This window comes from Stenotrophomonas maltophilia group sp. SKK55, assembly GCF_057179845.1.
Map to the genome: position 1 here is coordinate 446,223 of NZ_JBXUHP010000011.1, position 56,971 is coordinate 503,193.

A 56,971-nucleotide genomic window follows, 5' to 3' on the forward strand; every position below is an offset into this window, starting at 1 on the left:
GCAGCACAGGAGGACCAGCAGCAGCATCGCCGCCCGCAGATACACCACCGATTGCCTCCTCACGCTGGTCCTGATGATTCCCGCGCTGCGGGCGTCGGCATGGTAAACCGAAAGTCGCGCCGTTCACGCCCGGCGTCGGCGTCGTCACGCAGTCGCCTGTCGTTTCGCGCGCGCCTGGGCGATGGCCGTTACCAGCAGGTCGCCGGTCACCGGCTTGCGCAGGAAGCCATCGAAGCCTGCGGCCAGCACCTGGGTTTCGGCATAGGCATCGGAACGGGCGGTCACCGCCACCAGCGGCAGTTCATAGCCCATGGTGCGCAGCTGGCGGGCGATGGCCGTACCATCCAGCGCGGGCAGATCGAGATCGAGCAGGCCGACGTCGAAACCATCGGTGGCGATCTCCGACAGCGCGCCCAGGCCATGCAGCACGTGGACCACCTCATGCCCGCGCACGCGCAGCAGGCCGGCGATGACCTCGGCCACCGTGGCATCGTCCTCGACCAGCAGGATGCGCAGCGGCGGCAGTTCCGGCAGGGCCGCCACGTCGCCTGCACTGTTGGCGGCCTGGCGCGTCCAGGGCAGGGGCAGGCGCACGCGGAACCGCGCGCCCTTGCCAGGCTGGCTGTCCACTTCGATGCGCCCCCCCATCGCCACCGCCAGTTCCTGGCAGATCGCCAACCCCAGGCCACTGCCGCCGTAGCGCGACGCGGTACGCGGGCCGTCGGCCTGTTCGAAACGATGGAACAGGCGCTGCTGCTGCTCGGCGTTGATGCCCGGGCCGCTGTCATGGACTTCGAAACACAGGCCGCCCTTTTCTTCCAGGCGTACGGCCAGGCCGACGTGGCCGCGCTCGGTGAACTTGATCGCGTTGCCGAGCAGGTTCAGCAGGATCTGGCGCACGCGCATCTCGTCGCCACTGACACTGATCGGCCCGGGCGGGTCTTCGCCGCGCTGGAACACCAGCTGGCGTTGCTGCGCCATCGGCTGCATCAGGCCCTGCACCTGGTCCAGCAGCTCCCCCAGATCGAACGGGCGCAGGTCAAGCTCCAGCCGCCCGGCTTCGATCCGGGCCAGATCCAGGGCATCGTTGACCAGCCGCAGCAGATGGCTGCCGGCCTGCTGGATGGACCCGGCGTAGCCGCGCTGCACCGGATCCAGCGGGGTCGCCAGCAGCAGTTCGCTCATGCCCAGCACGCCGGTCATCGGCGTGCGGACTTCGTGGCCCAGCGTGGCCAGGAAACGGCTCTTGGCCTGCGAGGCCTGCTCGGCCAGCTGCTGCTTGTGCACCGTCAGCTGCCATTGCTGGCGGCGGCGCAACCGCGCGCGGATCGACCAGACCAGAACCACCAGCAGCAACGACCCCAGCAGGATGTAGCCGAATATCGCCATGCCGCTGCGCCACCACGGCGGCAGCACCTTCACCTGCAACTGCTGCGAAGGCGTCCACGTGCCCCGGGCAGTCGCGGCCTGCACCTCGATGACATAGCGGCCGGTCGGCAGCCGCGACAGGGTGCGCTGGCCATCGCCCCCCTGCTCCACCCAATCCTGGTCGTAACCCTGCACGCGGAAGCGGTACCGGTTGCCCTGCGGGCTGGCATAGGACAGCAGCCGCGCATCGATCTGCAGATCGCGGTCGTCCGGTCCCAGCAGCAGGGTGCCGGTGAGCGGCAGCGGTTGCCAGCCGCGTGCGTCGTCGCGCCGCACACGCACTTCGGCGATCACCAGCGATGAAGGCGGCAGCACGGTGTCGTCGGCATTCACATCAAAGGCGACCAGGCCGGTCTGGGTAACCGCCAACACGCGGCCATCGGCATTCACCGCAGGTGGCCGACCGGTGAACTCGGCATCGGACAGGCCATCGCGTTCGTTGAACTGTTGCAGGCGCCGCGTCTTCGGGTCCCACCGCAGCAGGCCGCGCGGCGTCGTGGCCCAGAGCTGGCCATTGTCGGCCAGCGCCAGCCCCCCCATGGTCACCGGCGGCACGCCCGCACTGCCGTCGATGCGCTGGATCAGGCGCAGGCTCATGCCATCCCACTGGTAGCGCTCGAAGGCGCCCTGGCGCGCCAGCCACAACTGCTGCGGATCGATCCATACCAGATCGTAGATCGGGCCGCGCGACACGCCGGGCACTGCCTCGAAGCGTCCGGCCTGCTCACGCCAGATGCCCATGTCGCCCATCACCCAGGGCCGGCCATGGGCGTCGAAGCGGATCTGCTCGATCGGCGCATCGGCCGTTCCGCGGAAATGTTCCAGCGGATGACTGTGCAGCAGCCGGCCCTCTGCATCGCGCTGCTGCAGGTCCAGGCCCATCACCGACACCCACACCGTGCCATCAGGGGCCTGCCGCATCAGGTCGATGCGCTGGCGCATGTCGGCACTGCCATCGATCCGCAGGTCACGCAATGCGCCGGTGGCCGGATCGTAGACGGTGATGCGGCCGCCGCGTCCCAGCCACAGGCGACCATCCGGGCGCGGCAGCACCGACCACACCACGCCGTTGCCGAGCTGCCGGTCGCTGGCCAGCAGACGCAGGGTGCCCTGCGCATCGAGCTGGTACACCCCTCGCGCCGAGCCGACGTAGTAGTTCTTCCCGTCGCTGGCCGCGCTCAACAGGTACTGGCTGTCCAGGGGCTTGCCGTCGAGCTGGTTCCAGATCGAGAAGCGCCGCCAGTCCGGTGGCAGATAGGCCAGGCCCTGGGTCAGCAACGCCACCCACAGTCCGCCCTCGTGGTCCTGCAGCAGGTCAAGCACACCGCTGTGCGCGGTCAGGAAGCCGCTGCCGCGGTCCCCCTCCAGGCGGCGCAACGCCGCCGCATCCCCTCGCAACAGGCCATCGGAGGTACCCGCCCAGTAGCCCCCCTGGCGATCGGCCAGGACCAGGGCCGACCGCAGCTGGGCACTGTCGGCCCATCGCGGGCGACTGACCCGGTCCTGCCCATCGATGCGGTAGAGGCCATCGTTCTGGCTGCCTACCCAGATCGAACCGTCTGCATCACGGCTCAACCGGAGCACGCTCAGCCTGCCCAGTTCCCGCGCGGCCACCGGCTCGAAGCCGCTGCCGTTCCAACGCGCCACACCGGCTTCAGTGCCGACCCACAGGCGGCCCCGCGCGTCGACCAGGCTGGTGAAGATGCTGTTGCTGGGCAGGCCACCCGGGTGCGCCGGATCATGGGTGTAGAGGCGCACGCTGCCGTCTTCGCCGAAACGGCAGACGCCATGGTTGTTGGTCCCGATCCACAAGGCGTCTTCGACATAGGCCAGTGCCCAGAACTGCCCCTGGCAGGTGGAATTGACCGTATCGAAGGTCTGGAAGCGTTCGCGGTCGGCATCCAGGCGTGCCACGCCCTTGCCATTGATGCCCACCCAGACCCGGTCCAGCGGGTCGATCAGCAGGGTCTCGATCTCGTTGCCTGGCAACGAGCCCGGCTGTTCCGGGTCGTGCTCCCAGACCCGCAGGCTGTTGCCGTCATAGCGGGCGAGTCCACCATCGGTGGCGGCCCATACGTGGCCCTGGCGATCCTCGGCCAGCGCCACCACCATGCGAGACGGCAAGCCTTCGGCGGCACCGAAGCGGCGCAGGCGTGGTGTTTCTGCCATGTGCAGGGTCGCAGCCGCCGTGGCCATCGCCACCAGCAGCAGTCCCATACCTGCGATGCCACGGCACCACAGGCGCCAGCCGCTCGTCATCCTGAACCCCCTGTCCTGCGCCGATTGTCACACAGGGCCGGGGTCATGGCTGCAACAGCCTGTTTCCAGCGGCGGCACCACCACGAACTGTTGCACCCATGCACGCAACGTTGGCAGGGGGCTGTGCGTATGATCGCAGCGTCCCCTTCCGGAGCCCGCCATCGATGCGTCCCTGCCTGGCCCTGCTGCCGATGCTGCTCGCCACCGCCCCTGCCTGGGCGGCCGCTGACACCTATCGCCTCGATCCGGTGCACACGCGGGTGCTGTTCTCGATCGACCACGCAGGCTACTCGCAGGCCATGGGCACGGTATCGGGCAGCGAAGGGCGCGTGCGGTTCGATCCCGACAACTGGCGCGACGCCACCGTGGAAGTGGATATCCCGGTGTCGCGACTGGACCTTGGTGATGCCAAGTGGAACCAGGCCACGTTGGCCCGCAGCCTGCTCGACGGCGAGCGTTTCCCGACCGCGCGATTCGTCTCCACCAAGGTCGAGCCGATCGATGCCAGGCGCGCGCACGTGTCCGGCACGCTGACCCTGCGCGGGGTCAGCCAGGAAGTCACGCTGGATGTGACCCTCAACGCCATCAAGCGCTACCCGCTTCCCCCGTTCCGACGCACCGCCGGTTTTTCCGCCAGCACCACGCTGAGCCGGCGCGCGTTCGGCATCACCGCCTGGCCGGGCGTCATCGGTGATGCAGTACAGCTGAGGATCGAGGCTGAAGCCACCCTCGACCGCAGCGACGCCCCGGGAACTCCCGCTCCCGTTCCGCACTCCGACCCCAAGACGGCCCCCTAGAGGACCCCTCATGACCGCCAAGAACACCCCCGCCGCCTGGGGGAGTGTCAGCCAGATCCTGCATTGGTTGATCGCACTGCTGATCCTCGCCCTGGGCGTGGTCGGCCTGACCATGGGTGAACTGCCCAAGACCCCGAAGTACTTCTGGGTCTACACCGCGCACAAGTCGATCGGCATCACCGTGCTGGCGCTGGTGCTGTTCCGCCTGGGCTGGCGCCTGTACGCTGGTGCACCGAAGCCGGTGCCTGGCGTGCCCAGCTGGCAGGAGCGCATCGCCAGCGCCACCCACGTGCTGCTGTACGTGCTGATGTTCGCCATCCCGCTGTCGGGCTGGCTGTACGACTCGGCCAGCGGCCTGCGCCCGTTCCGCTGGTTCGGCCTGGTCGACGTGCCCAAGCTGAGCGGTCCCGACCCGCAGGTTGTCGCGGTATCGCATGCCATCCACGAATACGGCTTCTGGCTGTTGATCGCGGTGGTGCTGGCCCATGCCGGCGCTGCCTTCTACCACCACCTGTTCCAACGCGATGCAACGCTGTCCCGCATGTTGCCGCGCGGCTGGCTCGCCTCCCCTCAGAAGGACTGACCGATGAACCTGAAACTGACCACTCCGGCCGCCGTGGCCGCCACCCTGGCCGGCATGCTGGCCACCGCTCCGGCACTCGCTGCCGATTACGCGCAGGCTCCCGGCGCCGGCTCGATCCTGGTGTTCGCCACCAAGTACGACGGCGAAGTGTTCACCGGCAGCTTCCCGGGCTTCGCCACCAAGCTCAGCTTCGACCCGGCCAACCCGGCCGCCGGCTCGCTGGACGTGGTGATCCCGCTGGCCGGTGCCAAGAGCGGCAATAGCGACCGCGATTCGACCCTGCAGGGTGCCGACTTCTTCAATGTTGGCAAGTTCGCCACCGCACGCTACACCGCCAAGGGCTTCCGCGCGGTGGGCAACGACCAGTTCGCCGCCGATGGCACACTGGAGCTGCGCGGCGTCAGCAAGCCGGTCACGCTGACCTTCACCTGGAAGCCGGGCACCCAGCCGGTGCTGACCGGCAAGGCCACGGTCAAGCGCCTGGACTTCGGCGTCGGCGGCGGTGACTGGGCCGACACCAAGACCATCCCGGACGAAACCGCGATCAGCACGATCGTGAAGTTCGACGCGAAATGAGCGATGGGCCGGGGCACGGCCCCGGCCGCATCCTGCAGAGCCGAGCCATGCTCGGCTGCCGTCCAGGTCGCGCTGCGCGCGTCAGCCGAGCATGGCTCGGCTCTACAATGAGCTTTCAGCCAGCCACGCCTGAACCGTGGCGGCGTCGAACGGCCAGTCCAGCTCACGGTCACCGCGCTCGTCGCGCAGCACCGGCACCCGCGCGCCGTAGCGTGGCTCCAGCGCCGGCTGGTCATCCAGGAACACCGATTCGAACTCCGGCGCCCGTGCCCTGGCCAGCTCGGCCAGGGCCATGTCGCACAGGTGGCAATCGTCACGTTGGATAAGGGTCAACACCGGCCGGGCTCCCGTGGCGGAAATGCTGCGCCGCAGCCATGGAAGTGCGGCGTGAACCGCTAGAATAGCGATCTCTTCCGGTACCCGCAGTACGGCAACCATGGCTGTCAGCACGTTCGACGTTTTCAAGATCGGCATTGGCCCGAGCTCCTCGCACACCGTCGGGCCAATGAAGGCCGCCGAGCGATTCATCCATCGCTGGCTGCTCGACCCGGGTCGCCTGCACGAGGTCGCGCGCATCCGCGCCGATGTCTATGGCTCGCTGGCACTGACCGGCCGCGGCCACGGTACCGACAAGGCGATCCTGCTGGGCCTGGAAGGCCAGCGGCCGAACCTGATCGACCCGGACATCATTCCGGCCACGCTGGAGCGCATCCGCAGCAGCAAGCGCATCCAGCTGATGGGCCAGCACGAGATCGCCTTCGACGAGAAGCGCGACCTCGGCATGAACAAGCGCCAGAAGCTGCCGTACCACACCAACGGCATGCGCTTCACTGCCTACAACGCCGACGACGAAGTGATCGCCACCCGCGACTACTACTCGGTGGGCGGCGGCTTCGTGGTCAACCAGGACGACGCGGCCGATGATCGCATCGTGCCCGACGAGACCCCGCTGCCCTACCCCTTCAAGAGCGGCGATGAGCTGCTGGCGCAGACCGCGCGCAGCGGCCTGAGCATTGCCCAGCTGATGTTCGAGAACGAGAAGTGCTGGCGCAGCGAAGACGAGATCCGCGCGCAGCTGCGCGAGATCTGGAGTGCGATGCAGTCGTGCGTGGCGCGCGGCATCCGCGAGGAAGGCGTGCTGCCGGGTGGCCTGAAGGTGGGCCGTCGTGCACCGGCGCTGTACCGCGAGCTGTCGTCGAAGCCGGAAGCGGCGATGCGCGACCCGCTGACCACGCTGGACTGGGTCAATCTGTACGCGCTGGCCGTGAACGAGGAGAACGCGGCCGGTGGCCGTGTGGTGACCGCGCCGACCAACGGTGCGGCCGGTGTGCTGCCGGCGGTGCTGCACTACTTCGACCGCTTCTGCCCTGGCGCGAACGAACAGCGCGTGTTCGACTTCCTGCTGACCTCGGCGGCGATCGGCATCCTCTACAAGGAAAACGCCTCGATTTCCGGCGCCGAAGTGGGCTGCCAGGGCGAGGTTGGCGTGGCCTGCTCGATGGCGGCCGGCGGCCTGGTCGCGGCACTGGGTGGCAACCCCAGCCAGATCGAGAACGCCGCAGAAATCGGCATGGAACACAACCTGGGCCTGACCTGCGACCCGATCGGTGGCCTGGTGCAGATTCCGTGCATCGAACGCAACGCGATGGGCGCGGTGAAGGCGATCAATGCCTCGCGCATGGCGATGCGTGGCGACGGCAAGCACAAGGTGTCGCTGGACAAGGTGATCAAGACCATGCGCGATACCGGCCGCGACATGCAGGACAAGTACAAGGAAACCAGCCGCGGTGGCCTGGCGGTGAACGTCATCGAGTGCTGATTCGCTGCACCCTGCCGAAACAGGCAAAGGGCGGCCATCGGGCCGCCCTTTGTCTTTCAAGCGCGGCGTGAATCAGCGCGCCAGGCCCAGCACCGACACGTTGCGGAAGGTGCTTTCGCCCACCACGCGCACATACCAGGTCCCTGCCTGTGGTCGACTGACCACGATCACCTCGGTAGAGCCCGCACGGCGCGAGCTGTACGGCGCACTGCCAACGTCGGGTGCTGCACCCCGTGCCGCATACAGGCTGACATCGCCGGAACCACCCAGCGTGCGTAGATTGAGCGTGGTCGCCCCCGCCGGCACGTTGATGGCGAACAGCAGCGACTGCCCGTTCACGCCGCTCTGGCCGTCCAGACGGATGCCGTTCTGCAGCTCGGGAATCGGCAGTGCCGGCAACGGCTTGCCCTGAGCCAGCAGGACCGCGCGATGGGCATCGGCAATGCCGGCGCCGATCGGCTTGCCGTCTTCCGGGGGCTGCGGGAACGGACGCGCCGACGCCACCAGGATGTCACGCACCTGGTCGGGGGTCAGTGGCCCCCGGCCGGCCTCGACTGCAGCGGACTGCATCAATGCCACGATGGCTGCGATGTGCGGCGCAGCCATAGAAGTACCCTGGTAACCGCCCAGCACCGGCTGGCCGAGCGGCGCCTGGGTGCCGGCATCGATGGTGGACCAGATGGCGCCGCGGGCCGGTGCCGGCCCGCTGTCGATTTCGCCGCCCGGCGCAGCGACGGTGACCGACGCACCATAGTTGCTGTAGCCCGCACGGCCCCCCACGTAGTTGGTCGCGCCGACGTTGATCACGCCCTTGCAGCTGGCAGGCGAGAAGCCGGCGGCATCGATGTTCGAATTGCCAGCGGCGACCACCACCGTGGTACCACGGCTGCGTGCATAGTCGATGGCCGCCTGCGCTTCAGGGTCCTCGCTGCAGGCACCGAAGCCGCCCAGGCTGAGATTGATCACGTCGGCTGGCGTCGGGTTGTCCGGCAGGCCATCGATATGCCCACCGGCGGCCCAGTAAATGCCGTCGGCCACGTCCGAGCTGGTACCACCGCAGGTGCCCAGCACGCGTACCGGCTGCACCTTGGCACCATAGGCTGCACCCGCGATGCCCAGCGCATTGTTGGCCACTGCGGCCACCGTACCGGCCACATGCGAGCCATGCCAGCTGCTGGTGCCAACACCACAGTAGGAACCATCACTCCAGTCGCCCGGGTCATGCGGATCGGCATCACGGCCGTCGCCATCGCCGGATCCGACGCCGCCCTGTTCGCCCGCCAGCGATACCATGTCATAGCCAGCAATCACATTCGCATCCAGGTCCGGATGCTGCAGGATGCCGGTATCCAGCACCGATACCACCACGCCCTCGCCGGTGCTTTCAGCCCAGGCGCCCGGTGCGTGGATGCCACCGATCGTGTTCAGCATGTCCCACTGGTGGGACGGCAGGCGAGGGTCGTCTGGCAGGCTCTGCAGCGGATACATGCGGCGATCGATCTGAGCGTACTGCACCGCCGGGTCCAGGCGGAGCTGCTCAAGCAGGCGTGCGCTTTCATCGGAAGACAGCGGGCGTGAAACGGAGACCACTTCGGCGCCGAGGCCGGTACGGCGCTGGACCTTCAGCGTCGGCGCTGCGCCTGCGCGGGCCGGCAGGCTGCGTGCCATCGCCGCTGCCAGCACCCCATCGGCGAAACGACGGTCGCGTGCATCGGCCATGCCCGGCTTGGACTTCACGATGAAGCGATCATTCGCCACCGATGTCAGGGGCTTCAGCGGGCCGACAATCCTGGCCGGCTGCAGAGGAAGTGGCGTGGCGGCCGGCGCCGAGATCGAAGTCAGGCCCAGGGCCACAGCACCAGCCAACAGGCCGGCATGCAACGGAAGCTGCTTTTTCATGTTTCTCTCCAGGAACAAATGCAGTGCATGAAAGCCGCCTACCGGTTGGGTGGGCGGCATGGGGATTACAGATCGATGCCGAAGCCGACACCCGCCGAACGTTCGCTACCACTGAACGCGCCGCCAAGGCTGAAACTGGCGCGCTCGCCGATCTGCTTGCCATAGCCGATGGACAGGGCCTGTTCGCCGTTCTGCCAGCCGGCACCGACGGCAATGCGCCCACGCGGGCTGCGGCTGCCGCCGGCGTTGATGGCCATGTTGAGCATCGCCGAACCCATGGCGCCCTGCCGGTCGATGCGTCGGTCCTGCTGTCCAAGCCGCTGGTCGATTTCGCGGGTGACCTCGGTGAAGCGATCATCCAGGCCGTTGAACTTCGAATCGGTGTAGCTCCTGGCCGAGGCAAGCGTGTCTGCGTTGCCTGCCTTCATCTGGCCGACATTGGCCGCGTCGGTATCGCGGGTGCCAGCTGCCACGTTGGTGACACGACGCTCGTTGCCGGCGCTGCCCATCGACACCGCGTTGGGTTCGTCGGCCATCGACCCCTGGCCGATGGCCACTGATCCCGAGGCCGATGCGACGGCACCCTGGCCCAACGCGGTGCCGCCGGCACCAGTGACCCTGCTGTCGGCGCCAACAGCAACAGCGTTCTGTGCCTTCGCAGCCACCTGGCTGTTGCTGCCCACGGCAGTACTGTTGTCGGCGCCTACCTGCGAACCGTTGCCGATCGCAGTGTCGTTGGCGTCCTTGGCCAGCGAGCCCTCGCCCACTGCCAGGCCACCGCCAGTGCCGACGGGGGGACGCGTACTACCCTCACCGCCGGGGCCGCTGCCTCCTTCCAGCGCACCGACCCGGGAATCCAGCCCACTCAGCGCCGAATCCAATGCGCCGATCGCACCGCTCACGTTGCCGAAGCGGACGCCCTGCACCGAATAGGCGGGCCCAATCAGCATGCCGTTGCCATCCATGCCGGCGCCGCCACCCAATGCCTGCGCAACGCTGTCGAGCTGCTGCACGTTCACTGCATCGGTGCCTGCCCTACCTGCCTTCAGATTGTGCAGGCGGGTCCCGTCGCTGCCTTCCAGGCTCAGGCTGTCCTTGTCGGTGCTGTCATAGCGCACGGCGTTGGCAGTCAGGTCTCCCAGCTCGCCCCCCACATCGGCGATGGCAGCTTCGAGCTGGCGCTTGTTCACCGCATCGGTGGCGTCACTACCGTCAGCGACGTGGGTGATCTGCCGTTCGCGGCCCGCCCTGCCCACCGACACACTGTTGGCGCGGTTTGCCACCGAGCCCTGGCCCAACGCCACCGAACCGGCCGCTGACGCCGTCGCGTCATTGCCGATCGCCACCGCGTAGTCGGCACTGGCGGTGGCACTGGCACCCAGGACATTGGCGCCCCAGCTGTTCGCCTCGGCGCCGTAACCCAGCGCAGTGGCAAATGCACCGTTGGCTTCGGCGAAAGTGCCGACCGCGTTGGAGGCAAATCCCCCCGCCTCGGCGTACATGCCGATGGCGTTGGTGTAGTTCCCGCCCGCGCTGGCGGCGTAGCCCAGTGCTGTCGCGTTGTCACCGGAGGCACGTGCGTTCCAGCCGAACGCCTGGGCCGATTCGCCGGAGGCGAGTGCCGCGTAGCCGATGGCAGTGCTCCAACTGGTTGCCGCATTGCTGTATGCGCCGATTGCAACACCGAGGCCGGCATCGGCCTTGGCGTTGAAGCCCACTGCAGTCGCCTGCCCGCCCCCCGCCGAAGCAGTTGCCCCCACCGCCGTGGACCAGCCACCGGCAGCCTGCGAACCCGCACCGAAGGCCGATGCGCCCTGACCGCTGGCACTGGTCGCCTGCACGACCGGCTGGTTGTTGACCAGGCCCATATAGGTTCCGCCGACTGCAGTATTCGAGTCATCAAGCGCTGAAGCGCCTTGGCCGATGGCGATGGCGTTGTGCCCCGTGGCCGTGCTCAGCGAACCGAGACTGATCGCGGCATCGCCCATCGCCAGCGACTGAGCGCCCTGTGCGATCGCGCCGGCACCGAGCGCATTGGCCTGCTGGCCAGCAGCGAAGCTGCCCTCACCATCAGCAAATGCACTGCTGCCGATGGCCGTGGCGTCGTCACCGATCGCGACCGCATCGGCGCTGCCATCGGTCGCTGCATCCACCGCAACAAACCGCACGTTCCCCGCCTGTGTCTTCACTTCATTGAGCTGATCAACGTTGACCGCATCGGTGCCCTCGGTGCCAGCAGCCACATTGATGATCTGCCGCTGCGTGCCACTGTTGCCCACCGAGACCGCATTGGCACGATCTGCGACCGAGCCTGCACCGAGCGCGACCGCACCGGACACCGCGGCACGCGAATTGACGCCCAGCGACACACTGTCCGCAGCCTCGGCAAGGGCGTTCGCGCCGGACGCAATACTGTTGTCGCCACTGGCGAACGACAACGCGCCCAGCGCCGTCGCGTGATTGCCAGAGGCGATGGCGCCGGCACCCAGCGCAACGCTGTTGAGTCCCTGCGCCTGCGTAGTGAAGGGGATGCAGAAGCGCTCACAGGTGGACTGGCCGCCAATGGCGACGCTGCTGTCGCCACCCGCCTCGGCGGCGTAACCCAGAGCAATGCCCCGGAAACCTTCCGCGCTGGCAGCCATGCCAGCCGCCAGCGCGCCCGCACCGGACGCATACGCTGCCGGGCCCAGGGCCGTGGAGAAGTCACCGCTGCTGACCGAATTCCAACCCAGCGCGACTGCTGCCGGCCCCGCTGCCACCGACTGCACGCCCAGCGCCAGTGATGAGTTGCCAGTCGCCTGGGCCTGGGCCCCCAGTGCCGCAGCGGCATATCCGCTGGCCTGCGTGCCTACGCCCACGGCGACGGCGCCAGCACCCTCAGCATCGGCGGATTCGCCTGCGGCCACCGACGAGGCGCCCGCAGCCACGGCGCCATAGCCCACCGCTGCGGAGCGGTTACCCAGTGCCGTGGCCGCACTACCCACCGCAACACTGCCCTGCTCGGCAGCCAGCGCTGTGGCACCCAGCGCGGTGGCATCGTCGGCAACCGCTGACGCTGCGCTGCCGAACGCGGCAGCTGAAGCCCCCAGCGCACGGCTGTCTGCACCCGCCGTTGTGGCGCCCTCGCCATTCGCTTCGGCTTGGAAACCCACCGTCGTGCTGCGCTCGCCTTCGGCGATGCTGGCCGCCCCCAAGGCGGTGGCACCTTCACCCACTGCGCCGGCATAAGCGCCGACAGCCACGGCAAAGTCGCCGCCCAATGCGCGTGAAAGCGCGCCCAGTGCCACGCCGGCTTCGCCGTTGGTGCCGGCGTTGAAACCGGCGGCCAGGCCACCGGCACCGTAGACCTGGGCGTCACCCCCAATGGCGGTGGAGCCCTGGCCTTCGGCCAGACTCAAGGCACCCAGCGCCGTCGCCGCCTGGTCGGCTGTCGCTTCAGCACCCGCCCCCAGCGCGGTGTTGCCGAGTCCGGCCGCCAGTGCGCCCTGCCCGATTGCGGTAGCCGCATCGGCAATGGCTGCCGCACTTTCGCCGAACGCAGTAGCGCCCACGCCGATGGCCTGTGCCAGCGAGCCGACCGCAGTGCTCGCGTTGCCGGTCGCGCGGGTATTCACGCCCAGCGCGGTTGCCGCTTCACCGCTGGCGATCGCGTCATCACTGCCATCACCGGCACCGTTGAGTTTCAAGTAGGAATCGCCCAGCGCCGATTCGACCAGGCACACCAGATCAGTCGGCGCGCAGAGCAGCGCCTGCGGTGAAAGCGTGGGCGGCGCGGCCAGTGCCAGCATCGGCAGCATCGCGCCGGCACCCACCATGGGACGCAGCTTGCGTGCACCGGCACGTCCGCTGCGATGGGTCAGTTCGGAGCCCACCACCAGCTGGCCCAGCGCGCGATTCCATACCCGACGGAAAATCCTGTTCATGCGTACCTCTCTCCTGAAACGTGCGGCAAAGCAATCCCGTCGGCGCATGGGCAGCTGCCCGCACCTTCTGGGACCAGGGACGTCGAAACTTCAGGCCGGAGGGCGGACTGTCGCAGTGCGCAGGCGGCCTCACCGGCACGATGAACCTACCGCTCGTTCAACCAGCAGTCACGCACACCAACTCACTCATTCCTCACCGTAATCTCACCGCAGCAGGCAGCACGCAAACGGACGCATCAGCACGCATCAGACGATGCACCCGTCATGCGTCAGCGATTGTGCGATCCCCAGGGATTGAATACGTAGCCCTCGCCATGCACCGTGGTCAGCGGCAATGGGCCACCGCACGCAGCACGCACTTTCCGACGCAGGCGATGGATCAGAGAATCCAGTCGATGCGGGTCGAAATCGAACACGTCCGGGGTGAGTGCGGCGATCAAGTGTTCGCGCGGCACCACATCACCCGGCTGGGCGAACAGATTGCGGAGCAGTGCGCGCTCACTGCGTGTCAGCGAGATGCCGCCACCACGCGGGGGGCAGCAGACGCCACGCGCCGGGATCCAGCCGCCAGTAGCGTTCCGCCTCGGGCGAATTCTGCTGTTGCAGGCGCCGCCCCAGGCTGTACAGCGTCGCCACCAGGACATTGATATCCACCGGCTTGGTCAGATAGGCGTCTGCGCCCTGCACAAGGCCGCGCACGCGATCCGTCGTGCCCTGCCGACCGGTAAGCATCACCACGCCCAGTGCGGGATGCCTTTGGCGCAGCAGGTGCACCACGTTGAAGCCGTCGCCATCCGGCAGGTCGACGGCCAGGACCACGACATCGGCGTGGCGCACTTCCATCAGCGCCTCCAGTCCGGCCACAGTCGCGCTGCCGGCAACGTCGAATCCGTGCACACGCAAGTGGGAAAGAAGCAAGCAGTCGCGAACGAACTCGTCGCCTTCCAGCACGATGACGCGCAGTGCAACCTCTTGAGTCTCGATCATGGCCCCTCATCGATGATGATCCACGCATGATCCTAGACACTTCGAACGCCGTTGCTGCTAGGACCGATCCGATTGCCGCAACGAGAACCTGACGACGTGTGACCGCTCACCTCGCACTTGCCCGCGACTGGTGCAGGACCATTCGAGGACGTGCGCGCCGTCAATGCATCGCCATCGAATTGCCGCTAGGCTCGCGGGAATCCTCCAACCGGTTCTGATCGATGCGCATGCCCCTGGCAGCCCTGCTCGCCCTCCTGCCCTTGCCGGCCCTCGCCGCGCCTACCTACGGCCCGCGATTGGAGGGCTTCGACTACGGCTATCCGGTGAAGACCTTCGCACTGGAGTCGCAGCGGCAGCCGCTGGAGATGGCCTACCTGGACATCGCACCGAAGAAGACTCCGATCGGCGTGGTGGTGCTGCTGCATGGCAAGAACTTCTGTGCGGCCACCTGGAAGGAATCGATCAAGCCGCTGGTTGCCGCCGGCTACCGGGTGATCGCTCCGGACCAGGTCGGCTTCTGCAAATCCAGCAAGCCCGAGCGCTACCAATACACGTTCGCACAGCTGGCAGCCAACACCCATGCCCTGCTGCTGCAGCTGCAACTGGGCGACGTGCCGGTGCACCTGGTCGGTCATTCGATGGGTGGCATGCTGGCGGTGCGCTACGCGCTGATGTACCCGCAGGACCTGCGCAGCCTGTCGCTGGTCAATCCGATCGGGCTGGAGGACTGGAAGGCACTCGGCGTGCCGTGGCGCAGCGTGGACGCATGGTATGCCGGCGAACTGAAAGCCAGCTATGACAGCATCCGCCGCTACCAGCTGGACGTGTACTACGACGGCACGTGGAAGCCGGCGTACGAACCCTGGGCACGCATGCAATCAGGCATGTATGAAGGCCCGGGCAAGCAGGCCGTTGCATGGAGCCAGGCGCTGGCCTCGGACATGGTGTTCAACCAGCCGGTGGTCTATGAACTGAAGAACCTGCAGGTGCCGACCACGCTGTTCATCGGCCAGAAGGACCGCACCGCGATCGGCCGCGACCTGGCGCCACCAGCGGTGAAGGCGACGCTGGGCAACTATCCAGCGCTCGGCAAGGCGGCAGCCGCAGCGATTCCCGGCGCCACGCTGGTCGAGTTCGCCGAACTGGGCCACTCGCCGCTGGTGCAGGACCCGAAGCAGTTCAACGCGGCGTTGCTGAAGTCCTTGAAGGCGCATTGAACGGCAGCCCTCCCCTGTAGAGCCGAGCCCATGCTCGGCTCATCCAGCAGGAGGGGATCTCGCCAGTAGCAGCCGAGCATGGGCTCGGCTCTACAAGAACTGTGCGCTCAGCCGACGATCCGCAGCACGTCATCCAGCAACGCGGCGGCGGTGACTTCCGCGCCCGCACCCGGGCCCTGGATCAACAGCGGCTGGCGACGGTAGCGATCACTGTGGATGGCGACGCGGTTGTCGGTCCCGGCACCCTGCGCCAACGGGTGATCAGCCGGCAGCTCGCGCAGGCCCACCTGCGCACCCTCACCGTCAACGCGGCCGACGAAACGCAACACGCGGCCGTTTTCGCGTGCCTGCTGCCAACGCGCCTGCAGCGGCGCATCCAGCTGCTCCAGCGCAGCCACTGCGCCCTCCAGCGGCAACGCGGCCAGCGATTCAGGTACCAGTGAATCCACCTGCACCTGCGAAGCATCCAGCGCCAGCCCGCTGCTGCGGGCCAGGATCAGCAGCTTGCGCCGCACGTCCTCGCCGGACAGGTCAAGCCGTGGATCCGGCTCGGTATAGCCGGCCGCCAGCGCCTCGCGCACCGCCGCCGAGAACGGCGACTGGCCGTCGTAACGATGGAACAGCCACGCCAGCGAACCGGACAGCACACCCTCGATGGCATGGATGTGATCGCCACCGGCCACCAGCGCGCGCAGGCTGCTCAGCAGCGGCAGGCCCGCGCCGACGGTGGCGCTGTCGCCATAGCGCGCACCACTGTCTGCGCAGCTTTCGGCAATCGCCTGCGCGCGTGCGAGCTGCGCACCACGGCCCAGCTTGTTGGCGGTCACCACATGCACGCCGCGCGCCAGCCACTGCACGTGACGTGCGGCCACGTCTTCGCTGGCGGTGGCATCGACCACCACATCGCCACGCTCCAGCCCTTCGGTGCTGGCCCACGCCGGCGAACTCTGGCCATCGCGTGGCGCACGTCGAGCCAGTTCCAGCGGCAACGCCAGGTCACGATCAATCTCCAGCGCAGTGCGCGAGTTGGCCAGCCATTGCACGCTGGGCAGTTCCAGCCCACGCGCCCGCAATGCCTGGTAACGCTGCACGAAGGCCGAGCCGACCGTGCCAGTGCCCAGCAGCGCCAGGCGTCCGACGCCCAGCGCAGGAATGTCGGCGGCGAGCGCGCTCATGCATCCACCACCTGTTTGCGGCGTGCGGCCGCATCGATCACGACCTCGGCGCGCTGCAGCGCCGCGCCGAGATCGGCCAGCAGGTCACGCTCGGCCTCGATACCGACCGACAGGCGCAGCAGGCCTTCGCTGATGCCGGCAGCGGCGCGCGCTTCGGCGGTCATCGCCGCATGGGTCATGGTGGCCGGATGCGCGATCAGGCTTTCGACGCCGCCCAGTGATTCGGCCAGGGTGAAACAGCGCAGGCCGTCGACGAATGCGCGCACCGCCGCGTGCGGATCATCACCCGCGCAGTGCGCCAGTTCGAACGACAGCATCGCGCCGAAGCCGCTTTGCTGGCGGGCGGCGATGGCATGACCCGGATGATCGGCCAGGCCCGGGTAGTACACCGTGCCGACGGCCGGATGCTGGTCCAGCAGGGCAACGATCGACGCAGTGTTTTCCTGGTGCACGCGCAGGCGCGCATCCAGCGTGCGCAGGCCGCGCAGGGTCAGGAACGCATCGAACGGCGAACCGGTCAGGCCCAGCGCGTTGCCCCACCACACCAGCTGCTCATGCAGTGCCGGATCGCGCGCGACCACCGCACCACCCACCACATCACTGTGGCCATTGATGTACTTCGTGGTGGAATGCAGCACCAGGTCCGCACCGAACGACAGCGGCTGCTGCAGGGCCGGCGACAGGAAGGTGTTGTCGACCACGACGAGGGCACCGGCCTTGTGCGCCGCATCGATGACGAAGCGCAGGTCGGTGATGCGCAGCAGCGGGTTGGACGGGGTTTCCACCAGCACCAGCTTCGGCTGGGTGGCCAGCGCCTGCGCCAGCGCGCGCGGGTCGGTCAGGTCGGCGGTGACCAGTTCGAAGTGGCCCTTCTTCGCCAGGGCGTTGAACAGGCGCCAGCTGCCGCCGTACGCATCATTCGGCACCACCAGGGTATCGCCCGGCTGCAGCAGCGCGTTCAGCACCAGGTTGATCGCCCCCATGCCGGTGGCGGTGATGACGCCGCCGGCGCCACCTTCCAGTTCCGCCAGCGCTTCACCCAGCAGGTCTCGGGTCGGGTTGCCACTTCGCGTGTAGTCGTATTGGCGCTTGTTACCGAAACCTTCAAAGCTGAAGTTCGACGACAGCACGATCGGCGGCGTGACCGCGCCATGTGCGGTGTCCCGATCGATGCCGGCACGGACGGCGGCAGTGGTGCGACTACAGGACGGCTCGTTGGCGTGCAGGCTCATGCGGACTCTCCAGAGGTGCGGAAGGCGGTGGCGAGGATCGCGTCGATGCGATCGGTTTCTTTGAGGAAGGCGTCGTGGCCATAGGGCGAACGCAGCACGCGCAGGCTGCCGCGCGGGCCCAGCCCTTCGACCAGGCCGACCAGGTCGGCCAGCGGCACCAGGCGGTCGCCCTCCACGGCCACCACCACGGTCGGCGGCAGGATCGCGGCGGGGTCGACACGGTGCAGGTCGATCGATTCGGACAGGCGCAGGTAGGCGGTCACCGGCGTGCGCGCGACGTACTGCGCACCCGCCGCATCGAGATAGTCTTCGGCGGCCACGCGTACGCGGCCATTGATCACCTCCGGCGCGGCGTCGAAGCGCTCGCCGAACTCTTCCGGCGTGCGGTAGCTGAGCATGGCGAACTGCCGGGCCAGGGCCAGGCCGTGGTCTTCACCGCACTGCAGCTGGCCAAGCGCGACCGCGCGGCGCTGCAGTGCACGCCAGGCGGCGGCATACGGGTGCGGGCGATGCGCACCGCTGGCCAGCACCAGCTGGCGCACGCGGGCGCGGTGGCGGATCGCGAACTGCTGGCCGACCAGCGCGCCATACGAATAGCCGACGAAGGCCTTCAGCGTGCGGATGCCGAGATGGTCCAGCAGCAGCGCCAGCGCATCGGCCTGGTCGGCAGTATCGATCGGCACATCCAGTGCACCGTCGGCACCGATGAAATCGAAGGCCAGCACGCGCAGTTGCTGCGGATCCAGCGCGCGGCCGCTACCCACAAGCGCTTCGGCCCAGCCCTTCTCGCTGAACTGTGCGTTGGAGGCCACGTGGCGATGCGCGGAAATGCCACCGGCCAGCACCACCACCGGCGCGTTGGCCGGGCCGACCCACTCATAGCGCAGGCGCACCGGGCTGGGGCCTGCATGACGCATCGACAGCACCGCGGCGAACTCACCGCGCTCGGCGTGCACGCGGTCTGCGACCGGCACGCTGACGGGGACAAAGGGTTCGGGGCGAACGGCGGTACTGGTGGCGAAGCTCATGGCGGGATCCGGTTGGGGAATCGGCCATCGAGCCTTCGCGGGGCCCGCGTTCGAGATGCACGTGGGGTGCATGGTTCGAACCATCTTTCGGTGGACGCCACGGTCCCCGCAGGATTTGGCACCTACGCAGACGCTTGCGCGCCTGCGGGCTGCCCCGGCTTCAAAGGGCCTGTCCCTCTGCCGGTCTCGATGGTGGAGCCACGATGCCAGCCCTTTCCGGCACTGTCAATCCCTTCATGCGGATAAAGCGATAGATATCTCCAGGATCACTCTGCGAGGGCCGTCCCGGTCGCCCCGTTCAGGATCGGGTACAGTCCCGGCGGTCCTCTTGCTGGAAACGCCGATGCCGCGCCTGCCCCTGTCCTGCCTTCTGTTGCCTCTGCTGGCGAGCGCGACCGCATACGCCGGCGACTGGCGCCAGGGCTGGGGACTGGCTCCCCCTTCCGCCCGTGCCACGCGCGCAGGCAGTGCCGAGGGCGCCGCCCCCATGGCCCGGTTGCGCCTGCAGCCGGTCGGTACGCAATGGCAGGCGCGGATCGACAACGGGCTGGCAGGGCCGCTGCAGATCCAGCTGCGCGCCGCCCCCGGACACCCGGTCGAAGGCCTCCCGGTCGAGTCGCTGATCCAGGGCGACAGCAGCCTGGTGGTCGGCCGCCTGCCCGCCCCGATCGATGGCCGCATGCTGGATCTGCGCCTGCAGTCGGTGCCGGGCAACCCGGCCGCGCGGGCCGAAGATGTCGGCTATCGCCTGCCGTTCGATGCGGCCCGCCTGCGTGTAGACCAGGCACCGCAGGGGCGATTCAGCCATGACGACGAGGAGAACCGCGACGCGGTCGACTTCGCACTGCCGGAGGGCACCCTGGTGCTGGCCGCGCGCGAGGGCACGGTGATGCAGATCCAGGATGGCTTCCGTGGCAACGGCCAGGACCGCGAGCGCGATGGTGCCCGTGCCAATTTCATCCGCGTGCTGCACAGCGACGGCAGCATGGCCCTGTACGGCCACCTCCAGGCCGGCGGCATGCGCGTGCGCCGCGGCCAGGCGGTGGGAGCCGGGCAACCGATCGGCCTGTCCGGCAACAGCGGCTACAGCACTGCGCCGCACCTGCACTTCGTGGTGCAGGTCAACCGCGGCATGGGCCTGCGCTCGGTGCCGGTGCGCATCTTCGCCGGGCAGGGCCAGCTGCAGTTCGCCCGCCACGGCGAGGCCGACGGCGGTATCGGGCGCTGACCGGCCCCGGCCGGTATAATCGGGCGCTTATCTCTTTGAAAAGCGCCCCGGGCGGGCGCCACTGCCATGTCCGAAGTCGCCAACGAAGCGTCGCGTCGCCGCACCTTCGCCATCATTTCCCACCCTGACGCCGGCAAGACCACGCTGACCGAAAAGCTGCTGCTGTTCGGAGGCGCGATCCAGATGGCCGGTTCGGTCAAGGGCCGCAAGGCCGCCCGCCACGCCACCTCCGACTGGATGGCGCTGGAAAAGGAGCGCGGCATCTCCGTCACCTCCTCGGTGATGCAGTTCCCGTACGAAGGCAAGATCGTCAACCTGCTTGACACCCCTGGTCACGCCGACTTCGGCGAGGACACCTACCGCGTGCTGACCGCAGTGGACTCGGCGCTGATGGTGATCGACGTGGCCAAGGGCGTGGAAGAGCGCACCATCAAGCTGATGGAAGTGTGCCGCCTGCGCGACACCCCGATCATGACCTTCATCAACAAGCTCGACCGCGAGGGCAAGGACCCGATCGAGCTGCTGGATGAAGTGGAGACCGTGCTCGGCATCCAGTGCGCGCCGGTCACCTGGCCGATCGGCATGGGCCAGCGCCTGAAGGGCGTGGTTCACCTGCTGACCGGCGAAGTGCACCTGTACGAACCGGGTCGCAACTTCACCCGCCAGGACTCGACCATCTTCCCGTCCATCGATGCGCCCGGCCTGGCCGAGAAGATCGGTGCGCAGATGCTGGCCGACCTGCGCGACGAACTGGAACTGGTGCAGGGCGCCAGCCATCCGTTCGATCTGGACGCTTACCGCGCCGGCAAGCAGACCCCGGTGTTCTTCGGCTCGGGCGTGAACAACTTCGGCGTGCAGCCGCTGCTGGACTTCTTCGTCGAGCATGCGCCGTCGCCGCAGGCGCGAACCACCACCGGCCGCGAAATCGCACCGGAAGAGAACAAGCTGACCGGCTTCGTGTTCAAGATCCAGGCCAACATGGACCCGCAGCACCGTGACCGCGTGGCATTCATGCGGGTCTGTTCGGGCCGTTTCAGCGCCGGCATGAAGACCTTCCACGTGCGCACCGGCAAGGAAATGAAGCTGGCCAACGCGCTGACCTTCATGGCCAGCGACCGCGAGATCGCGGCCGAAGCGTGGCCCGGCGATGTGATCGGCATCCACAACCACGGCACCATCTCCATCGGCGATACCTTCACCGAAGGCGAAGCGGTGACCTTCACCGGCATTCCCAACTTCGCCCCGGAACTGTTCCGCCGCGCACGCCTGCGTGATCCGCTCAAGCTCAAGCAGCTGCAGAAGGGCCTGGCCCAGCTGTCCGAGGAAGGCGCGACCCAGTTCTTCCGCCCGCTCACCAGCAACGACCTGATCCTGGGTGCCGTCGGCGTGCTGCAGTTCGACGTGGCGGCCTACCGCCTGAAGGACGAGTACGGCGTGGAAGCCACCTTCGAGCCGGTCAGCGTGACCACCGCGCGTTGGGTCCACTGCAGCAACGAGAAGAAGCTGGAAGAATTCCGCGAGAAGAACGCATTGAACCTGGCCCTGGATGCGGCCGGTCGCCTGGTCTACCTCGCTCCGACCCGGGTCAACCTGCAGCTGGCCCAGGAACGCTCGCCGGATGTGCGTTTCTCGGCCACACGCGAAGCGGCGCACACCGTTTCGGCAGGCTGATGCCACGGGGTCGGATCCCTTTCCGCAAGGAAAGGGCTCTGACCCCGCCGTCGCAACGCAGGGATTCACCCACCATACGGTGACGGGCGTGCACATGCCGCCCATCGCGGCGATGATAGAGGGGCGCGGGTCCCCCTCCCCGCGAACGATGCCTACGCCATGTCCACGACTTCCGTTGCTTCGATCCGCGAAGAAATCGCCAGCGCCCTGACCCACGGCCTCGGTGCCGTGCTCGCCCTGGGCGCCGGCGCGGTGCTGATCACCCTGGCCGCAATCTACAGCGATGGCTGGCAGCTGGCCGGCGCCATCGTGTTCGGCATCGCACTGCTGCTGCTGTACACCGCGTCCACCCTGTACCACGCCATCCAGCACCCGGTCGCCAAGGGCCGGCTCAAAGTGTTCGACCACTGCGCGATCTACGTACTGATCGCCGGCACCTATACCCCATTCACCCTGATCGGCCTGCGCGGCCCGTGGGGCTGGGGCCTGTTCGCCGCGATCTGGACCCTGGCCCTGGCCGGCGTGGTGTTCAAGCTGTTCTACACCGGTCGCTTCAAGCGCCTGTCCACTGCCATCTACGTGGCCATGGGCTGGCTGGTGATCGTGGCGGTCAAGCCGATGCTGGCCTCGATCGACGGCTGGACGCTGGGCTGGCTGCTGGCCGGCGGCCTGTCCTACACGCTGGGCACCTATTTCTACCACCGCGAATCGATTCCCTATTCGCATGCGATCTGGCACCTGTTCGTCATCGGTGGCAGCGTCTGCCACTTCGTCGCGGTCACCATGCAGGTGCTGTAGCACTGGCCCGTGCGCGGCGCGTGCACGCCGCGCACATGGACGCTTCGCGCCCCGTCCACGATGAGGGGGCAACCATGGCAGCGTGAATGCCGCCGCCTCCCCTGCCGCAAAGCGCACGAACCGCTGGCGTCTCCGCCGCCCCGGCCCGCGAGGCCGGCGCTGGTTGACGCTGCTGATCTTCCTGCTCGCGGCGATCCTGGTGCTGATCGCGCTGTGGGACTGGAACTGGTTCAAAGGCCCGGTCGAGCGCGCCGTGCAGGCCCGTACCGGCCGTGCACTGCACATCGGCCATCTGGATGTCGACCTCGGCCGAACCAGCACCATCCGTGCCGATGCGATCACCTTCGCCAATGCCGGTTGGGCGAAGCAGCCGAACATGGCCACGGCCGACCGCGTCGAGATCGACGTGCGCGTGTGGCCCCTGCTGCGCGGCAGCGTGCAACTGCCGGAAGTGCGCTTGACCCGACCGGACGTGCTGCTGGAAACCGCCCCACGCAAGGGCGAGCCGGGCAACTGGGACTTCCTCGGTGACAGCGCTGGCGGCACCAGCCCGCAGCTCAAGCGCCTGCGCATCGACGACGGCCGGCTGCAGTTCCTCGACGCACCGGGCCGTACCGACATCCGCGTGGGCGTTCGCAGCGGCCAGCCGAAGCAGGCCGATGCCTCGCCGCCGCTGCGGGTGCAGGGCAAGGGCCACTGGCAGGGCAACCCGTTCACCCTGCAGGGCGGAACCGAATCACCGCTGGAACTGACCAACAGCGACCACCCGTTCCGCATCCACCTCGACGGCCGCGCCGGCGCTACCCACGCGGTGGCCAGTGGCACGCTGACCAATCCGTTCCAGCTGCGGGTGTTCGACCTGCAGTTCGCGCTCAGTGGCCAGGACCTGGCCGATCTCTACCCATTGCTCGGCATCGCCATCCCGCCCTCGCCGCCCTACGCGCTGAACGGACGCCTGAAGCGCGACCACGACGTCTGGCGTTACGACGGTTTCACCGGCAAGGTGGGCGACAGCGACCTCGGTGGCAGTCTTCAGTTCGAGGTGGGCCGCGACCGTCCACGGCTGACCGCGACGCTGGAATCCAGGCGCCTGGACTTCGATGACCTGGCCGGCTTCGTCGGCGCGCCACCGAAGACCGGCGGCGGCGAAACCGCCAATGCGGAGCAGAAGGCCGAAGCCGCGCGGGTGGCCGCGCGCGCGCGCGTGCTTCCGGACACGCCCTACAACCTCGGCAAGCTGCGTGCGATGGATGCCGATGTGCGCTGGAAGGCCCACCGCATCAACGCACCGTCATTGCCATTGGACGACATGGACGCCCATCTGCTGCTGGATGACGGGGTGCTGCGGCTGGCCCCGCTGAACTTCGGCGTCGCCGGCGGCGATATCCGCAGCACCATCCGCATGGACGCACGCCAGCCGCAGATCAGCACTGCGCTGAAGGCGAGCGTGCGCGGCGTTCAGCTGGGCCAGCTGTTCCCCGATGCCAAGCTGGCCGAACAGGCCAAGGGCGGCATCGGCGGTGAGGTGGACCTGAGTGGCCGCGGCAATTCGATCGCCGCAATGCTCGGCAGCAGCAGCGGCGAGGTCGGCCTGGCGATGGGCCGTGGCCATGTCGGCAACCTGGTGATGGAGCTGGCCGGCCTGGACATCACCGAATCGCTGAAGTTCCTGGTGACCGGCGACAAGCAGATTCCTCTGCGCTGCGCCTTCGCCGACTTCGGTGTGCGCGACGGCCTGATGACCAGCCAGGCGCTGGCGGTGGACACCACCGACACGATCCTCATCGGCGAAGGCACCGTCAGCCTGCGCGACGAAACCCTGGACCTGCTGTTGAAGCCGCGCCCGAAGGACAGGAGCATCCTGGTACTGCGCTCGCCGCTGCACGTTGCCGGCACGTTCAAGGACCCGTCGTTCCGCCCGGACTTCAAAGCGCTGGGCATCCGCGGAGCGGTGGCCCTGGCACTGGGCAGCATCGCCCCGCCGGCAGCCTTGCTGGCGACGATCGAGCTGGGACCGGGCAAGGACGCCGACTGCGGTGGGCCGTATGCGAAGTAAGGTTACAGCGTTGTTCGCGGCGCCTCTTTTCCCGCGCGTAGAGCCGGAGCAAGGCTGCGGACAGTTTCCTGCGCGCGGAACGAGAGCGAAATTCAAAGTCAAAAGAAAAAAGCAAAGTCAAAAGCTGTTGCCAACCAAGGTTGGCGGCTACCAAAGGCGAGGCACCACGCATGTGCGCACCGCGCTCGCAGGAACGTGTCCAGAGGCGGAGGGTGCGGCTGGGCAGGACCGTGAGGCGCATGGATGCGCCGATCGAGCCCCCATGGATGGGTTTACGGCGTGTCCTGCCCAGCCGCACCCTCCGCCTCCCAACGTATCAGGAAGGCGCTGTTTTGGCTTTGGCTGTGGCTTTGAGCTTCGAAAAGCGGACCGGCGGGCCGCAGGCCCGCCAGCGACACCCTCACCCGGCAACGATGTACTGCTGCAGTTGATCCAGCTCCCGCCGCTGCGCATCGATCACCGACTTCACCAGGTCGCCGATGGAGATCACCCCCAGCACCTGCGCGCCCTCCACGACCGGCAGATGGCGGATGCGATAATCGGTCACCAACTGCAGGCAATGCTCCACCTGCTCGCCCGGCGACACCGTCACCACCTGCGACGTCATGATCTCTGCCACCGCCGTATCGCGCGAAGAGCGATCACGCAACACGATCTTGCGCGCGTAATCACGCTCGGACAGGATTCCCACCAGCCGCGGGCCGTCCATTACCAGCACCGCACCGATGCCCTTTTCCGCCATCAACCGGATCGCATCGATCACCGCCGCATCCGGCGCGACCGCATGTACTTCAGGAGACTTGCCGTCCAACAGTTGCCGTACCGTGGTCATCTGCCTGCCCTCCCAGGGTGGGTTGCGGGACCGAGTCTGCCACGGACGATGCTAGCCAGGCGTCAACCAGGTACAACGGCCGCTGCTTGGACTCCTCGTACAGCCGCCCCAGGTACTCGCCGATCAGGCCAAGCGCGATCAGCTGCACGCCGCCCAGGAACAGGATCACCGCCATCATCGTCGGCCAGCCCGCCACCCGGTCGCCATACAGCGCCGCCTTCACGATCACCCACAGGCCGAACACGAAAGCGACGGCCGCGGTTGCCAGCCCGAGGTAGGTCGCCGCCCGCAACGGCACGGTCGAGAACCCGGTGATGCCTTCGAGGGCGAAATTCCACAGCCGCCACAGGCTGAACTTGCTGCTGCCGGCCACACGTGCGTGGCGGTGGTAGGGCACGGCGATCCGCTTGAATCCCACCCAGCTGAAAAGTCCCTTCATGAAGCGGTGGCGCTCGCGCATCCCGCGCAGGGCGTTCAGCGCGCGCGGTGACAGCAGGCGGAAGTCCCCGGTATCGGCCGGAATCGGTGTCCGCGACAGGCGGCCCATCACCCGATAGAACATCGCTGCCGTGGCCCGCTTGATCCAGGCCTCGCCATCGCGGGCCATGCGCGTGCCATAGACGTTGTCATGCCCTTCGCGCCAGCGCGCGACGAACTGCGGCACCAGCTCCGGCGGGTCCTGGCCGTCGGCATCGAGGATCATCGCCGCACCCTCGTGCACCAGATCCAGGCCGGCGGTCAGCGCCGCTTCCTTGCCGAAGTTGCGCGACAGCTTCAGCGCCGATACGCGTGCATCGGCCTGGGCCAGCCCGGCGATCACGTCCCAGGTGCGGTCATGGCTGCCGTCGTCCACATAGAGGATGTGACCGTCGATGTCGGGCATGCCGTCGAGCACCGCGCACAGCCGTGGATGCAGCAGCGGCAGTGCCAGGGCCTCGTTGTAGGCGGCGATGACGAAGGTAAGCCGTTCGCGGGTCATGGCCGGATTGTACGTTGCCGGCACGTGCCCGGCCCGTCGCCTGCCAATTGCAGCGCCGGGCTCAGTCCTCCGACAGATAGGACGCACCACCCAGCTGGCGCGCCTGGCGTTGGATCCACGCGGCCCGCCGCTGCACATACGGCCCAGGCTTTGCCGCGTTGTAGCGACGCGGTGCCGGCAACACCGCGGCCAGGCGCGCGCTCTCGGCCGGACTCAGCCGGGCCGCGTCCTTGCCCCAGAATTTCTGCGCTGCCGCTTGCGCGCCATACACACCATCACCGAATTCGGCAATGTTGGCGTACATCTCCAGGATCCGCTCCTTTGGCCACAGCGCCTCGATCAACACCGTGTACCAGACTTCCAGGCCCTTGCGGATCCAGCTGCGGCCCTGCCACAGGAACAGGTTCTTGGCCACCTGCTGGCTGATCGTGCTGGCGCCGCGCAGGCGCCCGCCCCTGGCGTTGTGGTCGCGCGCCTTTTCGATGGCCTGCAGGTCGAAGCCGTTGTGGTCGGGGAAGCGCTGGTCCTCGGCCGCCACCAGCGAGATCGGCAGGCTCGGTGCCATCTGGTCGAGGTCGCGCCACTGGTAATGCAGCCGATAGGACCAGTCGGCCTCGCCCAGCGCCTCGCCATAGCGCCACAGCATCACCATGGACACCGGCGGGTCGATGAACCGCAGCACCAGCACCTGCAGACAGCTGAAGGCGGCCAGCAGCACCGGCAGCCACAGCAGCCGCTTCCAGCGCCAGCGTCGCCGGCGCGGCGCGGCGACCACGGCCTCTACCTTGTGCTGCTCTCCCGCTGCCCCCATTACTGGTGCATCCTTCTTCTGTCTGGTTGTCGGCGCATTATCCGGCAACCGCCCCCGTTTACGCGCGATGTGAGCCGATGACCGCCAACCCCGATTCCCTGATCCGTTTCCTGCTCCCCGACGCCGGCGTGCGTGGCGTGCATGTGCACCTGCAGGCCACCTGGCAGGAAATCCTGTCCCATGCCGCCTACCCGGACGCCGCTGCCGAACTGCTTGGCGAGGCCTGCGTCGCCTCGGCGCTGTTCACCGGCCACACCAAGATCGACGGGCGCCTGTCGGTGCAGCTGCGCAGCAGCACCGCGCTGCGCACCCTGTTCGCCGAATGCACCGCCGCCGGCACCCTGCGCGGTATCGCCCAGCTCAGCGAGGGTGGCGACGCACCGCGTGACCTGTCCCGCCTCGGTGATGACGCAATCCTCGCCATCACCATCGAGAACCCCGGCCTGGACCCGCGCGAGCCGCAGCGCTACCAGAGCCTGGTCGCGCTGACTGCGCCGGAACTGAACGAGGCCTTCGAGGACTACTTCCGCCAGTCGGAGCAGCTGCCGACCCGCCTGCTGCTGGCGGCCGACCGCAACGGTGCCGCCGGCCTGCTGCTGCAGAAGCTGCCCGGCGACGAAGGCGACGAGGATGGCTGGGCCCGCGCCAGCGCCCTGTTCGAAACCCTGGGCAAGGCCGAACTGCTGGCGACCCCGGCCGAGCAGCTGCTGCACCGCCTGTTCCACGAGGAGCGGCCGGAACTGCTGGGCGACAAGCCGCTGTCCTTCGCCTGCTCCTGCTCGCGCGAGCGGGTGGCTGGCATGCTGCAGTCATTGGGCGAGGACGAAGCCCGCGCGGCCGCCGAGGCCACCGGCGCCGTCGAGGTGCGTTGCGAATTCTGCGGGCGTGAGTATCACTTTCCATTGACGGAGTTCGGCATACTGTTCCACGGCGCCCAGGGGGCTGTAGCGGCGCCTGAACGACTTCAGTAAACGGCAGTCTTGTACCTGGGGAGGATCAAGGCTTGTTAAGAATTCATAAACACCCTAGGATCGAGTTCCCGTCCCCACGGGAACTTCCGTTGTCCGTCCCTGTCTGAACTGGTCCGATGCGTACCTTCCTGCGTCTACCGCTGGCCCTGCTGATCGCCCTTGGCGCGATCACGGGCGTGCATGCGCAGAGCAAGGACACCCGCACCGTGTTGCCGGTATGGAACAAGGGCAGCGGCAAGGTCGAGGCGCTGCTGTACCTGGAGCCGACCGGCGAACAGGCAGCCGGCGCCCGCTGGCATTTCGGCCGCAATTCGCTGGACGCAGCCTTTGGCCTGTCCTCCGGCGATTCGCTGGGCCTGCTCTGCAACAGCAGCAGCGGCACCAGCATCAGCGGCCTGGCCAGCCATTGCATGCTGGCCAGCCTGGGCGACGAGGATGATCTGAACAGCCGTCGTTTCAGTGGTACCGCCGCGTTGAACCGGGGCAACAGCCGCTTGGGCATCACTGCCGGCACCGGCCGTGAAACCCTGCCCGCCTGGTTGTCGGGCCCGAACAAGACGCCCTCGCTGCGCGCCGAGCAGAACGATCTGACCGTGTTCGCGCAGAAGAACATTGGCCGCGAAGGCTTCGTCTCCATCGCCGGTACCTACGCCAAGGCACGCCTGGTACCGTTGGCCGACGCTTCGCCGGCCATCGTCGATCGCTGGGACAGCAAGAGCCTGAGCATCGGTGCCGGTTACGGCAACTTCACCGGCAGCATCATCGGCCGCGTGGTCGACGTGCCGGGCAAGCCCGGCAAGTTCGAAGGCCTGGGCATCGGCCTGACCTGGCGTACCCCGTGGTCCGGCCAGCTGACCGTCGGCGCCGAGAACGTGATCAGCCGCGGCAAGAATCCGTTCTCCCCGCGCAACGAAAGCAACGACGACGGCACCGTGCCGTACGTGCGTTACGAACAGGATCTCTGATCCCCTCAGTCAGGTTCAGCAACGACATTCCCGAAGGCGCCGAAAGGCGCCTTTTTGCATCTGCGTGCCAGCCTCGCACTCGCATGAGCGGTATCGACCGCAGAGCGTATCGACATATTGGGATACATATCAGTCGAAACTTTTTTCATCATTCTGCGTTAACAAACGAGGCAGATCAGCATGACCATACCAGCAACCCGTTGATTGGGCTGGAAAAAGCGCTTTTTTACCAAAATCACAGACTTCATTAACACAGCTTTAATTCTTGGCGAACGCCCGTTACTATCGGGTCAGCCTCGCGATTTGGGAGCGCTTTTTCGCTCCCCCGCCGGGCATTAACCCCAGCCAAGATTTCTTGGAGAGAGAGAGCCAATGAAACTCAAGTCCAGCCAGCTGCGTGACGCAGTTGTGATCGCGCTTGTCGCCGGTGCCACCACCGCGACGGCCCACGCCCAGGAAGCCACCAACCTCGACCGCATCGAGGTCACCGGTTCGCGCATCCGTCAGGTCGATACCGAAACCGCCCAGCCGGTGTTGAGCCTGAGCCGCGCCACCATCGAAAAGAGCGGCTTCAAGACGGTTGCTGACGTGCTGCAGAACATTTCTGCCGCCGGCAGCCCGGCCATCAGCCGTTCCGAACCGCTGTCCTCCGGTGAAATGGTCGGCGGCTACTACATCGACCTGCGCAACCTGGGTGCACAGCGCACCCTGATCCTGGTCGACGGCAAGCGCCTCGGCGCCAGCGTCAGCGGTTATCAGGACGTGTCGCAGATCCCGTCGGCGATCGTCGAGCGCATCGACGTGCTGAAGGACGGTGCTTCCTCGGTGTACGGTTCCGATGCCATGGCCGGCGTGATCAACATCATCACCCGCAAGAATTTCGAAGGCCTGGAAGTCAACGCCTACACCGGGCAGTACAGTGAAGGCGACGGCCAGAAGCAGAGCGCCGATTTCGTTGCCGGCTTCACCGGCGATCGCGGCTCGATCACCATCGGTGCCGAGTACTCCAACGAAAAGGCGGTGTGGGCAAAGGACCGCTGGTTCTCCGAATCGTCGCGCACCAATCGCCATCCGACCGCCGGCTGGACCTCGGTCAGCCAGTGGGGCTCGGTGTTCGACCCGACCGATCCGGACGCACCGTCGCTCACCCTCAACCGCGGCGGCAATCCTTACAACGCGGCGGACTTCCACGAAACCGACCTGACCCCGATCACCGGTGACGTAAGCAACTCCAACCAGCAGATGCAGCTGCTGACCCCGACAAAGCGTCGCAGCGTATTCGCCAACCTGCAGTACGACCTTACCGACAATGTCCGTTTCAGCGGTGACCTGCTGTACACCCGCCGCGAATCGGAAGCGCAGGTGGCCGGTTACCCGCTGCAGTCCGAAGCCTACGCCAACCTCGGTTCCATCTGGTCGGCCGACAGCTACTACAACCCGTTCGGCCAGGATATGGCGTATGTCCGCCGTGGCTGGGAAGTGCCGCGCGTTTCCAACAACAAGCTGACGACGTTCCGCTTCAGCGGCGCGCTGCAGGGCTCGTTCCAGTTCAATGACAAGTACTTCGACTGGGAAGCCGGCTACCTCTACCAGAACTCCGAAAACAACCAGAGCCAGACCGGCAACTACAACGTCCTGGCTGCCAACGCCGCCACCGGGGCCTCGTTCTACAACCCGGCAACCGGCCGCGTGGAGTGCGGAACCGCAGCGGGCCTGGCTGCGGGCACCAACCCGGCCTACGGCCCCGGCGCCGGCGGCTGCATCCCGTGGAACCCGGCCATTCCGTTCGGCCGCACCGGTGATGGCGGCTTGACCGGCAATCCGGACCTGCAGCAGTTCCTGTTCCCGACGACGCACAACGTCGGCGAAACCACGATGACGTCCTACTACGCCAACATTGCGGGCAGCATCCTGACCCTGCCGGCAGGCGACCTGGGCTTCGCACTGGGTTACGAGTACCGCGAGGAGAAGGGCAACTTCAATCCGGACGCGCTGTCGCAGTCGGGTTACTCCACCGACCTGGCGGCTGGCCCGACCGGCGGCAAGTACGACGTCAATGAAGTGTACCTGGAGCTGAACGTACCGATCCTGGCCGACCTGCCCGGTGCCAAGGAACTGAGCCTGAGCGCAGCCACCCGCTTCTCCGACTTCAGCACCTTCGGCAACACGACCAACAGCAAGTTCGGCCTGAAGTGGCGCCCGATCGATCAGCTGCTGGTTCGTGCGACCTACTCCGAGGGCTTCCGCGCGCCGACCATCGCCGACCTGTACGGCGGCAGCTCGCAGTCCTTCGAGTACTTCACCGATCCGTGCGATACCTCGTTCGGTCTGGCCGCAACCGACGCCGCCACGGCCCAGCGATGCGCTGCCGCCCTGGGTGCCCTGGCCCCGAACTTCCGCCAGCTGAAGCAGGGTTACGTCCCGGCTGAAGGCCCGGATGAGCAGAGCCCGGTGCCGTTCACCTCCGGCTCCAATCCGAACCTGACTCCGGAAACGTCCAAGTCCAAGACCGTTGGCCTGGTCTGGAGCCCGACCTTCGCCCCGGGCCTGAACCTGAGCCTGGACTGGTTCAACATCAAGATCGAGAACACGATCGTTTCCGATACCCCGACGGATCAGCTGAACGACTGCTACGTTCTGGGCATTGCTGAGCGCTGCAGCACCTTCACCCGTGACGCCACGCTCGGCTACGTCAACAACCTGACCTACGGCAGCCGCAATGCCGGCTTCATCGAAACCGAAGGCTTCGACTTCGATGCAAGCTACCGCTATGCGACCGACACCTGGGGCAGCTTCAACTTCAACCTGCAGAACACCTACGTCACCAAGAACGTTCTGAAGACGGCCAATGATGACTCCCCGGTGCAGATCTACAATGGCTTCGGCAGCAACTTCCGCCTGCGTTCGAACCTGACCGTTGGCTGGGAATTCGGCGACTTCGGCATCACCTGGGGCACCCGCTACTTCTCCAGCGTGAAGGAGCGTTGCTACTACGCCACCGAGTGCTCGCTGCCTGACTACGGCTCGCCGGATCCGGCTCGCAACCAGGCGCAGAACAAGCGCGGCGCCACCACCTTCCACGACGTCCAGTTCTCCTGGAACGCGCCGTGGAATGCGACCATCGCGGTCGGTGCACGCAATGTGTTCGACCACTACGGCCCGCAGATGTACTCGGCGCCGAACTCGCAGTACTCCTACTACGGCGGCTACGACATCGGTCGCCTGATCTACATGCAGTACAAGCAGAAGTTCTGATCGGGAACCCGATCAGCTGATGCAGCAACGGCCCCGAAAGGGGCCGTTGTTCTTTGCGCGCCATGGACGGGCGCTGGCCAGCGCACAACAAAAAAGGCCGCAGCATCGCTGCGGCCTTCCTTCGAGATCATTTCCGGGCGCTCATCCGTTCGGGATCAGCGTCTCGATCAGGTGCTCGACGTAGGCCTCGAAATCCTCGCGCGCCTGCTTGGGCTGCTGCAGCTGCAGCGACAACTGCAGGAAGCCGACATACGCGGCGTACGCAAGGCGTGCGCGATGACGCGCATCGGTCGAGCTGAGGCCGGCCTGGCGGAACGAGGCGACCAGATAGTCGAGGCGACGCTGCGAGACCCGGTCGATCACCGGCCGCACCATCGGATGATCCAGGGCCTTCAGCAGCTCGCTGTAGATGATGTGCGGCTGCACTTCATGCGCCACCATCTGGAACAGCTGGCGCAGGCGCACGCGCGGATCCGGTACGTCTTCCAGGCTGCCGAACACCTGTTCCTGTTCGAACAGTTCCCAGCGTTCCAGCGCCGCCTGCAGCAATGCATCGCGTGAAGGGAAATGCCAGTAGAAACTGCCCTTGGTAACGCCGAGCCGCCGTGCCAGCGGCTCTACCGCGACGGCGCCGACACCTTGTTCAGCAATCAGATCGAGGGCCGCCTGGGCCCAGTCTTCGGCACTCAGGCGGCTGTTGCGGCCGGCGCGCGGTTCGCCGGCGGAAGCGTCAGGTTGATTCATGGACTGATTTAACCATACGCCGGGGTTCGTTGCAGTACGCGGTTGCGGTCGAAACCGTCGCAGGCCCGTCGGAAGGGTCCCTCCACGCGCGTTCTGCAACGCACCATACCATGCAGTATTGACTTCCCCTCGAAGCTCTCCATACTAGCAAGTATGGTTATGTCCCCCACTCCCGCTGCGTTCCATGACCTGCGCCTGGACGCCGCCCATGGCGCCCGCCTGGCGGCGACCGTCAGCGACCATGGCCGGCGCGGCCGGGTCCTGTTTGCCCATGGCTTCGGCCAGACCCGCCACGCCTGGAATGCCACTGCCCGCGCACTGAACGCGGCCGGCCTGCAGACGCTGGCCTACGACGCCCGCGGCCATGGCGATTCCGACTGGAATGGCGCCGATCTGCCCTATCACGGCGAACAGTTCGCCGACGACCTGATCGTGTTGGCCGGCGAACAGCCGCGCCCGCCGGTACTGGTTGCCGCTTCGATGGGTGGCCTGTTCGGCCTGCTGGCCGAGTCGCGCTGGCCGGGCCTGTTCTCGGCCATGGTGCTGGTCGACATCACCCCGCGCTGGGATACCGCGGGTGTCGAGCGCATCCTCGCCTTCATGACCGCCCATCCCGACGGCTTCGCCTCGCTGACCCAGGCCGCCGACGTGATCTCGGCCTACATGCCGCACCGGCCGCGCAAATCCGAGCAGTCGCTGCGTGCGCTGCTGCGCGAGGATGGCCACGGGCGCTGGCGCTGGCATTGGGACCCGCGCCTGGTGGCCGAGCTGGCCCGCGACAGCGAACAGCACCAGGACGCACTGGCCGAGGCCGCACGCCAGGTGAAGTGCCCGCTGCTGCTGGTCAGCGGCGGCCGCAGCGACCTGGTCACGCCGCAGACCGTGGCCGAATTCCTGGCGCTGGCGCCGCATGCGCGCCATGTACAGCTGCCGCAAGCGACCCACATGGTCGCCGGCGATGACAACGACGCCTTTACCGCTACTGTGTTGGACTATCTGGACGTGTTGCCCGCAGCGGACGCTGCGGCTTCGTCCGCCACAAACGAGCACGTCACCGGAGCACGCTCATGAGCATCGTTCTTCCCTTCCTCGCCCTGCTGCTGGCAGGCGCGTTCGTCGCCTACCACCGCATGCGGCTGGTTACCTGGACGCTGATCAGCGTGGCCCTGCTGGCCGCCTGCTGGTTCATTCCCTACGTCAACCAGACCGCCACCATCGTCGCTGCGGCGGTGCTGGCGGTGATCGCCGTGCCGCTGCTGCTGCCGTTCATCCGCAAGCCGCTGCTGACCGGCCCGATGATGAAGGTGTTCCGCAAGGTGCTGCCGCCGTTGTCGCAGACCGAGCGCATTGCGCTGGAAACCGGCTCGGTCGGTTTCGAGGGCGAGCTGTTCACCGGTGACCCGGACTGGAACATCCTGCTCAACTATCCCAAGCCGCAGCTGACCGCTGAAGAACAGGCCTTCCTCGATGGCCCGGTGGAAGAGCTGTGCACGATGGTCAACGACTGGGAAATCACCCACGTCCACGCCGACCTGCCGCCGGAGCTGTGGGCCTTCATCAAGAAGAACAAGTTCTTCGGCATGATCATCCCGAAGGAGTACGGCGGCCTGGGCTTCTCCGCGCTGGCCCACCACAAGGTGATCCAGAAGCTGGCGTCGGTGTCTTCGGTGGTCAGCTCCACCGTCGGCGTGCCCAACTCGCTGGGCCCGGGTGAGCTGCTGGTGCACTACGGCACCCAGGAACAGAAGGACCAGTACCTGCCGCGCCTGGCCGATGGCCGCGAAGTGCCCTGCTTCGGCCTGACCGGTCCGTTCGCCGGCTCCGACGCCACTTCGATCCCGGACTACGGCATCGTCTGCAAGGGCGAGTGGAACGGCGAGCAGGTGCTCGGCGTCAAGCTGACCTTCGACAAGCGCTACATCACCCTGGCTCCGGTCGCTTCGCTGATCGGCCTGGCCTTCCGCATGTACGACCCGGATGGTCTGATGGGCGACACCCGCGACATCGGCATCACCCTGGGCCTGCTGCCGCGCGACACCGCCGGCGTCGAGATCGGCCGTCGCCATTTCCCGTTGAACTCGACGTTCCAGAACGGCCCGATCCGCGGCAAGGACGTGTTCATTCCGCTGACCCAGCTGATCGGCGGCGCAGCCATGGCCGGCAAGGGCTGGAACATGCTCAACGAGTGCCTGGCCGTGGGCCGCTCGATCACCCTGCCGTCCACCGCCAGCGGCGGTGCCAAGGCCGGTGCCGCCGTGACCGGCGCCTATGCGCGCATCCGCAAGCAGTTCGGCCTGTCGGTCGGCCGCTTCGAAGGCGTGGAAGAGGCGCTGGCCCGCATCGGCGGCAAGGCCTACAAGATCAGCGCGCTGTCGCAGGCCACCGCCGCGGCGGTCGATCGTGGTGACGTGCCGTCGGTGCCGTCGGCGATCGCCAAGTACCACTGCACCACCATGAGCCGCGAAGTGATCTCGGACATGATGGACGTGATCGGCGGCAAGGGCATCATCCTGGGGCCGCGCAACTTCGCCGGCCGCAGCTGGCAGGCCGCGCCGATCGCGATCACCGTGGAAGGCGCCAACATCATGACCCGCAGCCTGCTGATCTTCGGCCAGGGTGCGATCCTCTGCCACCCGTGGGTGCTCAAGGAAATGAAGGCCGCGCAGGATCCGGATACCCGTGCCGGCCTGCAGGAGTTCGACCGCAGCCTGTTCGGCCACATCCGCTTCGGCATCTCCAATGCCGTGCGTTCGTTCTGGTTCGGCCTGACCGGCGCGCGCTTCGGCGCCGCCCCGGGCGACGCCTACACCCGCCGCTACTTCCGCAAGCTGGACCGTTACTCGGCCAACCTGGCGCTGATGGCCGACATCTCGATGATGACCCTGGGCGGCAAGCTGAAGTTCAAGGAATCGCTGTCCGGCCGCCTGGGCGACGTGCTGAGCCATGTCTACATGACCAGCGCCATGCTCAAGCGCTACCACGACGAAGGTGCACCGCAGGCCGACCAGCCGCTGCTGGCCTGGGCCTTCCATGACAGCGTGCACAAGATCGAAGAGTCGCTGTCGGCCGCGCTGCGCAACTTCCCGATCCGTCCGATCGGCTGGCTGATGTGGGCGCTCATCTTCCCGTTGGGCCGTCGTGCCGAGGCTCCGGGTGACCGCCTGAGCCGCCGCGTCGCCGCCCTGCTCATGGCCCCGAATGAGGCCCGTGACCGCCTGGCCAATGGCGTGTTCCTGACCCCGTGCGAGAACAACCCGGGCGGCCGCATCAACAGTTACCTGAGCAAGGCGATCATGGCCGAGCCGGTGGAGCGCAAGTTCCTGAAGGCACTGAAGAGCAAGGGCATCGAGGCGCTGGACTTCAAGAGCCAGCTGGACGAAGCCGTGGCCGAAGGCGTGATCACCCAGGACGAGCGCAGCCTGCTGGAAGAGCTGCGTACGCTGACGCTGGATACCATCACCGTGGACGACTTCGACACCCACGAACTGCGCGCGGCCAGCTACTACGACCGCCAGCACAAGGACCCGCATTCGCAGGCGGCCTGATCGCCCGCGACACGCGTTGCCTCGACGGCGGGCCTTGGCCCGCCGTCGCTTTATCCGCCGACCGGAATCCTCCTCATGTCCACGCCCCTGCTCTCGCTCTACAACCGCCTGCAGCGCTGGCCTGCCGGCAACTGGCTGTTCTCGCGCGCGGTGTGTTTCAAGGCGCCTTACTTCGCCAGCATCGCGCCGCGCATCACCCGCCTGGAACACGGCCGCTGCGAAGGTACGCTGGCCGACCGCCGCAGAGTACGCAACCACATCGGCACGGTGCACGCGATCGCGATGTGCAACCTGGCCGAACTGACCGCCGGGTTGATGGTCGACGCATCGCTGCCGAAGGGCATGCGCTGGATCCCGAAGGGGATGCAGGTGCAGTACCTGGCCAAGGCGCGTGGCACGCTGCAGGCGGTGGCGCTGCCGGCACAGCCTATTGTTGTCGCGGCCGAGGGCTATGCGCTGCCGGTGACGGTGAGCGTGCGCGACCGTGCGGGCACGGAGGTGTTCAGCGCGGTGATCGACATGTGGTTGTCGCCGGCAAAGTAGTGTTCCGGCGAACGGCGCAGCCCCTCGTGGGTAGACGAAGCATGCGGTTTATCGGTTGGGCCGGAGGGGTGGGGCCGGGCGGGGACGCCGCAAGTACGTCCGTGTAGGCTTAGCCGCGCCATCCATGGCGCGGATACCCCGCCCGACCCCACCCCTCCGGCCTCGGACGGATCTCTGCGGCGTCTACCCACGCAAGAGAAAAAAGAAGAGCAGAAGCAGAAGCAAGAGCGGCCCACCGGCCGCTTTTTGCTGTTGCTGTTGCTCTTGATCTTCTCTTTCTTCTCCGTGGGCTGGCCGCACACGGAACCTGTCAGGGGTGTGGCGGGTGGGCCGTGCAGGGGCGTTGGCGCCATGGATGGCGCCATCGAGCTTACATGGACGTACTTGCAGCGTCCCCTGCACGGCCCATCCGCCACACCCAACACATGACCCGCTCTACGCGACCAACCCACGAGGGGCTGCGCCGTTGGCTGGAAACTACGCCAGCGTGCGAAACACCAACGCCAGGATCGCCGGCACCGCCTGGATCATGAAAATGCGGCGGCTGACGCTGTAGGCGCCATAGCACCCGGCCACCACCACGCAGGCCAGCGAGAATGTCACCAGCACCGGCTGATCGATCACCAGCCCCACCACGATGCCTGCTGCCAGGAAGCCGTTGTACAGGCCCTGGTTGGCCGCCAGCACGCGCGTGATCTCTGCCTTCTCCGGCGTGTTGCGGAAGGTCTTCAGGCCCAGCGGGCGGGTCCACAGGAACATCTCAAGTGCCAGGAAATAGACGTGCAGCAGGGCCACGAGCAACGTCAGGATGAGTGCGATCCAGTACATGGGCGGTTCCTTGGACAGGGATGGGGGGTCGGAGCCCGGGAAATCATCGGTCGCGCGGCAGTTTCTTTTCTTCGCGCAGTACACCGAACGCGGCTGCGGTCATGCACGCGGCCACCAGCATGCCGCCGATGAACACTACGTGCGAGCCGAACAATGACAGGCCCTTGTGCACCCAGGCAAAGCTCAGGTCCGCACCGCGGTAGACCACGGTGTCGATCGCTGCGCCGGCCTTGTAGCGCCACTGCCGGTCCACGCGCGTGTAGATTGTCTCGCGCGCCGGCTTGGCCAGTGCGAATTCGCTGGCCCGGGTCATCACCTGCACTACCGCGACCATCAGCGGCATCGGCGAGGCCGCCAGCACCGAGAAGCCGATCAGGATCGCGAAACCGGGAATCAGCAGCGCCGGGGCGATTCCGTGCCGGGACAGCAACCAGCGGGTCAGGCCCAGCTGCATCAACAGCGCCAGCGCATTCACTGCCAAGTCGATGCGCGAGAAAAACGCGGTGCTGGCTGCGGGGTCAGTGAACGCCGCACGCACGATCGCAGCCTGCTGGTTGTAGAGCAGCGTCCCCACGCCCACCCCGAACACCACCATGATCGCCAGCCAGCGCAGCAGCGGCTCGCGCACGATCAACTTCAGGCCGTCCAGCACACTGCCGCCCATCGGCTGCTCGCCGGACACCAGCTGCTGCTCGCGTTCGCGCAGCACCGCCCAGTGCCGCAGCCGCCAGATGCACAACAGGCACACGACCAGGAAAGCTGCGGAGACCAGCATCAGGTTGGCGATGCCCACGCTCTGCACCAGCGCACTGGTGATGATCGGACCAAGGAAGGCACCGACGGTGCCCGCCGCGCCAATGTATCCATAGAAGGCCCGGGCCTGCACATTGGAGAACACATCGGCCATGAAGCTCCAGAACACCGCCACCGCGAACAGGTTGAAGACGGTGATCCAGAAGAAGAAGGCCATGCCGCGGCCAGGCACGCCGCTGTCGAACATCATGTAGAAGCCCAGCAGGGTCACGATGAAGAACCCATACACCGCCGGCAGGAACACCCGTCGCGGGAAGCGGCTGACCAGCCAGCCGTACACCGGCTGCAGTACCAGCATGATCACGAACACGCAGGAGAACAGGAACTGCAGGACGAAGTCCTTCAGCGCGATGCCATGGCTGGCAAACCAGGCGATCAGCATCGGCGGGAACACGGTCTCCAAGTCGGCCGAGGCAGCCATCGCCTCACGCACCGGGCGCAGCACGTAGTAGCCACTGAGCAGGCAGAAGAAGTACAGGAACGACCACCACAGCGCCGGCGACTCACGCAGTGCCGCCGTCAGCCCATGCAGCGGCCCCTTGCCCTTCACCGCGCTCACGCGGCGTCCCTCGCCAGAAGACGGCGGTTGGACAGCGGCATGGCAGGCTCCGGGGGCGGTGAAGCGCGTACGTTAGCCAATGCACTGCAACATCGCCAGCAGCAGCCACGCAGAAGGCTGCAACGCAGTGTCACGGCCCCACCCATACGACACGTTCCGATACATGCCTTCAGGGCGTCAAAATTCCAACTTTTTCAACGAGATGCGCATTCATCTTCGCTTTGTTTGTGCACAAGGGAAAAGCGGCGCTAGAATCGCCATCAGCAGTCGCGCACGGGTCCAACCGATGAAAAAGAACAGCCTGCGTCGCCCGATCCGTTCGGCGGCCACCGGTTTGCTGGGCATGCTGATGCCCGTTGCCTTGTCCACCACCGCGCAGACACCGCCGGCATTGCCGCCGATGCCGACCAACATCGAATCCGCTGCCGGTCCCACTGTCGCCCACACCCAGCCGGCGGCCTACCGCACCGGCCTGGTGCCGCGCGTGCAGGCCCCGGCGCCCGGCTTCAACGTCGCCAACATCGAATCGATGGCGCAGCAGCTCACCTATGGCGAACGCGTGCCAGGCATGGCCGTGGCGATCGTGCAGGGCGGTCGTATCCTCAGCGCGCGCGGCTATGGCGTCACCGACGTCAACAATCCGCTGCCGGTCGATGCGCACACCGTGTTCCGCCTGGCCTCGCTGTCCAAGGCCTTCGCCGGCACCATGGCCGGCCTGCTGGTCAACGACGGCACGCTGCGATGGGACAGCAAGGTCACCGACTACGTGCCGGGCTTCCGCCTGAACTCGCCGGAAGCCACTGATCGCCTGACCGTAGCCGACGTGCTCAGCCATCGCGTCGGCCTGCCGTACAACGCCTACGACCGCGACATCGAGGGCAACGCCGAGTACTACGCGCTGACCCAGAAACTGGCCAACACCAGCCTGAAGTGCCTGCCGGGCGACTGCTATGCCTACCAGAACGTGGCCTTCAGCCTGATCGGCGATGTCGTCTACGCGGCCTCCGGCAGTTTCTACGAGCAGTCGGTCGAGCGCCGCATCTTCAAGCCGCTGGGCATGAACGATGCCAGCCTCGGCCTGGCCGGCATCCAGGCCAGCTCGCGCTGGGCGCGTCCTCACGTGCGCAGCCGCAACGGCTGGGTCTCGCTGACGCCGAAGCCGACCTACTACCGGGTGGCCCCGGCGGCCGGCGTCAATGCCAGCGCCAGCGACATGGCGCAGTGGCTGCTCGCCCACACCGGGCACCGCCCTGACGTGCTGCCGGCACCGCTGCTGGCCACCCTGCATTCGAGCCTGATCAGCACCCCCGGCGAGATGCGTTCGGGCTGGCGCCGCGAGCGCCTGCACTCGGCCGGCTACGCCCTGGGCTGGCGCACCTTCGACTACGCCGGCCACGACGTGGTGTTCCATGCCGGTGCCGTGCAGGGCTATCGCGGCCTGGTCGCGCTGGTGCCGGAACGCGATCTGGGCATCGCCATCATGTGGAATGGCGAAAGCAGCCTGCCCAGCGGCCTGCTGCCGACCGTGCTCGACTCCGCGCTCGGCCTGCCGGCGCAGCGCTGGCTGGACGTGGACACCGACTTCGGCAGCGACAACCTGATGGCCGAGGGCGCCAGCCCGGCGCAGCAGGACAAGCGCAAGGGCAAGGGCGCCTCGGGCAATCGTGCGGTGGCGTCGCCGCACTGATCAGGCGGGCTCGATCGTGTGTGCGAAGGGCGGCCTGCGGGCCGCCCTTTTTGTTGTTGTGTAGAGCCGAGCCGTGCTCGGCTGAGCGGAATTCTGGCGCAAGGCGGCCGAGCATGGGCTCGGCTCTACAGCTCCGCAGCATTAGTGCGCGAAGTAGTGCATGCCGCCGTCCACCGGAATCACCGCGCCTGTGATGTAGCCGGCCAGCGGCGAGGACAGGAACGCCACCAGTGGCGCCACCTCCTCGGGTTCACCGAAGCGTCCGATCGGGATGTTGCTGGCGATGAACGCACGCCGGCTTTCCTCGGTGGGATGCAGGCGTTCCAGGATCTGCGCGCTGTTGATGCGCCCCGGTGCAATCGCATTCACCGTAATGCCCTGCCCGGCCACCTCCGACGACAGCCCCTTGCTCCACAGATGCAGCGCCGCCTTCGCCGCAGTGGCCGCGTTCACCGCACGCGGTTCCATCGAACCGCTGAAGTTGATCACCCGCCCCCATGCCTGCGCCTGCATGCCAGGCAACAGCGCCTGGGTCATCCGCCGCGCGGCGGAAAAGTTCAGGGCGATCGCTTCCTCCCAGACATCATCATCGGCATCGACGCTGGTCGGCCGGGAGCCCCCTGCGGCGTTGACCAGGATGTCGACGCGTTGCAATGCCTCCCGGGATGCCTGCGCGATGTACCGGACGTCACCGGCCACGGTGACATCGCCGGCCACGATGACCGGTGCCACGCCGCCTTCGGCTTCGATCCGCGCCGCCAGCGCCTGCAGGGGTGCCCGCTGCCGTGACGTGATGGCAACGCGCACGCCCTGGGCCGCCAGCTGCCTGGCGACGGCGGCACCGATGCCGCTGGCCGCGCCCGTCACCAAAGCGGTACGGCCTGCAAGATTCAAATCCATGGTGTTCTCCTGTCCGCATGGCCGGCCAATCCAGCCCTTGCACGACATGCTGTTTGATCACCCCTGATTGATAAACTCCGCGCAGGTTTCAGCATTCAACACCCGGGGTGTCAGATGAACCTGCTGGAAAGCATGCGGGTCTACGTGCTGATCGTGGACAAGGGCAGCCTCAGTGCGGCAGCTGCGGCGATGAACATCTCCGCGACGATGGCCGGCAAGCATCTGCGTGCATTGGAAGCACGGCTGGGCATGCAGCTGTTGAGCCGAACCACCCGGCGCCAGCACACGACCCCGTTCGGCCAGGATTACTACACGCGCTGCCGGGAAATCCTGCGCCTGGTGGACGAAACCGATGCGCAGGCGCAGCACCAGCACCTGGCACCGGCGGGCACGCTGCGCATCAGTGCACCCGTGATCTTCGGTACGCATGCACTGGTACCGGCGCTGGCCGAGTACATGGCGCGCCATCCGGATGTCCGGGTCGAAGCGACGCTGACCGATCGCGTGGTCGACCTTGCCGAAGAGGGCTTCGAAGCGGCGCTGCGGATCGGCACGCTGGCCGACAGCAGCGTGCTGGTGGCACGAGCCCTGGCCCCTTATCGCCTGATGATGTGCGCCTCGCCGGCGTATCTGGCCAGGCATGGCACGCCACACAGCGTGCATGCACTTGCCGGCCATCAATGCCTGTCATTCGAACCGAGTGCACTTGCGCAGTGGCTGCAGGAGGACGCTGGCGAGCTCGACCACGTGCCCGACGGTCGACTGCAGATCAACAATGGCGAAGCGCTGCGTTCGGCGGCGCTGCATGGCCTGGGCATCGTCCTGCAGTCGACGCTGCTGCTGGCAGCCGATGTCGAGGCTGGACGACTTGTGCAGCTGCTCCCAGGGCACGGCCAGGCCGGTCGGCCGATGCACGTGGTCTATGCGCACGACCGTTACCACTCCACCCGCCTGCGCAGCTTCCTCGACTTCCTGGTGGAACGATTCCCGCCGGTAGTCACCCCACCAGGCGATCGAAGCCGCCCATAAAAAAACCCCCTCCCCGCTGGGCAGCCAGGGAAGGGGGTTTCAGGATGCGGCTATCGGGAAGTACTTAGATCAGCGGCGCCGGGGTTGCCGGCAGAGCGACCGGAGCGGCCTTCTTCTTGCGGGCGGCCGGCTTGCGCTTGGCAACCTTCTTCGCTGCCTTCTTCGGGGCAGCCTTCTTGGTAGCCTTCTTCGCGGTCTTCTTTACTGCCTTCTTGGCGGTCTTCTTGACGGCCTTCTTGGCAGTCGCCTTCTTTGCGACCTTCTTGGCCGGCTTGCGGGCCGTAGCCTTCTTGGCAGTCTTCTTGGTGGCCTTCTTGGCCGCCTTCTTCGCGGTCTTCTTGACGGCCTTCTTGGCAGTGGACTTCTTGGCGACCTTCTTCGCCGCCTTCTTCACTGCCTTCTTCGCCGTGGTCTTCTTGGCGACCTTCTTCGCCGCCTTCTTCACTGCCTTCTTGGCAGTCGCCTTCTTCGCGACCTTCTTCACTGCCTTCTTGGCAGCGGCCTTCTTCGCGACCTTCTTCACCGCTTTCTTGGCGGCGGGCTTCTTCTTCGCAGCTTTCTTGGTTGCCATGGGATGGCTCCTCGTCAGTGATAGGGAGTTGAAACGCCCAGTTGGATCAAACCCGCGGATGCTGCGTGCGGGGACCGCCGGCGCGTCAGGCGCGCCGTTACGGATGCGGCGATGCCCGCCTCGATCGGCGGAGCGGACATCGGAACGGGAGGTGCCTTGCATTTCTCCGGGGGAAGCGGGGCCGTGTCCACCGTCATCAGGGTCGCGGTGGTCTTGAAGGGGCTGCTTCGCATCGGACGATTGATTCTGCGCACTCGGTTGGGCAGGCAAGGTCTGCTGAGGCGAAACCTAATCACGGTTTTTTTTACTGTCAACAACCCCCGCGAAAAATTTTCACATCCGCGCCTTTCCGAGCGCCGTCGGCGCCACTGCTCTACGCGGCCCGCGATGGCGGCTGAAGCGTCGCGCAAGCGTGCTGCATGCACCGGCATCGATGCATACGTTGAACAAAAAACACTTGAAATAAGCACTCCGCGCATTTAGACACAGACTCGCAACGGCATCGCGCGTGCGACGTCGACGGTCACCGGCGCCGCCACCGACGCCAGCACAACGGCGCCGCAACAGGGGGCGAAAAGTTTTCACATCCGAGTGCGTCGGCGCGGGGCTGAAACGCGGATTTGCGCAAAACTGCGCACGCCCATCGGCACCGTTCGCCTGTCGGCTGATGCCACGCCGAGGGTGCGCAGCGAACCCCGCGTCATGAGTCCGGTGCAGTCGCCAAAACAAAAACGGCCACCCGAAGGTGGCCGTTCCAGAATCCGGAAACGACGACTCAGTGGTCTTCGTTCTCCAGGGCTTCGGCGTACGCGTCCGGGTCCAGCAGCTCGTTGACCTCATCGGCGTTGGTCAGTTCGACCACGAACATCCAGCCTTCGCCGTAGGCATCTTCGTTGATGGTTTCCGGCTTGTCGGACAGGGCCGAGTTGACCTCGACGACCTTGCCGCTGATCGGGCTGTAGACGTCCGAGGCGGCCTTCACCGACTCGACGACGGCGATCTGCTCGCCGGCCTTGGCGTCGGCGCCGACTTCCGGCAGTTCGACGTAGACCAGGTCACCCAGCAGGCCCTGGGCGTGGTCGGAAATACCGACGGTGACGCGGCCATTGCCTTCGACACGGGCCCACTCATGGGACTTGAGGAACTTGAGGTCGCCGGGGATCTCGCTCATGGGACTGCTCCAGAGATATGCAGGGGTGGAAAAAACGGGGCTAGTGTAACCAACCGGCCGCCACTGCTGTCAGTGACGACCGGCACGTACGGATCAGGCGTCGGCGAGCACGCCGGGCTGCGCCTGGCCTTCCCGAACGAACGGGAACTTGACCACCCGCACCGGCACCTGACGGCCGCGGATGTCGACGGTGACCTCGCCGAGTTCACCAGCCGGCACGCGGGCGAAGGCGATGCCCTTGGCCAGCGTCGGCGAGAAGGTGCCGGACAGGATCTCGCCCTGGCCGCTGGCCGTGGTGACCGTCTGGCCATGGCGCAGCACGCCCTTCTCGTCCATCACCAGGCCGATCATCTGGCGCGCGGTGCCGGCGCTCTTCTGCGCCTCCAGCACGTCGCGGCCGATGAAGTCGCGGCCTTCGTCCAGCGACACGGTCCAGCCCAGCGCCGCTTCGTAGGGGCTGATCTCTTCGTCCATGTCCTGGCCGTACAGGTTCATGCCAGCTTCCAGGCGCAGGGTGTCGCGCGCACCAAGGCCGGCCGGCTTCACACCCGCCGCCAGCAGGTGGTTCCAGAAGGCGACCACGGCGTCCTGCGGAAGCAGGATCTCGAAACCATCTTCACCGGTGTAGCCGGTGCGGGCGACGAACAGCTCGACGCCGTCATCGGACTGCACCTGCAGGGCGGCGAAGCGGCCCAGCTTGGTCAACGCTGCGCGGTCGGCTTCGCGGGCCAGGCCGATCACGATGTCGCGCGCCTGCGGGCCCTGCACGGCGAGGATGGCCAGGTCCGGGCGCTGCTCGACGGCGACGCCGAACGGCGCAGCCTGCTCGCGCAGCCAGGCCAGGTCCTTCTCGCGGGTGGAGGCATTGACCACCATGCGGAAGAAATCGTCGCCCAGGTAGTAGACGATCAGGTCGTCGATGACGCCGCCGCGCGGGTTCAGCATGCACGAGTACAGCGCCTTGCCGGTCACCTTCAGCTTGTCGATCGAGTTGGCCAGCAGGCGGCGCAGGAACGGCTTGACCTGCTCACCGCGCAGGTCGACCACCGTCATGTGGCTGACGTCGAACACACCGGACTCGCGACGCACCAGGTGGTGCTCGTCCAGCTGCGAGCCGTAGTGGATGGGCATGTCCCAACCCCCGAAATCGACCATCTTGGCGCCAAGGGCGCGGTGGGTATCGTTGAGCAGCGTCTTCTGGGTCATGACCGGGTCCGGCAGCAGAGGAAACAAGAATCCCCATTATCCCAGATCGGTCGCCCGCAGGCGTGCCGCAGCGCAGCGCCGGAGCTGTAGAGCCGAGCCCATGCCCGGCTGCTCTCCGTGTGGGAGCCGAGCGTGGGCTCGGCTCTACATGGGGCGGCCTGCGTCCTCGACCACCAGCACCGTGCCCTGCACGCTGCGCACCCGCACCCACGTACCCGCAGGCAGCTCCGGACCGCTCACCTGCCAGGACGCATCGTCAATGCTGACCCGTCCCTGGCCACCGACGATGCCCTGCTGCAGTACCACCTCGCGGCCGACCAGCTGCTCGGCGCGGCGGTTGAGCAACGGCGCATCGCTGGGCCGTGCCCGCGGCCGCCCCCAGCGCCGGTAGCACTGGATCGAGACCACACTCAGCAGAACGAAAGCGATCACCTGCCACAACAGCGGAATGTCACTGAACACCGCAACCAGTACGAACACCGCCGCCGCGCCAATGCCGATCCACAGCATGAACGCACCCGGCGCCAGCGCTTCGGCCGCGAACAGCAGCAGCGCCAACGCGCCCCAACCGACGACTTCCCAGCGCATGTCAGCCTCCGAGCGGCGGCGGCCGCTTGCCGGCGACCTTGTTGTCCTGGCTGGCCAGCGCCTGCTTCGCCAGTTCGGCCACGCCCGCGATCGAACCGATCACGCCACTGGCCTCCATCGGCATCAGCACCAGCTTCTGGTTCGGCGAACTCGCCAGTTCCTTGAACGCTTCCACGTACTTCTGCGCAACAAAGTAGTTGATCGCCTGCACGTCACCCTCGGCAATCGCCGCCGACACCACCTTGGTCGCCATCGCTTCGGCCTCGGCCAGGCGCTCGCGTGCCTCGGCATCACGGAACGCAGCTTCGCGACGGCCTTCGGCCTCCAGCACGGTGGCCTGCTTTTCGCCATCGGCGCGCAGGATCTCCGACTGGCGTGAACCCTCTGCCTCGAGGATCTGCGCGCGCTTTTCGCGCTCGGCCTTCATCTGCCGCGCCATCGCGTCCAGCAGATCCCGCGGCGGCTGGATGTCGCCGATCTCGATGCGGTTGACCTTCACGCCCCAAGGATTGGTGGCATGGTCGACCACGCTCAGCAGCTGGGCATTGATCACCTCGCGCTGGCTGAGCGATTCGTCCAGGTCCATCGAACCGATCACGGTACGGATGTTGGTCTGCACCAGGGCGATCATCGCCACTTCCAGGTTGGCCACCTCATAGGCGGCCTTAGCAGCATCCAGTACCTGGAAGAACACCACGCCGTCCACGCGCACGGCGGCGTTGTCCTTGGTGATCACTTCCTGGCTGGGCACATCCAGCACCTGCTCCATCATGTTCACCTTGCGCCCCACCCCGTACACGATCGGGATCAGGAAATGCAGGCCGGGGGTCATGGTGTGCGTGTAGCGCCCGAAGCGCTCGACGGTCCACTCGTAGCCCTGGGGCACCATCCGTACGGCCTTGAACAGGATCACCACGGCCACGAAGGCCAGTACCACGGTAAAGAACATGGTCGGGAACATCTTGCTTTCCTTATCGATGACGTCCAGGCCCCAGCATAGCGTGTGAAGGCCGCATTCACAGCGGAGCTACCAGGGCACGCGCCCGCGCAGGATGTCGGCGAACATCACCCAGTCGCCCATGAACGAGTACAGCGGGTGCTGGAAGGTGGCCGGGCGGTTCTTCTCGAAAAAGAAATGGCCGACCCAGGCGAAGCTGTAACCGCAGAACAGGGCGGCCACCACAAGGATGGGTTGGCCGCGCAGGATCGCCGCCGCAACCAGCAGCAGCACCCCGCAGCTGCCGACGAAGTGCAGCCGGCGCGACACCGGATGACGGTGCTCGCTGAGGTAGAACGGATAGAACTCGCGGAAGCTGGCGAAGCGGGACATGCGCATGCTCCGGGGCCATGGTCAGGCCCATCATGCGCCTTTCGGGGGCGCTGCGCTGCCTTGCAGCACCGAACCATGCTCGGCTTGCGCGTGCCAGCGCGGTCGGAAGGAGAGCAGCCGAGCATGGCTCGGCTCTACACCGATGAGGTGCGCGGCCCGAACATGATCACCGCCATGCCGGCCAGGCACAGCGCGGCGCCGAACAGGTCCCAGCGGCTGGGACGGATGCCATCGACCAGCCACAGCCAGAACAGCGCGGTGCCGATGTAGACGCCACCGTAGGCGGCATAGACCCGTCCACTGGCAGTCGGGTGCAGGGTCAGCAGCCAGGCGAACAGGGCCAGGCTGGCCGCCGCCGGCAGCAGCAGCCAGACGCTGCCTCCCTTGCGCAGCCACAACCATGGCAGGTAGCAGCCAACGATCTCGGCCAGCGCGGTCAGCAGGAACAGGCCGAGCGTTTTCACGCCTTCTCTGCTGCCTTGGCCTGCTGCCACAGTGCTTCCTGCGCATCCAGGTCCAGTTCGGCCAACGCCTCACCCTGTGCGTCGGCCTGCGCTTCCATCGCGCGGAAGCGACGCTCGAACTTGTGGTTGGCACCGCGCAGTGCAGCGCCCAGATCGATATCGGCATGGCGCGCCAGGTTGGCGCAGACGAACAGCAGGTCGCCCAGTTCTTCCTGCAGGCGCGCCTTGTTGCCCGCGACATCGCCGCGTTCGAACTCCTCGCGCAGCTCCTGCAGCTCCTCGGCGGCCTTGTCCAGCACCGGCAGCGGACCCGGCCAGTCGAAACCGACCTTGGCGGCGCGCGACTGCAGCTTCACCGCCCGCTGCCATTCCGGCAGGCCGCGCGAGATACCGGCCAGTGCGGAGGTGTCCTGCTCGCCCTTGGCGGCGCGCTCGGCCCGCTTGATCGCCTCCCAGTTACGCATCACCCCGTCGGCATCGTCGACGCTGGCCTCGGCGAACACGTGCGGGTGGCGGCGCTGCATCTTGTCGCTGATCGCGCGGGCCACGTCTGCGAAGGCGAAGCTGCCCTGCTCTTCGGCCATGCGCGCATGGAACACCACCTGCAGCAACAGGTCGCCCAGCTCGTCGCAGAGATCGTCAAGATCGCCGCGGTCGATCGCATCGGCCACCTCGTAGGCTTCCTCGATGGTGTACGGCGCGATGGTCGCGAAGTTCTGCTCCAGGTCCCACGGGCAGCCGCCCTGCGGGTCGCGCAGGCGCGCCATGATCGCCAGCAGGCGCTCCAGTTCGTTGCTTGCGACGCTGCCGGTGGTGGGGGTGTCGTGCGCGCTCATGCGGCCTCCAGGATCAGTCGGACAACCAGTCGCGCCACGGCAGGCTGGTATCACCAAGGGCAATGAAATCGCCGTTCAACAGGGTCTCGCGGCGGTTGTAGCGGAACGGCTTGCCGGTCGCCGCCGACAGCACCGCGCCGCCGGCGGCATGCAGCACGCACTGGCCGGCGGCCGTATCCCATTCAGAGGTCGGGCCCAGCCGCGGATAGACATCCAGGCCGCCTTCGGCGATCCGGCAGAATTTCAGCGACGAGCCCTGCGCGATGGTCTCGATGCGGCCCATGCGCGCCAGCAGCGCCTCGGTTTCCGGCGAACGGTGCGAGCGGCTGGCGGCAACGCGCAGCGGAGCCGTGGCCGGCGTGCGGGTGCGCAGCACGGTGTCATGCAGGCCCTGCCGCCGATAGGCCAGTTCGCCGCGCATGGCATGCCAGACAATGCCGGTGACCGGCGCCAGCACCACGCCGAATGCCGGCGCGCCCTGGTAGATCAAGGCGATGTTGACGCTGAATTCGCCGTTGCGCTTGACGAACTCGCGGGTACCGTCGAGCGGATCCACCAGCCAGTAAGCGCCCCAATGGCGGCGCTGCTCCCAGCCCACCTGCGCCGATTCCTCGGACAGGATCGGCAGGTCCGGTGTCAGCTGCCGCAGGCCCAGCTCAATGACCTGGTTGGCCGCCAGGTCGGCCGCGGTGACCGGGCTGTTGTCGTCCTTGATCTGGACCTCGAAGCCATCGGCATACACCTGCATGATGGCTTGGCCGGCCTGCTGGGCGATGGCGATGGCGGTCTCGCGCAGGTCCGTCGTCAGCTTGATCATCGCGTTCCCTGCAGCCACTGGCGGGCAATGAACAGCGCCGCCAGCGAGCGTCCCTCGGAGAAGTCCTCGCGCAACATCAGCTGGTCCAGTTCGGCCAGCTTCCACGGCACCACTTCCAGTTCTTCCGGCTCGTCGCCGGCCAGTTTTTCCGGGTACAGGTCGCGCGCCACCACCAGCCACGACTGGTGGCTCATGTAGGTCGGGGCCAGTGTCATCGCGCGCAGCACGTCGACCCGGCGCGCACCATAACCAGCCTCTTCCTTCAGTTCGCGGTCGGCAGCCTGCTCGGGGGTCTCGCCGTCGTCGATCCTGCCCTTCACCAGCCCCAGTTCGTAACGATGCATGCCGGCGGCGTATTCACGCACCAGCAGCACGGTTTCATCGTCGAGCATCGGCACCACCACCACCGCACCGTGACCACGGCTGACCAGGCGCTCGAAACGGCGACGTTCACCGTTGGAGAACTCCAGGTCCAGATGCTGGCGCTGGAAGGGGCCGTTCTCCTCATCGGTGATCCGATGGATGATCGGCAAGCGACGGCCGGCACGGTCATCGTTCATGCGGAATCTCCGCGGCGACCGGCGGCTGCGCCGGGGCCGATAGAATGTGCAGGCAGCAACATGTTCATGAGCCCGAAATGCTAGCAGACCCGACCCCCTCCCCGCTGGCCCGCCACTGGCGGCAGCGCGACCTGCAGGTGCTGTGGCACCCGTGCACGCAGATGCGTGAGCATCCGGACACCCTGCCGCTGGTGCCGATCGCCCGTGGCGAAGGCGCGTGGCTGATCGACCACGACGGCCACCGCTATCTGGACGCCGTCAGCAGCTGGTGGACCAACCTGTTCGGTCATGCCGAACCGCGCATCGGCGGTGCCATTGCCACCCAGGCCACGCAGCTGGAACAGGTGATGCTGGCCGGCTTCAGCCATGAGCCGGCCATCACCCTGGCCGAACGCCTGCTGGCATTGGCACCACGCCAGCCCGGCCGCGAGCCGCTGGCCAAGGTGTTCTACGCCGACAACGGCTCGGCCGGCGTGGAAGTGGCGCTGAAGATGGCCTTCCAGTATTTCCAGAACCGTGGGGAGCCGCGGCGCACGCGTTTCATTGCACTGGAAAACGGCTACCACGGCGAGACCCTGGGCGCGCTGGCGCTGGGTGACATCCCGCTGTATCGCCGCGTCTATGCACCGCTGCTGGCCGAAGCGCTGTTCGCGCCGTCGCCCGATGCCTACCTGGCCGAACCCGGCCAGAGCGCGGCCGACCGCGCGCGGCAGGCTGCCGACGGCCTGGCCACGCTGTTCGACCAGCATCCGGGCGAGATCTGCGCGGTGATCCTGGAACCGCGCCTGCAGTGTGCCGGCGGCATGCGCATGCATGACCCGGTCTATCTGCAGCGCGTGCGCGAACTGTGCGATGCCCATGGCGCGTTCATGATCGCCGACGAGATCGCCACCGGCTTCGGCCGCACCGGCACCCTGTTCGCCTGCGAGCAGGCAGGGGTGATGCCGGACCTGATGTGCCTTTCCAAGGGCCTGACCGGCGGCTTCCTGCCGCTGGCCGCCGTGCTGGCCACGCAGGCGCTGTACGACGCCTTCCTCGACGACTCGCGCGAGCGCGCCTTCCTGCATTCGCACAGCTACACCGGCAATCCGCTGGCCTGCGCGGCGGCACTGGCGACGCTGGACATCTTCCGCGACGACGATGTGATCGCCCGCAACCGGGGCATCGCGTCGGTGATGGGCACGCTGGCGGCACCGTTTGCCGACCATCCGCACGTGGCCGACGTGCGCCAGGCAGGCATGGTGGTGGCGTTCGAGCTGTCGCGCGACGGCAACAGGCGCACGCCGTTCGACCCGGGCCTGCGGCTGGGCCTGCACGCTTACAAGGCCGCCCTCAAGCGCGGCGTGGTGCTGCGCCCGCTGGGCGACGTGCTGTACTGGATGCCACCCTATTGCGTGGATGACGAACAACTGGAGCTGCTGGCACACACCACGCTGGCGGCCATCGACGAGGCGATTGCATGCGCGTGACCCGCTGCCCCATCGACCTGGCGCTGCACAGCGGCCAGACCGTGACCCTGCCGGAAGAGACGGCCAACCACCTGGTGCGGGTGATGCGCCTGCGCGAGGGAGACACCTGCGTGCTGTTCAACGGCGACGGCCATGACTACAGCGCCACGCTGACCGTGGCCGGCAAGCGCGAAGTGCAGGTGCGCATCGATGCTGTGCAGGCCATCGATAATGAATCACCGCTGGCGATCACCCTGCTGCAGGGCATCGCCCGTGGCGAGAAGATGGACCTGATCCTGCAGAAGGCCACCGAACTGGGCGTGGCGGCGATCATTCCGGTCAACGCCGAGCGCACCGAGGTGAAGCTCGATCCAGCACGGGCCGAGAAGCGCGTGGCGCACTGGAACAACGTGGTGACGTCAGCCTGCGGCCAGTCCGGGCGTGCGCGCATTCCGCAGGTGGGGCCTCCGCTGTCGCTGGCGCAGGCCGCGGCGGCGCTGCCGGCCGATACGCTGCGGCTGACCCTGGATCCGCGGGGCGCACATCGCCTGTCGACGCTGACGGCCGCTCCGGCAGGGGGCGTCGTGCTCGCGATCGGCCCGGAAGGGGGCTGGTCGCCGCGCGACCGCGACCAGCTGGCAGCGGCAGGGTTCCAGGGACTGCAGCTGGGCCCGCGGATCCTGCGCACGGAAACGGCCGGGCTGGCCGCGGTCGCGGCGTTGCAGGCGCGGTTGGGCGACCTGGGATAAGACAGGTTCGTGGTAGTGCCGGCCGCTGGCCGGCATCCACGGGATCAGGAGGTTGCCGGCCAACGGCCGGCACTACCGCGACCAACGCGTCCAGGGCAGCAGCCGAGCGCAGGCTCGGCTCTACAGGGCCCGCGCCAGATTGCAGTTTCCTTGTAGAGCCGAGCCATGCTCGGCTCGGTGCCGGTCGGCAGCCGGCACTACCGTTTGGTAGATCAGGCCGCCAGTGAATCCAGGGCGGCTTCCAGTGCGTCCAGGTTCGGCAACAGCGCGCTCTGCTCACCCAGCAGCACGCGCATGTGCACGGTCTGCGGCAGGGTTTCTTCGGAGGCGTCGGCCAGCAGGCCGTCGCGCGGCACCGAGATCAGCTGCGGGAAGTTCTGCGTCAGCAGCGCGTAGTACGGGCGCTGCGCGTTGCCGCTGAGGGACTTCAGCACCACCACCTTGTTGTGGCCGGCCACCGTCTCTTCGCCCAGCCCCGAAAGGCGTGCGAACGACACCAGCGGCACCTGCCAGCCGTGCCAGCCGATCTCGCCAACCAGCCAGCGCGGCGCATCGGAGACCGGCTGCACCGGCACGCGCGACATCATTTCGGCCACGGTGGCATTGGGCAGCAGCACGCGCTCGTTGCCGGCCTGGATCAGGACGCCGCGGATTTCGTCATTGCTGGCGTAGCTCATGGTGCGTCTCCGTTGTCGTCCTGCTCACCCCAGCGCGCGGCAATTGCCTGCGCCAGTTCCTGCGGTTCACCGGCCACCATGCCGGCAGCCACCACGGCGGTGGCGGCCGCCGGGTCATAGCAGCCCTCGCCCACCTGCCCGGCCACCCACGCACCGGCGGCCGCCAGGTCCAGCGCCGGGCCTACGTGGGCCAGGTCGGCACCGCTGAGCAGCACCAGCGCGGTGTGTTCGGCCGGCAGCGAAGCGAGCGAAATACCATTGGCATCGCTCTGGAAATGCAGGCCATCGCTGGCCGCGCGCACGCCGATATCATCGGCCAGCACGTGCACCTCGCCCGGCACCGCGTGCTGGCCGGCCTCGGCCAGCTGCACCGGCAACGGCGAAACGCGGGACATCTGCTTGACCAGGTTGCCGTAGCGGCCACCATCCAGACGCATGTGCACCAGGACCGGCACGCTCAACGACGCGGGCAGTGCGCCGAGCAGGCGACGCAACGCATCCGGGCCACCGATGCCGGCCAGCACCAGCAGTGATGCGGCACGCGCACCGGCCGGGGCGGCGGCATCCAGATCGACCAGGCTCAAATGATCGGTATCGAACGAGGGCTGCGGCGCGACGACCGGCGCCACGGCTTCTGCCGATACGGGTGCTTCGATCGATTCCTCGACCAGCGACCAGGCGGTGTGATCGAAGGAGACCGGCGGTGTCGCGGGCGCCGCCGGTTCGGCCAGTGCCTGCGGCGCCGAAGGCGGATCCAGAGGCTCGGGCACGACCGGCTGCAGCGCCGCCAGGGCCTGCTCCAGCGCGATCGGTTCGTGCAGGTCTGCCGGTGGCGAATACAGGCCGTCGGCCGGAACGTCATCGGCCCAGCTCAGCGCCTGTTCCAGGTGTGGCCGCAGGGCTTCTTCCTGCGGCGCCGGCGCGGGCGCCGGATGACCAGGCTCCAGCTGCAGGCTGGGCTCTTCTTCGGCGCCCGGCGGCAACACCTGCTGGTGGCCGTGCAGCTTGGCGGCCAGGTGGCGCCCCCAACGTTGCGCCTCCCAGCCGTCGCGGCGGGCGGCCAGCTCAGCCTCATCGAACACCAGGGTCAGCCCCGGTGCCGAGAGCGCGGATTCCAACCGTTCCAGTGCGTCCTCGATGGCAGCTTCCAGCGCGATCACCACGAACTGCGGATCCGCGGCCTGCAGGACCTGCGGCTCGAGGCCGTTCGGATCATCTTCCAGGACCAGCTGTACATCGGCATGCGCCAGCGCCTCGCGCAGGCGTTCACGCGCCGCACCGGGGCGGGCCAGCAGGGCGACGGCCGGGGCCGGATGGGTTTCACTCACGGACACGGGCGATCCCCAGCAGGTCGTACACGTTACGCATCAGGTCCAGTTCCTGGTACGGCTTGCCCAGATAACGCTGGACACCGATCTCGAAGGCACGCTGGCGGTGCTTGTCGCCGCTGCGCGAGGTGATCATCACGATCGGCACATCCCTGTATCGCGGATCGGCACGCATCACAGTGGCCAACTCGTAGCCGTCCATGCGCGGCATCTCGATGTCCAGCAACATCAGGTCCGGCACGCGCTCTTCCAACCGCTCCAGTGCTTCCACGCCATCGCGGGCGACACTGACTTCGAAGTTGTGGCGCTCGAGGATGCGGCCGGTCACCTTGCGCATGGTCAGCGAGTCATCGACCACCATCACCAGCGGCACCTGGCGTTCGTCGCGCGGCGCATTGGCCAGCACCGGTGCCGTCGGATTGGCCAGGAAGCGGCGCACCAGCGGCGCGACGTCCAGGATCACCACCACGCGGCCATCGCCGGTGATGGTGGCACCGTAGATGCCCGGTACCGATGCGATCTGCAGGCCGACCGGCTTGACCACGATTTCGCGGTTGCCCAGCACCTGGTCGATCGCCACGGCTGCACGCAGGTCACCGGCACGGACCAGCAACAGCGGCACCTGGTCCTGGCCATCGGCACGCGCCGGGGCCTGCCCGACCAGGCTGCCGAGGTCATACAACGGATAGTCTTCGCCGCTGTAGCGGTAGCTGCTGTCGGCGGCCTCGAAACGTTCGCGCGACAGGCGGCCGATACCGCTGACCGAGGCCACCGGCACGGCGAAGGTGGTCTCGCCGATCTGCACGAACACCGCCTGGGTGACGGCCAGCGTCTGCGGCAGGCGCAGGGTGAAGCGCACGCCCTGGCCGCGCACCGACTGGATGTCGACCGAGCCGCCCAGCTGGCGCACTTCGTTGCGCACCACGTCCATGCCCACGCCACGACCGGCCAGCTGGCTGACCTGGTCGGCGGTGGAGAAACCGGAGGCGAAAATCAGGTTGTCCAGTTCCTGATCGTTCGGCTGCGCGTCGGCGGCCAACAGGCCACGGTCGATGGCGCGGCGGCGGATCGCTTCGCGATCGAGGCCGGCACCGTCATCGGCCACTTCCAGCACGATTTCCGAGCCTTCACGGTGCAGGCGGATGGCAACTTCGCCCTCTTCCGGCTTGCCGGCGGCGCGGCGCTGTTCCGGCGCTTCCAGGCCATGGGCCACGGAGTTGCGCAGCATGTGTTCGAGCGGCGCGACCATGCGATCGAGAACATTGCGGTCCAGTTCGCCGTGGGTGCCTTCCAGGGTCAGGTGCACCTGCTTGCCGGTATCCATGCCGGACTGCCGGACCACGCGGCGCAGGCGCGGCACCAGGCCATCGAACGGCACCATGCGCGCGCGCATCAGGCCGTCCTGCAGCTCGGAGCTGACGCGCGACTGCTGTTGCAGCAGCGAATCGTACTGGCGCGACAGATCGTCCAGCACCCCTTGCAGGCCGCCAAGGTCGGCCGCCGATTCGTTCAGCGCACGGCTGAGCTGTTGCAGCGTGGAGAAGCGGTCCAGCTCCAGCGGATCGAACTTCTGGTCTGCCTGGTCCTGCTCACGCTGGTAGCGGGCGACGATCTGCGCTTCGGTTTCCAGGTCGAGCCGGCGCAGCTGGTCGCGCAGTCGCGCGTTGGTGCGCTCCAGCTCGCCCATCGCACCACGGAACGCGCCGAGCTGCTGCTCAAGGCGCGAGCGGTAGATCGCCACTTCACCGGCATGGTTGACCAGGCGGTCGAGCAGATCCGCGCGCACGCGCACCTGTTCCTGCTGCGGGCGTGCCAGCGGATCTTCATCGACCACGCCTTCGGCCGGCAGCGGTGCCGACAGCGGCGCGTCGAGCAGTGCCGGCGCCGGACTGGCGACCGCTGCCGAAACAGTTTCCGCGACGCTCGCCACGTTGGCTACAGCTACGGCAGCCGCCGCTGCCACAGCGAGATCGGTGGTCGTACGCACTTCGAACGCATCGACCAGGTCCTGCGCCGGTTCCACCACGCGATGGTCACCGGTGCGGGTGAGCAGCTGGTGCAGGCGATCGAATCCGCGCTCCAGCAACTG

The 56,971-nt window shown here is 67.2% G+C and carries 50 protein-coding genes and 1 riboswitch (2 of these 51 only partly in view); of the genes, 20 read left to right on the forward strand and 30 right to left on the reverse strand.

Going from position 1 to position 56,971, the window contains the following annotated elements:
- Both AC2A1N_RS06980 and AC2A1N_RS06985 read right to left on the reverse strand, forming a co-directional pair.
- A protein-coding gene (locus AC2A1N_RS06980; RefSeq protein WP_478458970.1) for a hybrid sensor histidine kinase/response regulator crosses the window boundary here: on the reverse strand, positions 1-48 show its beginning. 3,480 nt of this gene lie to the left of the window's left edge; the window shows 48 of its 3,528 coding nt (coding positions 1-48); the start codon lies at positions 46-48; the stop codon falls past the left edge of the window.
- Positions 49-144: 96 nt separating this feature from the next.
- Complete coding sequence (locus tag AC2A1N_RS06985) at positions 145-3,687, reverse strand: sensor histidine kinase (RefSeq protein WP_484371837.1); 3,543 nt, start codon at positions 3,685-3,687, stop codon at positions 145-147.
- 164 nt (positions 3,688-3,851) lie between these two features.
- Between AC2A1N_RS06985 and AC2A1N_RS06990 the strand changes: the two genes are divergently transcribed.
- From AC2A1N_RS06990 to AC2A1N_RS07000, 3 genes are read left to right on the forward strand one after another with little or no spacing between them, the layout of a single operon-like run.
- Entirely contained in the window at positions 3,852-4,484 is a 633-nt protein-coding gene (locus AC2A1N_RS06990) for a YceI family protein (protein WP_154351243.1), read from the forward strand.
- Between the two features lie 10 nt (positions 4,485-4,494).
- On the forward strand, positions 4,495-5,067 hold the full coding sequence (locus tag AC2A1N_RS06995; protein WP_005410672.1) for a cytochrome b: 573 nt from the start codon (positions 4,495-4,497) through the stop codon (positions 5,065-5,067).
- Between the two features lie 3 nt (positions 5,068-5,070).
- The gene (locus AC2A1N_RS07000; RefSeq protein ID WP_134967762.1) at positions 5,071-5,643 is read left to right on the forward strand and encodes a YceI family protein; all 573 of its coding nucleotides are present in this window, start codon (positions 5,071-5,073) and stop codon (positions 5,641-5,643) included.
- Between the two features lie 102 nt (positions 5,644-5,745).
- On the opposite strand, the gene AC2A1N_RS07005 is transcribed toward AC2A1N_RS07000, so the two are convergent.
- A complete protein-coding gene (locus tag AC2A1N_RS07005) occupies positions 5,746-5,979 on the reverse strand; it encodes a glutaredoxin family protein (RefSeq protein ID WP_061478872.1) in 234 nt (77 codons plus the stop codon).
- Between the two features lie 100 nt (positions 5,980-6,079).
- Here AC2A1N_RS07005 and AC2A1N_RS07010 point away from each other — a divergent pair, with 100 nt between their 5' ends.
- The gene (locus AC2A1N_RS07010) at positions 6,080-7,462 is read left to right on the forward strand and encodes an L-serine ammonia-lyase (RefSeq protein WP_049415888.1); all 1,383 of its coding nucleotides are present in this window, start codon (positions 6,080-6,082) and stop codon (positions 7,460-7,462) included.
- A 72-nt stretch (positions 7,463-7,534) separates the two neighbouring features.
- Here AC2A1N_RS07010 and AC2A1N_RS07015 read toward each other — a convergent pair whose 3' ends face one another.
- The 4 genes from AC2A1N_RS07015 to AC2A1N_RS07030 form a co-directional block, all read right to left on the reverse strand.
- Positions 7,535-9,361, reverse strand: coding sequence for a S8 family peptidase (locus AC2A1N_RS07015; protein WP_484371840.1), 1,827 nt, complete (start codon positions 9,359-9,361; stop codon positions 7,535-7,537).
- Between the two features lie 65 nt (positions 9,362-9,426).
- Positions 9,427-13,284, reverse strand: a complete 3,858-nt coding sequence (locus AC2A1N_RS07020) for an ESPR-type extended signal peptide-containing protein (RefSeq protein ID WP_484371842.1) — start codon at positions 13,282-13,284, stop codon at positions 9,427-9,429.
- Positions 13,285-13,553: 269 nt separating this feature from the next.
- On the reverse strand, positions 13,554-13,877 hold the full coding sequence (locus AC2A1N_RS07025) for a winged helix-turn-helix domain-containing protein (RefSeq protein WP_484371871.1): 324 nt from the start codon (positions 13,875-13,877) through the stop codon (positions 13,554-13,556).
- Entirely contained in the window at positions 13,783-14,271 is a 489-nt protein-coding gene (locus AC2A1N_RS07030) for a response regulator transcription factor (protein ID WP_484371844.1), read from the reverse strand. The genes AC2A1N_RS07025 and AC2A1N_RS07030 overlap by 95 nt, the downstream gene beginning before the upstream one ends.
- A gap of 221 nt (positions 14,272-14,492) precedes the next feature.
- On the opposite strand from AC2A1N_RS07030, the gene AC2A1N_RS07035 reads away from it, so the two are divergent.
- Positions 14,493-15,488, forward strand: coding sequence for an alpha/beta fold hydrolase (locus AC2A1N_RS07035; RefSeq protein WP_061478876.1), 996 nt, complete (start codon positions 14,493-14,495; stop codon positions 15,486-15,488).
- 107 nt (positions 15,489-15,595) lie between these two features.
- Here the strand turns inward: AC2A1N_RS07035 and AC2A1N_RS07040 are convergent, their stop codons facing one another.
- Genes AC2A1N_RS07040 through metX form a run of 3 tightly spaced genes read right to left on the reverse strand, consistent with a single transcriptional unit; the run spans position 15,596 to position 18,923 of the window.
- The gene (locus AC2A1N_RS07040) at positions 15,596-16,663 is read right to left on the reverse strand and encodes a homoserine dehydrogenase family protein (RefSeq protein WP_061478877.1); all 1,068 of its coding nucleotides are present in this window, start codon (positions 16,661-16,663) and stop codon (positions 15,596-15,598) included.
- Positions 16,660-17,895: an O-succinylhomoserine (thiol)-lyase gene (locus AC2A1N_RS07045; RefSeq protein WP_484371846.1), complete on the reverse strand. Its 1,236-nt coding sequence runs from the start codon at positions 17,893-17,895 to the stop codon at positions 16,660-16,662. The genes AC2A1N_RS07040 and AC2A1N_RS07045 overlap by 4 nt, the downstream gene beginning before the upstream one ends.
- Positions 17,892-18,923 (reverse strand): homoserine O-succinyltransferase MetX, encoded by a 1,032-nt coding sequence (gene metX / locus AC2A1N_RS07050; protein ID WP_231352252.1) that lies wholly within the window; start codon positions 18,921-18,923, stop codon positions 17,892-17,894. Before metX ends, AC2A1N_RS07045 begins: the two co-directional genes overlap by 4 nt.
- A 77-nt stretch (positions 18,924-19,000) precedes the next feature.
- Positions 19,001-19,119, reverse strand: a riboswitch (SAM riboswitch).
- Between the two features lie 147 nt (positions 19,120-19,266).
- On the opposite strand from metX, the gene AC2A1N_RS07055 reads away from it, so the two are divergent.
- The 4 genes from AC2A1N_RS07055 to AC2A1N_RS07070 all read left to right on the forward strand — a co-directional run bounded on the left by AC2A1N_RS07055 (position 19,267) and on the right by AC2A1N_RS07070 (position 24,676).
- A complete protein-coding gene (locus tag AC2A1N_RS07055; protein ID WP_242892148.1) occupies positions 19,267-20,151 on the forward strand; it encodes a M23 family metallopeptidase in 885 nt (294 codons plus the stop codon).
- Positions 20,152-20,217: 66 nt separating this feature from the next.
- A complete protein-coding gene (locus tag AC2A1N_RS07060) occupies positions 20,218-21,822 on the forward strand; it encodes a peptide chain release factor 3 (RefSeq protein ID WP_484371849.1) in 1,605 nt (534 codons plus the stop codon).
- Positions 21,823-21,981: 159 nt separating this feature from the next.
- Complete coding sequence (trhA, locus tag AC2A1N_RS07065; RefSeq protein ID WP_005418403.1) at positions 21,982-22,620, forward strand: PAQR family membrane homeostasis protein TrhA; 639 nt, start codon at positions 21,982-21,984, stop codon at positions 22,618-22,620.
- A gap of 82 nt (positions 22,621-22,702) precedes the next feature.
- Entirely contained in the window at positions 22,703-24,676 is a 1,974-nt protein-coding gene (locus tag AC2A1N_RS07070; RefSeq protein ID WP_484371851.1) for an AsmA family protein, read from the forward strand.
- A gap of 400 nt (positions 24,677-25,076) precedes the next feature.
- Here AC2A1N_RS07070 and AC2A1N_RS07075 read toward each other — a convergent pair whose 3' ends face one another.
- From AC2A1N_RS07075 to mtgA, 3 genes are all read right to left on the reverse strand, one after another.
- Positions 25,077-25,508, reverse strand: coding sequence for a CBS domain-containing protein (locus AC2A1N_RS07075; protein WP_005418405.1), 432 nt, complete (start codon positions 25,506-25,508; stop codon positions 25,077-25,079).
- Positions 25,468-26,487, reverse strand: coding sequence for a glycosyltransferase family 2 protein (locus tag AC2A1N_RS07080; protein WP_005418406.1), 1,020 nt, complete (start codon positions 26,485-26,487; stop codon positions 25,468-25,470). Before AC2A1N_RS07080 ends, AC2A1N_RS07075 begins: the two co-directional genes overlap by 41 nt.
- 61 nt (positions 26,488-26,548) lie before the next feature.
- Entirely contained in the window at positions 26,549-27,298 is a 750-nt protein-coding gene (gene mtgA, locus AC2A1N_RS07085; protein WP_005418407.1) for a monofunctional biosynthetic peptidoglycan transglycosylase, read from the reverse strand.
- A 77-nt stretch (positions 27,299-27,375) separates the two neighbouring features.
- Between mtgA and hslO the strand changes: the two genes are divergently transcribed.
- The 3 genes from hslO to AC2A1N_RS07100 all read left to right on the forward strand — a co-directional run bounded on the left by hslO (position 27,376) and on the right by AC2A1N_RS07100 (position 32,489).
- The gene (gene hslO, locus AC2A1N_RS07090) at positions 27,376-28,269 is read left to right on the forward strand and encodes an Hsp33 family molecular chaperone HslO (protein WP_484371853.1); all 894 of its coding nucleotides are present in this window, start codon (positions 27,376-27,378) and stop codon (positions 28,267-28,269) included.
- A 116-nt stretch (positions 28,270-28,385) separates the two neighbouring features.
- On the forward strand, positions 28,386-29,234 hold the full coding sequence (locus AC2A1N_RS07095) for an XOO1806 family protein (protein WP_061478882.1): 849 nt from the start codon (positions 28,386-28,388) through the stop codon (positions 29,232-29,234).
- Between the two features lie 372 nt (positions 29,235-29,606).
- Positions 29,607-32,489: a TonB-dependent receptor domain-containing protein gene (locus AC2A1N_RS07100; protein WP_049412226.1), complete on the forward strand. Its 2,883-nt coding sequence runs from the start codon at positions 29,607-29,609 to the stop codon at positions 32,487-32,489.
- Positions 32,490-32,630: 141 nt separating this feature from the next.
- On the opposite strand, the gene AC2A1N_RS07105 is transcribed toward AC2A1N_RS07100, so the two are convergent.
- Positions 32,631-33,233 (reverse strand): TetR/AcrR family transcriptional regulator, encoded by a 603-nt coding sequence (locus AC2A1N_RS07105; RefSeq protein ID WP_005418411.1) that lies wholly within the window; start codon positions 33,231-33,233, stop codon positions 32,631-32,633.
- 153 nt (positions 33,234-33,386) lie between these two features.
- Between AC2A1N_RS07105 and AC2A1N_RS07110 the strand changes: the two genes are divergently transcribed.
- The 3 genes from AC2A1N_RS07110 to AC2A1N_RS07120 all read left to right on the forward strand — a co-directional run bounded on the left by AC2A1N_RS07110 (position 33,387) and on the right by AC2A1N_RS07120 (position 37,321).
- The gene (locus AC2A1N_RS07110; RefSeq protein WP_032954411.1) at positions 33,387-34,304 is read left to right on the forward strand and encodes an alpha/beta fold hydrolase; all 918 of its coding nucleotides are present in this window, start codon (positions 33,387-33,389) and stop codon (positions 34,302-34,304) included.
- Entirely contained in the window at positions 34,301-36,778 is a 2,478-nt protein-coding gene (locus AC2A1N_RS07115; protein ID WP_061478883.1) for an acyl-CoA dehydrogenase, read from the forward strand. Before AC2A1N_RS07110 ends, AC2A1N_RS07115 begins: the two co-directional genes overlap by 4 nt.
- Positions 36,779-36,853: 75 nt before the next feature.
- On the forward strand, positions 36,854-37,321 hold the full coding sequence (locus AC2A1N_RS07120; protein WP_061478884.1) for a hotdog fold domain-containing protein: 468 nt from the start codon (positions 36,854-36,856) through the stop codon (positions 37,319-37,321).
- 477 nt (positions 37,322-37,798) lie between these two features.
- Here the strand turns inward: AC2A1N_RS07120 and AC2A1N_RS07125 are convergent, their stop codons facing one another.
- Both AC2A1N_RS07125 and AC2A1N_RS07130 read right to left on the reverse strand, forming a co-directional pair.
- Complete coding sequence (locus AC2A1N_RS07125; RefSeq protein WP_061478885.1) at positions 37,799-38,149, reverse strand: DUF1304 domain-containing protein; 351 nt, start codon at positions 38,147-38,149, stop codon at positions 37,799-37,801.
- A gap of 43 nt (positions 38,150-38,192) precedes the next feature.
- Positions 38,193-39,521: an NTP/NDP exchange transporter gene (locus AC2A1N_RS07130; protein ID WP_061478886.1), complete on the reverse strand. Its 1,329-nt coding sequence runs from the start codon at positions 39,519-39,521 to the stop codon at positions 38,193-38,195.
- Between the two features lie 286 nt (positions 39,522-39,807).
- Between AC2A1N_RS07130 and AC2A1N_RS07135 the strand changes: the two genes are divergently transcribed.
- On the forward strand, positions 39,808-41,208 hold the full coding sequence (locus tag AC2A1N_RS07135) for a serine hydrolase domain-containing protein (RefSeq protein WP_061478887.1): 1,401 nt from the start codon (positions 39,808-39,810) through the stop codon (positions 41,206-41,208).
- Between the two features lie 141 nt (positions 41,209-41,349).
- Here AC2A1N_RS07135 and AC2A1N_RS07140 read toward each other — a convergent pair whose 3' ends face one another.
- On the reverse strand, positions 41,350-42,108 hold the full coding sequence (locus AC2A1N_RS07140; RefSeq protein ID WP_061478888.1) for an SDR family NAD(P)-dependent oxidoreductase: 759 nt from the start codon (positions 42,106-42,108) through the stop codon (positions 41,350-41,352).
- A 114-nt stretch (positions 42,109-42,222) separates the two neighbouring features.
- Between AC2A1N_RS07140 and AC2A1N_RS07145 the strand changes: the two genes are divergently transcribed.
- Positions 42,223-43,137, forward strand: a complete 915-nt coding sequence (locus AC2A1N_RS07145; RefSeq protein WP_242892175.1) for a LysR family transcriptional regulator — start codon at positions 42,223-42,225, stop codon at positions 43,135-43,137.
- A 64-nt stretch (positions 43,138-43,201) separates the two neighbouring features.
- Here the strand turns inward: AC2A1N_RS07145 and AC2A1N_RS07150 are convergent, their stop codons facing one another.
- Positions 43,202-43,708: a hypothetical protein gene (locus tag AC2A1N_RS07150; RefSeq protein ID WP_032954412.1), complete on the reverse strand. Its 507-nt coding sequence runs from the start codon at positions 43,706-43,708 to the stop codon at positions 43,202-43,204.
- Positions 43,709-43,819: 111 nt separating this feature from the next.
- Between AC2A1N_RS07150 and AC2A1N_RS07155 the strand changes: the two genes are divergently transcribed.
- Positions 43,820-44,191, forward strand: coding sequence for a hypothetical protein (locus tag AC2A1N_RS07155; protein ID WP_484371858.1), 372 nt, complete (start codon positions 43,820-43,822; stop codon positions 44,189-44,191).
- A gap of 292 nt (positions 44,192-44,483) precedes the next feature.
- On the opposite strand, the gene gcvH is transcribed toward AC2A1N_RS07155, so the two are convergent.
- From gcvH to nudE, 9 genes are all read right to left on the reverse strand, one after another.
- Positions 44,484-44,879: a glycine cleavage system protein GcvH gene (gene gcvH / locus AC2A1N_RS07160; protein ID WP_005418426.1), complete on the reverse strand. Its 396-nt coding sequence runs from the start codon at positions 44,877-44,879 to the stop codon at positions 44,484-44,486.
- 93 nt (positions 44,880-44,972) lie between these two features.
- Complete coding sequence (gcvT, locus tag AC2A1N_RS07165) at positions 44,973-46,085, reverse strand: glycine cleavage system aminomethyltransferase GcvT (RefSeq protein ID WP_061478890.1); 1,113 nt, start codon at positions 46,083-46,085, stop codon at positions 44,973-44,975.
- A 144-nt stretch (positions 46,086-46,229) separates the two neighbouring features.
- Positions 46,230-46,673 carry an NfeD family protein gene (locus AC2A1N_RS07170; protein ID WP_061478891.1) on the reverse strand — a complete coding sequence of 148 codons (444 nt, stop codon included), beginning with the start codon at positions 46,671-46,673 and terminating at the stop codon, positions 46,230-46,232.
- 1 nt (position 46,674) lies between these two features.
- Positions 46,675-47,634, reverse strand: a complete 960-nt coding sequence (locus tag AC2A1N_RS07175) for an SPFH domain-containing protein (RefSeq protein ID WP_484371860.1) — start codon at positions 47,632-47,634, stop codon at positions 46,675-46,677.
- A 66-nt stretch (positions 47,635-47,700) separates the two neighbouring features.
- Positions 47,701-48,003 (reverse strand): Mpo1-like protein, encoded by a 303-nt coding sequence (locus AC2A1N_RS07180; protein ID WP_061478902.1) that lies wholly within the window; start codon positions 48,001-48,003, stop codon positions 47,701-47,703.
- A 134-nt stretch (positions 48,004-48,137) separates the two neighbouring features.
- Positions 48,138-48,467: a YnfA family protein gene (locus AC2A1N_RS07185; protein ID WP_061478892.1), complete on the reverse strand. Its 330-nt coding sequence runs from the start codon at positions 48,465-48,467 to the stop codon at positions 48,138-48,140.
- Positions 48,464-49,303, reverse strand: a complete 840-nt coding sequence (gene mazG, locus AC2A1N_RS07190) for a nucleoside triphosphate pyrophosphohydrolase (protein WP_061478893.1) — start codon at positions 49,301-49,303, stop codon at positions 48,464-48,466. The genes AC2A1N_RS07185 and mazG overlap by 4 nt, the downstream gene beginning before the upstream one ends.
- 13 nt (positions 49,304-49,316) lie before the next feature.
- Positions 49,317-50,120 (reverse strand): 3'(2'),5'-bisphosphate nucleotidase CysQ, encoded by an 804-nt coding sequence (gene cysQ / locus AC2A1N_RS07195; RefSeq protein WP_053499520.1) that lies wholly within the window; start codon positions 50,118-50,120, stop codon positions 49,317-49,319.
- Positions 50,117-50,680, reverse strand: a complete 564-nt coding sequence (gene nudE / locus AC2A1N_RS07200) for an ADP compounds hydrolase NudE (RefSeq protein ID WP_061478894.1) — start codon at positions 50,678-50,680, stop codon at positions 50,117-50,119. Before nudE ends, cysQ begins: the two co-directional genes overlap by 4 nt.
- A gap of 77 nt (positions 50,681-50,757) precedes the next feature.
- On the opposite strand from nudE, the gene bioA reads away from it, so the two are divergent.
- Together bioA and AC2A1N_RS07210 are read left to right on the forward strand one after the other, a co-directional pair.
- Complete coding sequence (bioA, locus tag AC2A1N_RS07205) at positions 50,758-52,149, forward strand: adenosylmethionine--8-amino-7-oxononanoate transaminase (RefSeq protein ID WP_061478895.1); 1,392 nt, start codon at positions 50,758-50,760, stop codon at positions 52,147-52,149.
- Complete coding sequence (locus AC2A1N_RS07210; RefSeq protein ID WP_061478896.1) at positions 52,140-52,877, forward strand: 16S rRNA (uracil(1498)-N(3))-methyltransferase; 738 nt, start codon at positions 52,140-52,142, stop codon at positions 52,875-52,877. The genes bioA and AC2A1N_RS07210 overlap by 10 nt, the downstream gene beginning before the upstream one ends.
- Before the next feature lie 212 nt (positions 52,878-53,089).
- On the opposite strand, the gene AC2A1N_RS07215 is transcribed toward AC2A1N_RS07210, so the two are convergent.
- The 3 genes in view from AC2A1N_RS07215 to AC2A1N_RS07225 are tightly spaced (each overlapping or abutting the next) and all read right to left on the reverse strand, a layout consistent with a single transcriptional unit that may run on beyond the window.
- A complete protein-coding gene (locus tag AC2A1N_RS07215; RefSeq protein WP_005418442.1) occupies positions 53,090-53,554 on the reverse strand; it encodes a chemotaxis protein CheW in 465 nt (154 codons plus the stop codon).
- A complete protein-coding gene (locus AC2A1N_RS07220) occupies positions 53,551-54,888 on the reverse strand; it encodes a chemotaxis protein CheB (protein WP_061478897.1) in 1,338 nt (445 codons plus the stop codon). Before AC2A1N_RS07220 ends, AC2A1N_RS07215 begins: the two co-directional genes overlap by 4 nt.
- Positions 54,875-56,971, reverse strand: the 3' portion of a protein-coding gene (locus AC2A1N_RS07225) for an Hpt domain-containing protein (RefSeq protein ID WP_484371865.1). Its footprint extends 4,602 nt past the window's final position; 2,097 of the gene's 6,699 nt are visible here — the last part of the coding sequence; its start codon lies beyond the right edge, outside the window; the stop codon is at positions 54,875-54,877. Before AC2A1N_RS07225 ends, AC2A1N_RS07220 begins: the two co-directional genes overlap by 14 nt.

Coding starts and splice junctions, on each gene's coding strand:
- AC2A1N_RS06985 (WP_484371837.1), bottom strand. CDS start 3,687: ATGACGAGCGGCTGGCGCCTGTGGTGCCGTGGCATCGCAGGTATGGGA.
- AC2A1N_RS06990 (WP_154351243.1), top strand. CDS start 3,852: ATGCGTCCCTGCCTGGCCCTGCTGCCGATGCTGCTCGCCACCGCCCCT.
- AC2A1N_RS06995 (WP_005410672.1), top strand. CDS start 4,495: ATGACCGCCAAGAACACCCCCGCCGCCTGGGGGAGTGTCAGCCAGATC.
- AC2A1N_RS07000 (WP_134967762.1), top strand. CDS start 5,071: ATGAACCTGAAACTGACCACTCCGGCCGCCGTGGCCGCCACCCTGGCC.
- AC2A1N_RS07010 (WP_049415888.1), top strand. CDS start 6,080: ATGGCTGTCAGCACGTTCGACGTTTTCAAGATCGGCATTGGCCCGAGC.
- AC2A1N_RS07015 (WP_484371840.1), bottom strand. CDS start 9,361: ATGAAAAAGCAGCTTCCGTTGCATGCCGGCCTGTTGGCTGGTGCTGTG.
- AC2A1N_RS07020 (WP_484371842.1), bottom strand. CDS start 13,284: ATGAACAGGATTTTCCGTCGGGTATGGAATCGCGCGCTGGGCCAGCTG.
- AC2A1N_RS07030 (WP_484371844.1), bottom strand. CDS start 14,271: ATGATCGAGACTCAAGAGGTTGCACTGCGCGTCATCGTGCTGGAAGGC.
- AC2A1N_RS07035 (WP_061478876.1), top strand. CDS start 14,493: ATGCGCATGCCCCTGGCAGCCCTGCTCGCCCTCCTGCCCTTGCCGGCC.
- AC2A1N_RS07040 (WP_061478877.1), bottom strand. CDS start 16,663: ATGAGCGCGCTCGCCGCCGACATTCCTGCGCTGGGCGTCGGACGCCTG.
- AC2A1N_RS07045 (WP_484371846.1), bottom strand. CDS start 17,895: ATGAGCCTGCACGCCAACGAGCCGTCCTGTAGTCGCACCACTGCCGCC.
- metX (WP_231352252.1), bottom strand. CDS start 18,923: ATGAGCTTCGCCACCAGTACCGCCGTTCGCCCCGAACCCTTTGTCCCC.
- AC2A1N_RS07055 (WP_242892148.1), top strand. CDS start 19,267: ATGCCGCGCCTGCCCCTGTCCTGCCTTCTGTTGCCTCTGCTGGCGAGC.
- AC2A1N_RS07060 (WP_484371849.1), top strand. CDS start 20,218: ATGTCCGAAGTCGCCAACGAAGCGTCGCGTCGCCGCACCTTCGCCATC.
- trhA (WP_005418403.1), top strand. CDS start 21,982: ATGTCCACGACTTCCGTTGCTTCGATCCGCGAAGAAATCGCCAGCGCC.
- AC2A1N_RS07075 (WP_005418405.1), bottom strand. CDS start 25,508: ATGACCACGGTACGGCAACTGTTGGACGGCAAGTCTCCTGAAGTACAT.
- AC2A1N_RS07080 (WP_005418406.1), bottom strand. CDS start 26,487: ATGACCCGCGAACGGCTTACCTTCGTCATCGCCGCCTACAACGAGGCC.
- mtgA (WP_005418407.1), bottom strand. CDS start 27,298: ATGGGGGCAGCGGGAGAGCAGCACAAGGTAGAGGCCGTGGTCGCCGCG.
- hslO (WP_484371853.1), top strand. CDS start 27,376: ATGACCGCCAACCCCGATTCCCTGATCCGTTTCCTGCTCCCCGACGCC.
- AC2A1N_RS07095 (WP_061478882.1), top strand. CDS start 28,386: ATGCGTACCTTCCTGCGTCTACCGCTGGCCCTGCTGATCGCCCTTGGC.
- AC2A1N_RS07100 (WP_049412226.1), top strand. CDS start 29,607: ATGAAACTCAAGTCCAGCCAGCTGCGTGACGCAGTTGTGATCGCGCTT.
- AC2A1N_RS07105 (WP_005418411.1), bottom strand. CDS start 33,233: ATGAATCAACCTGACGCTTCCGCCGGCGAACCGCGCGCCGGCCGCAAC.
- AC2A1N_RS07110 (WP_032954411.1), top strand. CDS start 33,387: ATGGTTATGTCCCCCACTCCCGCTGCGTTCCATGACCTGCGCCTGGAC.
- AC2A1N_RS07115 (WP_061478883.1), top strand. CDS start 34,301: ATGAGCATCGTTCTTCCCTTCCTCGCCCTGCTGCTGGCAGGCGCGTTC.
- AC2A1N_RS07120 (WP_061478884.1), top strand. CDS start 36,854: ATGTCCACGCCCCTGCTCTCGCTCTACAACCGCCTGCAGCGCTGGCCT.
- AC2A1N_RS07125 (WP_061478885.1), bottom strand. CDS start 38,149: ATGTACTGGATCGCACTCATCCTGACGTTGCTCGTGGCCCTGCTGCAC.
- AC2A1N_RS07135 (WP_061478887.1), top strand. CDS start 39,808: ATGAAAAAGAACAGCCTGCGTCGCCCGATCCGTTCGGCGGCCACCGGT.
- AC2A1N_RS07140 (WP_061478888.1), bottom strand. CDS start 42,108: ATGGATTTGAATCTTGCAGGCCGTACCGCTTTGGTGACGGGCGCGGCC.
- AC2A1N_RS07145 (WP_242892175.1), top strand. CDS start 42,223: ATGAACCTGCTGGAAAGCATGCGGGTCTACGTGCTGATCGTGGACAAG.
- AC2A1N_RS07150 (WP_032954412.1), bottom strand. CDS start 43,708: ATGGCAACCAAGAAAGCTGCGAAGAAGAAGCCCGCCGCCAAGAAAGCG.
- AC2A1N_RS07155 (WP_484371858.1), top strand. CDS start 43,820: ATGCCCGCCTCGATCGGCGGAGCGGACATCGGAACGGGAGGTGCCTTG.
- gcvH (WP_005418426.1), bottom strand. CDS start 44,879: ATGAGCGAGATCCCCGGCGACCTCAAGTTCCTCAAGTCCCATGAGTGG.
- gcvT (WP_061478890.1), bottom strand. CDS start 46,085: ATGACCCAGAAGACGCTGCTCAACGATACCCACCGCGCCCTTGGCGCC.
- AC2A1N_RS07170 (WP_061478891.1), bottom strand. CDS start 46,673: ATGCGCTGGGAAGTCGTCGGTTGGGGCGCGTTGGCGCTGCTGCTGTTC.
- AC2A1N_RS07175 (WP_484371860.1), bottom strand. CDS start 47,634: ATGTTCCCGACCATGTTCTTTACCGTGGTACTGGCCTTCGTGGCCGTG.
- AC2A1N_RS07180 (WP_061478902.1), bottom strand. CDS start 48,003: ATGTCCCGCTTCGCCAGCTTCCGCGAGTTCTATCCGTTCTACCTCAGC.
- mazG (WP_061478893.1), bottom strand. CDS start 49,303: ATGAGCGCGCACGACACCCCCACCACCGGCAGCGTCGCAAGCAACGAA.
- cysQ (WP_053499520.1), bottom strand. CDS start 50,120: ATGATCAAGCTGACGACGGACCTGCGCGAGACCGCCATCGCCATCGCC.
- nudE (WP_061478894.1), bottom strand. CDS start 50,680: ATGAACGATGACCGTGCCGGCCGTCGCTTGCCGATCATCCATCGGATC.
- bioA (WP_061478895.1), top strand. CDS start 50,758: ATGCTAGCAGACCCGACCCCCTCCCCGCTGGCCCGCCACTGGCGGCAG.
- AC2A1N_RS07210 (WP_061478896.1), top strand. CDS start 52,140: ATGCGCGTGACCCGCTGCCCCATCGACCTGGCGCTGCACAGCGGCCAG.
- AC2A1N_RS07215 (WP_005418442.1), bottom strand. CDS start 53,554: ATGAGCTACGCCAGCAATGACGAAATCCGCGGCGTCCTGATCCAGGCC.